We start from the raw sequence: 54519 nt of genomic DNA on the forward strand, positions 1-54519 counted from the left end.
TCGCCGATTGCTCGCGCCTTGATTGCCAAGGAAGAAGGCGACGTGGTTGCCGTGAAAACGCCGAGCGGCGTCATTGAGTACGAGATTGTCGAAGTTCGTCACATCTGAAAGACGGCGCCCGCTGCGTGCGGGCGCCATGCTTTGGCAGCTCTCTCAGATGCTTTGGGTGGGCGGCCTATGGCTGTTACATATTGGTATGTTGCCGGCGTTGGGCCTGATTGGCCTGGCGCCGCTGCTGATCGATGAGATCGACGGATTGCTGAGTGCGCTGCTGGTGGGTTTTGCGGCGGCGTGCGTGACGCTTCAGGTGTTGGTGCTGATCAAGGCCGAAGGCCTGAAGAGTTTGTGGCGGGATATCCGCGGGCAACTGCTGTTGATGGCGCTGTATGCATGCGCAATGTTTTGCGTGGTGCATGTGTGGCTGCCGCAAGCGTTGCGCTGGCAGTTATTCAGCTATCTTGTGCTAGGGTTCTCTGGCCTGGTGCTGGTTATGCAGCCTGCGCCGGGATGGAGTGGCGGGGCGCGCGAAGCACGCCCTTGACCCTTTTCATCATTTGAAGCGATGAACGTTCGACAGTTGCTTGTTGACGCTGAAGTTCTTGCGATACAGCAGCGCCATCTTGCCGATGACCTGAACAAGGTCCGCTTTGCCGACCTTGCACAGTTCTGCAACGGCGGCCAGGCGCGCTTCGCGATCAAGGATGTTGACCTTGATCTTGATCAGTTCGTGATCGTTCAGTGCGCGCTCGAATTCGGCTAGCACACCCTCAGTCAAACCGTTGTCTGCCACAATCAGAACTGGTTTCAGATGGTGGCCAATGGATTTGTACTGTTTCTTCTGCTCTTGAGTGAGCGGCATAATCTGACCCCTGCGTCTGATCTTGTAAAAAGCGGCGGCCAGTTTACCCGAGCGAGTCCGGGACCGCCCAGTTAATCACGACCCGTTTTATTTTTTCGAGGTGGCCCGTGGCCCGTTCCAAAACCAGCCTTAAGTGGCTACAAGAACATTTCAATGATCCTTACGTCAAAAAGGCGCAAAAGGACGGCTACCGTTCCCGGGCCAGCTACAAGTTGCTGGAGATCCAGGACAAGGACAAATTGATTCGTCCAGGCATGAGCGTTATCGATCTCGGCGCGGCCCCCGGTGGCTGGTCCCAGGTGACCAGTCGTCTGATTGGTGGGCAAGGTCGATTGATCGCTTCGGACATCCTCGAGATGGACAGCATCCCGGACGTGACCTTTGTTCACGGCGATTTCACCGAGGACAAGGTATTGGCCGAGATCCTGGAGGCTGTGGGAAATTCGCAGGTAGACCTTGTGATTTCCGACATGGCCCCCAATATGAGTGGATTACCGGCTGTTGATATGCCGCGTGCCATGTTCCTGTGTGAACTGGCGCTGGATCTGGCAGGTCGGGTGTTGCGTCCGGGTGGCGATTTCCTGGTGAAGGTCTTCCAGGGCGAAGGTTTCGACGAGTACCACAAGAACATTCGCAAGTTGTTCGACAAGGTACAGACACGCAAGCCGGACTCATCCCGTGACCGGTCCAGGGAGCAGTATCTGCTGTGCCGTGGCTTCCGCGGTGTCGAAGGCGCTGCGAGCGAAGAGCGTTTTTGAGAAATTCGAGGAGGGCGATAGGTTTTTTTATATCGCTTTCGTCACGAAGCTTTACGAATATTGCGTAGTCAAAGTTTCACAAAGGGTTACAGACGGCGCCTGCCAGAGTTGTAGGTAATGTAGTAAGTTAGGCCGGTGAATATCATGCGAAGCGCGCGCCAGTAGCGGAGCTTGCTTCAGAGGGTAGTTAATTGAACGATATGGCAAAGAATCTGATCCTGTGGTTGATCATCGCGGCTGTCCTGGTGACGGTGATGAACAACTTCTCCAGCCCTAACGAGCCGCAGACCCTCAACTATTCCGACTTCATCCAGCAAGTTAAGGATGGCAAGGTCGAGCGCGTAGCGGTTGATGGCTACGTGATTACCGGTAAGCGCAACGATGGCGACAGCTTCAAGACCATTCGTCCTGCCATTCAGGACAACGGTCTCATCGGTGACCTGGTGGATAACAAGGTCGTTGTGGAAGGCAAGCAGCCTGAACAGCAAAGCATCTGGACCCAGCTCCTGGTTGCCAGCTTCCCGATCCTGGTGATTATCGCCGTGTTCATGTTCTTCATGCGCCAGATGCAAGGCGGTGCGGGAGGCAAGGGCGGGCCGATGAGCTTCGGCAAAAGCAAGGCGCGCCTGCTCTCCGAAGACCAGGTGAAGACCACCCTGGCTGACGTCGCAGGTTGCGACGAAGCCAAGGAAGAAGTCGGTGAGTTGGTCGAGTTCCTGCGTGATCCGGGCAAGTTCCAGCGCCTGGGTGGCCGTATTCCTCGCGGTGTGCTGATGGTGGGGCCTCCGGGTACCGGTAAAACCTTGCTGGCCAAGGCGATTGCCGGCGAAGCCAAGGTGCCTTTCTTCACGATTTCCGGTTCTGACTTCGTCGAGATGTTTGTCGGCGTCGGCGCCAGCCGTGTTCGCGATATGTTCGAGCAGGCCAAGAAGCACGCGCCATGCATCATCTTCATCGACGAAATCGATGCCGTTGGTCGCCATCGTGGCGCGGGCATGGGGGGTGGTCACGATGAGCGTGAGCAGACCCTCAACCAGTTGCTGGTAGAGATGGATGGTTTCGAGATGAATGACGGCATTATCGTCATCGCCGCAACCAACCGTCCCGACGTTCTCGACCCTGCGTTGCTGCGTCCGGGCCGTTTCGACCGCCAGGTTGTGGTCGGCCTGCCGGACATTCGTGGTCGTGAGCAGATTCTGAAAGTACACATGCGCAAGGTGCCAATGGGTGACGACGTGGCTCCGGCTGTGATCGCCCGTGGTACTCCCGGTTTCTCCGGTGCTGATCTGGCGAACCTGGTGAACGAGGCTTCGCTGTTCGCTGCCCGTACTGGCAAGCGCATCGTTGAGATGAAAGAGTTCGAATTGGCGAAAGACAAGATCATGATGGGCGCCGAGCGCAAATCCATGGTCATGTCCGAGAAAGAGAAGCAGAACACCGCTTATCACGAGGCAGGTCACGCCATTGTAGGTCGCGTTGTGCCTGAGCATGACCCCGTCTACAAAGTGTCGATCATTCCTCGTGGTCGGGCACTGGGTGTGACGATGTTCCTGCCGGAAGAAGATCGCTACAGCCTCTCCAAGCGTGCGCTGATCAGCCAGATCTGCTCGCTGTATGGTGGCCGTATTGCTGAGGAAATGACCCTTGGCTTCGACGGTGTGACCACTGGCGCCTCCAACGACATCATGCGTGCCAGCCAGATTGCGCGAAACATGGTGACCAAGTGGGGCTTGTCGGAAAAACTCGGCCCATTGATGTACGCCGAAGAAGAAGGCGAAGTGTTCCTGGGCCGTGGCGGCGGTGGGCAAAGCGCCAGCTTCTCGGGTGAGACAGCCAAGCTGATCGACTCCGAGGTTCGCAGCATCATTGACCAGTGCTACGGCACTGCCAAGCAGATCCTCACTGACAACCGTGACAAGCTGGACGCCATGGCTGATGCGTTGATGAAGTACGAAACCATCGATGCCGACCAGATCGACGACATCATGTCGGGCCGCACGCCGCGTGAGCCGCGCGACTGGGAAGGTGGTTCGGGTACTTCGGGCACTCCGCCTGTGGTGCAGAATGAGCGCCCTGAAACGCCTATCGGCGGCCCGGCAGCTGATCACTAAGGTTTGAAATGACTTCTGCTTTGTCCTCTACCCGGTTGCCTTGCGGCAACCGGGTTCTTGATTTGGCCCGGACGCATGTCATGGGCATCCTCAATGTAACCCCTGACTCCTTTTCCGATGGTGGCCGCTTCAGTCAGTTGGACGCCGCGTTGCGCCATGCCGAGGCGATGGTGGCCGCCGGTGCGACGCTGATTGATGTGGGTGGGGAATCGACCCGCCCCGGCGCCCGCGTTGTTTCTCCATTGGAGGAGCTGGAGCGGGTGGCGCCGGTAGTTGAGCGTATTGCCCGTGAGCTGGATGTCATCATCTCGGTAGACACCTCCACCCCGGCAGTGATGCGCGAAACCGCGCGGCTGGGGGCTGGGTTGATCAACGACGTGCGCTCGCTTCAGCGCGACGGCGCCCTTGATGCGGCCGCTGCAACCGGCTTGCCTGTCTGCCTCATGCATATGCTGGGTGAGCCCGGCAACATGCAGGACAATCCGCATTACGACGACCTGGTTGGCGAGGTGGGTGGGTTTCTTGCTGAGAGGGTTGCCCAGTGTGTGGCTGTGGGTATTGCGCCCGAACAGATCATCCTCGATCCGGGGTTTGGCTTTGCCAAGACCCTGCAGCACAATCTAAGCCTGTTCAAACACATGGAAGCGCTGCACGCCCTTGGTCGCCCGCTGTTGGTCGGCGTTTCGCGCAAGAGCATGATAGGGCTCGCCTTGAATCGCCCCGTCGGCGAACGCCTGTATGGCGGCCTGGCGCTTGCGGCGCTTGCCGTGACCAAGGGCGCACGTATTTTGCGTGTGCATGATGTCGCCGAAACGGTCGATGTGGTGCGCATGCTCGCTGCTGTAGAATCAGCCGAATAAGAATGATGGAGTACTTATGACTAAAAAATATTTTGGCACCGACGGCATTCGTGGTCGGGTCGGCGAATTCCCGATCACCCCTGATTTCATGCTCAAACTGGGTTGGGCGGCAGGCATGGCGTTCCGCAGCATGGGCGCGTGTCGCATCCTGGTGGGCAAGGACACCCGTATTTCGGGCTACATGTTTGAGTCTGCGCTGGAGGCCGGATTGTCCGCCGCCGGGGCCGATGTGATGTTGTTGGGGCCTATGCCCACGCCGGCAATCGCTTACCTGACGCGTACCTTCCACGCTGAAGCCGGTATTGTGATCAGCGCCTCCCACAATCCTCATGATGACAACGGCATCAAGTTTTTCTCGGGGCAGGGCACCAAGTTGCCTGACGAGATCGAGTTGATGATCGAAGAGCTGCTGGATGCGCCGATGACGGTGGTCGAGTCCAGCAAGCTGGGCAAGGTGTCGCGCATTAACGACGCGTCAGGCCGCTATATCGAATTCTGTAAAAGCAGCGTCCCGAGCAGCACCAATTTTGCAGGCTTGAAGATTGTTGTCGATTGCGCCCATGGGGCGACCTACAAGGTGGCGCCGAGCGTCTTCAAGGAACTGGGTGCACAGGTTACCGTGCTGTCGGCTCAGCCCAACGGCTTGAACATCAACGACAACTGCGGTTCCACCCACATGGAGCAGCTGCAGGCTGCTGTGCTGGCTGAGCATGCGGACCTGGGCATCGCTTTTGATGGCGATGGCGACCGCGTGCTGATGGTGGATCACACTGGCACGATCGTGGATGGTGATGACTTGTTGTTCATCATTGCCCGTGACCTGCATGAGCGTAACAAGCTGCAAGGTGGCGTGGTCGGCACTCTGATGAGTAATCTCGGGCTGGAATTGGCGTTGGCAGAACTGGGGATTCCCTTTATTCGCGCCAATGTCGGTGACCGCTACGTGATCGCCGAACTGCTGGAGCGTAACTGGTTGGTCGGCGGCGAGAACTCCGGGCACGTGGTCTGCTTCCAGCACACCACCACGGGTGACGCGATCATCGCCGCGCTACAGGTGCTGTTGGCCCTGCGTCGCCGCGAGGAGAGCCTGGCCCAGGCGCGTCAAGCCCTGCGCAAGTGCCCGCAAGTGCTGCTCAATGTGCGTTTTGCCGGTGGCGAAAACCCCATCGAGCACCCTGCTGTCAAAGAGGCTTGCGAGCGCGTGACCCAGGCAATGGCGGGGCGCGGGCGTGTGTTGCTGCGCAAGTCCGGCACAGAGCCGCTGGTGCGTGTGATGGTCGAAGGCGAGGACGAAACACAGGTTCGCGGCCATGCCGAAGACCTGGCAAAACTGGTAACTGAAGTTTGCGCCTGAATTCGGCTTGCCAGTGATGATGTGGTTGGGTAACATCTGCGCCCACTTTGACCGACGGGGTACAGCATGCGTCGCACTATGGTAGCTGGTAACTGGAAGATGCACGGTACCCGCGCCAGTGTCGCTGAGCTGATCAACGGCCTTCGTCACTTGGCCTTGCCTAGCGGTGTTGACGTCGCGGTGTTCCCGCCTTGCTTGCATATCAACCAAGTGGTTGATGGCTTGAAGGGCAAGTCGATTCAGGTCGGCGCGCAGAACTCGGCGGTAGAGCCGATGCAAGGTGCGTTGACCGGCGAGATTTCGCCGAGTCAGCTGGTTGATGCGGGTTGTTCCTATGTGCTTGTCGGGCACTCCGAGCGTCGCCAGATGATGGGCGAGCGGGATGGGACGCTCAACCGCAAGTTCGCCGCAGCACAGGCTTGTGGCTTGATTCCGGTGTTGTGCATAGGGGAGACCCTTGAGCAGCGCGAATCGGGCAAGACTCTTGAAGTTGTCTCGCGTCAGCTGGGCAGCATCATCGAGGAGCTGGGTGTTGGTGCATTTGCAAAGGCAGTTATTGCTTACGAGCCGGTCTGGGCCATTGGCACCGGGCTGACTGCTACACCGCAACAGGCGCAGGATGTGCACGCAGCCATCCGCGCGCAGTTGGCGGCAGAGAATTCTGAAGTCGCACAAGGTGTGCGGCTTCTATACGGCGGCAGCGTGAAGGCGGCCAATGCGGTCGAACTGTTCGGCATGCCGGATATCGATGGGGGGCTCATTGGTGGAGCTTCCCTGAATGCAGATGAGTTCGGTGCGATCTGTCGCGCCGCGGGAAACTGAAAAAATGCTGGAAACAGTCGTAGTCGTTTTTCATCTGTTGGCTGCCCTGAGCGTAGTTGCTCTGGTTTTGTTGCAACAGGGTAAAGGTGCGGATGCTGGTGCGTCTTTCGGTGCAGGTGCTTCAAATACTGTGTTCGGAAGCCAAGGTTCCTCTACCTTTCTTAGTAAGTTTACTGCTATACTTGCCGCAGGTTTCTTCATAACCAGCTTAGGGTTAGGTTACTTTGCTAAAGAGAAAGCTCATGTGCTGACTCAAGTAGGTTTGCCAAACCCAGCAGTGTTGGAAGTTCCAAAAGCAAAACCGGCTTCTGATGATGTCCCGGTGCTTCAAGAGCAAAAGTCGGCTACTCCAGCGACTGACGTGCCTCCAGCTCAAGAGCAGAAGTAAGAAGGGTTGTAAGCGCTGTATTGCCGAGGTGGTGGAATTGGTAGACACGCAACCTTGAGGTGGTTGTGCCCATAGGGTGTAGGGGTTCGAGTCCCCTTCTCGGTACCAATTATCAGGAGAGCCCGCTGTTGCGGGCTTTCTTGTAGGTGGAAGGTTACATTGACCCTGTAAGGGATCGGTCGTATACTTCCGCCCCAGCTTTGTCGCGGGGTGGAGCAGTCTGGTAGCTCGTCGGGCTCATAACCCGAAGGTCGTCGGTTCAAATCCGGCCCCCGCAACCAGTTTTAGCGGAGCCCCTTTTAAGGGGCTTTTTGTTAGCTGGACACTTTCAACGCCGCTGTTCGACGGCGTTTCAAGGATGGGCGTTTCGCCCATTTTTTTATTTTGCACAGCATGCACATACATGCACGAGGGGGTTCAGGTGTCGAGCAAGCTAGAAGAGTTGCAGGCCTTGTTGGCCCCGGTGGTCGTGGCCCTAGGCTATGAATGCTGGGGTATTGAGTTTTCGGCTCAAGGTCGCCACTCAATGTTGCGCGTTTATATCGATAAAGAGGGCGGTGTGCTGGTGGACGATTGTGCCATTGTCAGCCGTCAGATCAGCGGTGTGCTGGATGTTGAAGATCCAATCTCCGTTGAATACACCCTTGAAGTTTCCTCGCCAGGCATGGAACGCCCACTGTTCACTATCGAGCAGTTTGCTAAATATGCCGGTGAACAAGTGAAGATCAAGCTGCGCTCCCCCTTTGAAGGGCGACGCAACTTTCAGGGCCTTCTGCGCGGTGTAGAAGAGCAGGATGTCGTGGTGCAGGTAGAAGACCACGAGTTCCTGTTGCCGATCGATATGATCGACAAGGCCAACATTATTCCCAGTTTTGACTGAGACGCGGATCCCGCGGATCCAATGGCTTGCGAAAGGCGAGGCGTACGATGAGCAAAGAAGTACTGCTGGTTGTTGAGTCGGTATCCAATGAAAAGGGTGTACCGGCAAGCGTGATTTTTGAAGCGTTGGAGCTGGCCCTGGCCACTGCTACCAAGAAACGTTTTGAAGACGAAGTAGATCTGCGTGTGGAAATCAACCGCCACACCGGTGCCTATGAGACTTTCCGTCGCTGGACGGTGGTCGAAGAGGACGATCTTGATGATCCGGCCATCGAAACCTGGCCAAGCAAGGTTGCGCAAACGCATCCGGGCGCTCAGGTTGGCGATGTTGTCGAAGAAAAGATCGAGTCGATCGAATTCGGCCGTATTGCTGCACAGACCGCCAAGCAGGTCATTGTGCAGAAGGTTCGCGAAGCCGAGCGCGCTCAAGTCGTTGACGCCTATCGCGAACGCCTGGGTGAAATCATCTCTGGCACCGTGAAAAAAGTTACCCGCGACAACGTGATCGTCGACCTGGGCAACAACGCCGAAGCGTTGCTGGCCCGTGAAGACATCATCTCTCGCGAAACCTTCCGTGTCGGCGTGCGTCTGCGTGCGCTGCTCAAGGAAATCCGCACCGAGAACCGCGGCCCACAGTTGATCCTGTCGCGTACCGCGCCGGAAATGCTGATCGAGCTGTTCCGTATCGAAGTGCCGGAAATCGCCGAAGGCCTGATCGAAGTGATGGCTGCGTCCCGTGACCCGGGTTCGCGTGCCAAGATCGCGGTCCGCTCCAAGGACAAACGCATCGACCCGCAAGGCGCTTGCATCGGTATGCGCGGTTCGCGCGTCCAGGCAGTGTCGGGCGAATTGGGCGGTGAGCGTGTGGACATCGTCCTGTGGGACGATAACCCGGCGCAGTTCGTGATCAACGCCATGTCGCCAGCTGAAGTGGCGGCAATTATCGTTGACGAAGATGCCCATGCAATGGACATCGCCGTTGGCGCAGACAATCTGGCTCAGGCCATTGGTCGTGGTGGTCAGAACGTGCGTCTGGCCAGCCAACTGACCGGCTGGACCCTGAACGTGATGACCGAATCGGACATCCAGGCTAAGCAGCAAGCTGAAACCGGTGACATCCTGCGCAACTTCATCGAAGAGTTGGAAGTCGATGAAGAACTGGCACAGGTGCTGGTAGATGAAGGCTTCACCAGCCTGGAAGAGATTGCCTACGTACCGTTGGAAGAAATGCTCAACATCGACGGCTTTGACGAGGATATCGTCAACGAGCTCCGCGCTCGGGCCAAGGATCGTTTGTTGACTAAAGCCATCGCTACTGAGGAAAAGCTGGCAGACGCCCATCCGGCCGAAGACCTGCTCTCGCTTGAGGGTATGGACAAGGATTTGGCGATGGAACTGGCGGTGCGCGGCGTAATTACCCGCGAAGACCTGGCCGAGCAGTCTATTGACGATCTGCTCGACATCGACGGCATTGACGAAGATCGTGCCGGCAAGTTGATCATGGCCGCCCGAGCCCATTGGTTCGAGTAATTAGGCGCGGCCTGAGGAGAGAAGTGCATGACGCAAGTCACGGTGAAACAACTGGCCGATGAGGTCAAAACACCGGTAGAGCGCCTGTTGCAGCAGATGCGTGAGGCAGGTCTGCCGCACACCGCCGCCGATGAAGGTGTGAGCGATAGTGAGAAGCAGTCTTTGCTGACTCACTTGAAGAGCAGCCACAAGGCGAAAGTGGAAGAACCGCGCAAGATTACATTGCAGCGCAAAACCACCAGCACCCTGCGGGTTGCAGGTAGCAAGAGCATCAGCGTTGAAGTACGCAAGAAGAAAGTCTTCGTACAGCGCAGCCCGGAAGAAATCGAAGCCGAGCGCAAACGCGAGCTGGAAGAACGTCGCGCAGTAGAAAATGCTGCACGTCAGAAGGCTGAAGAAGAAGCCAAGCGTCGCGCCGAAGAAGAAGCGCGTCGCCAGCCTGCTGCTGCGCAACCTGCTGCCACTGACGCGGTCGCCGCCCCTGTTGAAGCTGTGCGTGAGGCTGCCCCGGCTGCCGCCGCACCTGCTCCTGCAGCAGACGCCCGCAAGCGCGACGAGCCTCGTCGTCCGGACAAACCACGTGCTGACGACAACAATCGTCGCGGTGGTGGTGGCGATGGCGAGCGTAAAAACGCTCCGCACCGCGCCTCGGTCAAAGAGAAAGCGCCTGCGCCACGCGTTGCCCCACGTACCACCGACGAAGAAAGCGATGGCTTCCGTCGTGGTGGTCGCGGCAAGGCCAAGCTGAAGAAGCGCAACGCCCACGGTTTCCAGAGCCCAACCGGCCCTGTCGTGCGTGAAGTGAAGATCGGCGAGACCATCACTGTGGGCGATCTGGCCCAGCAGATGTCGGTCAAGGCTGCTGAAATCATCAAGTTCATGTTCAAGCTGGGCACTCCGGCCACCATCAACCAGGTACTGGACCAGGAAACTGCCCAGTTGGTTGCTGAAGAGCTGGGCCACAAAGTGACCCTGGTCAGCGACACCGCCCTGGAAGATTCCCTGGCCGAGTCCCTGAAGTTTGAAGGTGAAGCGGTTTCCCGTGCGCCGGTCGTGACCGTAATGGGCCACGTTGACCACGGTAAGACTTCCCTGCTCGACTACATCCGTCGTGCCAAGGTTGCCGCAGGCGAAGCCGGTGGTATTACCCAGCACATCGGTGCATACCACGTTGAAACCGAACGCGGCATGGTCACCTTCCTCGACACCCCAGGTCACGCCGCGTTTACCGCAATGCGTGCCCGTGGTGCCAAGGCGACCGACATCGTGATCCTGGTGGTTGCAGCGGACGACGGCGTAATGCCGCAGACCATTGAAGCCGTCCAGCACGCCAAGGCTGCCGGTGTTCCTCTGGTCGTTGCCGTGAACAAAATCGACAAGCCGGGCGCCGATCTCGATCGCATCCGTAGCGAACTGTCGGTTCACGGCGTGACGTCCGAGGAATGGGGTGGCGAGACGCCATTCGTATCGGTCTCGGCGAAAATGGGTACCGGCGTTGACGAACTGCTCGAAGCGGTCCTGTTGCAAGCCGAAGTCCTGGAACTGACCGCTACTCCATCGGCTCCTGGCCGTGGCGTCGTGGTGGAGTCCCGTCTCGACAAGGGCCGTGGCCCAGTTGCCACCGTGCTGGTCCAAGACGGTACCCTGCGCCAAGGCGACATGGTACTGGTCGGTTCGAACTACGGCCGTGTACGTGCCATGCTCGACGAGAACGGCAAGCCAATCAAGGAAGCAGGCCCTGCTATCCCAGTCGAGATTCTCGGCCTGGACGGTACGCCGGACGCTGGCGACGAGATGAGCGTAGTGGCTGATGAGAAGAAAGCCCGTGAAGTGGCTCTGTTCCGTCAAGGCAAGTTCCGCGAGGTCAAGCTGGCCCGTGCTCACGCCGGCAAGCTGGAAAACATCTTCGAGAACATGGGCCAGGAAGAGAAGAAGACGCTTAACATCGTCCTCAAGTCTGACGTTCGTGGTTCCCTCGAAGCGTTGAACGGCGCCTTGAACGGCCTGGGTAACGACGAAGTGCAAGTGCGCGTTGTCGGTGGCGGTGTCGGTGGTATCACCGAATCCGACGCCAACCTGGCACTGGCTTCCAACGCTGTACTGTTCGGCTTCAACGTGCGTGCCGATGCTGGCGCTCGCAAGATCGTCGAGCAGGAAGGCCTGGACATGCGTTACTACAACGTCATCTACGACATCATCGAAGACGTCAAGAAAGCCCTTACCGGTATGCTTGGCAGCGACGTCCGGGAGAACATCCTGGGTATCGCCGAGGTGCGTGACGTGTTCCGCTCGCCGAAATTCGGTGCGATCGCCGGCTGTATGGTGGTTGAAGGCACTGTGTACCGTAACCGTCCAATCCGTGTACTGCGTGAAGACATCGTTATCTTCGAAGGCGAGCTGGAATCCCTGCGCCGCTTCAAGGATGACGCTGCCGAAGTACGTGCCGGCATGGAATGCGGTATCGGCGTCAAGAGCTACAACGACGTCAAGGTTGGCGACAAGATCGAAGTCTTCGAGAAGGTTCAGGTTGCTCGCAGCCTCTAACTCGCGCACTTCAGGAGCCGCGCAGCGTGTGGGCATGCAGATGCCCCGCGTAGCGTCAGGACTCTAAACGCAACGCCCGGTCTGGCTTTTGTCAGGCCGGGCGTTTGCCGCTTTCAGACCCCACGGGTTTCACCGTGTGGCAGTAACAGGTAACAAGACATGGCAAAAGAATACAGCCGTACCCAGCGTATCGGCGATCAGATGCAGCGTGAGCTGGCCCAACTGATCCGCCGCGAAGTCAAAGACCCACGCGTTGGCCTGGTCACCATTACCGCTGTTGAAGTGAGCCGTGACGTGGGTCACGCCAAGATCTTCATCACCGTAATGGGGCAGGACAACAGCGAAGAAATCGCGCAAAGCATCAAGGTGCTCAACTCCGCCGCAGGTTTCCTGCGTATGCAGTTGGCCCGTGAAATGAAGCTGCGCAGCGTTCCACAGTTGCACTTCCACTACGACGAAAGCGTCGTGCGTGGCGCGCACCTGTCGGCCCTGATCGAGCGCGCCGTGGCTGAAGACAGCCAGCATCCGTCCACACCTGAAGACGCCAAGGAGTAAGCGGTGGCTCAGGTCAAACGTATCCGTCGCAACGTCAGTGGCATCATTCTGCTCGACAAACCCATTGGCTTTACCTCCAATGCCGCGTTGCAGAAGGTTCGCTGGCTGCTCAATGCCGAGAAGGCCGGGCATACCGGCAGCCTTGATCCATTGGCCACCGGTGTATTGCCGTTGTGCTTTGGCGAGGCCACCAAGTTTTCGCAATACCTGCTTGATTCCGACAAGGGTTACGAAACCCTGATGCAACTGGGCAAGACCACCACCACGGCAGATGCCGAAGGTGATGTTTTGCAGGTTCGCGACGTGACCGTTGGTCGTGCGGATATCGAAGCTGCCTTACCCGCTTTTCGTGGGCAAATCAGTCAGATACCGCCGATGTACTCGGCACTCAAGCGCGATGGCCAGCCACTTTACAAGCTGGCACGTGCGGGCGAAGTAGTGGAGCGCGAACCGCGTTCTGTTACTATTGCGCGCTTGGAATTGCTTGCTTGTGAAGGCGACACTGCCCGTTTGGCCGTGGACTGCAGCAAAGGCACCTATATCCGTACCCTGGTGGAAGATATTGGTGAAAAGCTCGGTTGCGGCGCGTACGTTGCAGAACTGCGACGCACCCAGGCCGGGCCTTTCAGCCTGGCCCAGACGGTCACGCTGGAAGAGTTGGAAGCGGTACACGCCGAGGGCGGCAATGAAGCGGTTGATCGCTTCCTCATGCCATCGGACAGCGGTTTGCTCGATTGGCCGCTGCTGCACTTCTCGGAGCACAGCGCGTTCTACTGGCTCAACGGCCAGCCGGTACGCGCCCCGGATGCCCCGAAGTTCGGCATGGTGCGAGTACAGGATCATAACGGTCGCTTTATCGGTATCGGTGAAGTGAGCGAAGACGGGCGCATCGCGCCGCGTCGGCTGATTCGGTCAGAATGACCGAACGAGTGTGGCTGTTAACAGGCATGGTCAACACTCATTTTTAGATACAGGGATTTGTCCCTGGCCTGTTGAAACTGCCCTTTGGGTGGTTTCCTGAAAAAAGGATTGCCTCATGGCTCTCGACGTTCAAGAAAAAGCACAAATCGTAGCTGACTATCAGCAAGCTGTTGGTGACACTGGTTCGCCAGAAGTGCAAGTTGCACTGCTGACCCACAACATCAACAAACTGCAAGGTCACTTCAAGGCCAACGGTAAAGACCACCACTCCCGTCGTGGTCTGATCCGCATGGTAAACCAGCGCCGTAAGCTGCTGGACTACCTGAAAGGCAAGGATCTGGGTCGTTATCAGACTCTGATCGGTCGCCTGGGTCTGCGTCGCTAATAAGCGATTGCGCTAGAGGTTGGTTGTCTGCCACGTGTCATCGGGATTCCCGGTGGCCCGTGGTAGGCTCCCAGCCTCAAGTTTTATCTGGATACACGTTTTACCCTGGACGAGCGTCGGGCCGATTCCCGGCATTGCCCAAGAATTTCGCAAGAAGACAAGTTCCCCCAAGAGCCACAAAGAAGGTAGGACACCGTGAACCCGGTTATCAAAAAATTCCAGTTCGGTCAGTCGACCGTTACCCTCGAGACAGGCCGTATCGCCCGTCAAGCCTCCGGCGCAGTGCTGGTTACCGTTGACGACGACGTGACCGTACTGGTGACCGTTGTTGGCGCCAAGACCGCTGACCCGAGCAAGGGCTTCTTCCCTCTGTCCGTTCACTACCAGGAAAAGACTTACGCTGCCGGTAAGATCCCTGGCGGTTTCTTCAAGCGCGAAGGCCGTCCTTCCGAGAAAGAAACCCTGACTTCCCGACTGATCGACCGTCCGATCCGTCCGCTGTTCCCAGAAGGCTTCATGAACGAAGTGCAGGTTGTCTGCACCGTCGTTTCCACCAGCAAGAAGACCGATCCGGACATCGCTGCGATGATCGGTACCTCGGCTGCCCTGGCCATCTCCGGTATTCCTTTCGATGGCCCGATCGGCGCTGCCCGCGTTGCGTTCCACGAAAGCACCGGCTACCTGCTGAACCCGACTTACGAGCAACAGAAAGCCTCGAGCCTGGACATGGTCGTTGCCGGTACGTCCGAAGCCGTATTGATGGTTGAATCGGAAGCCAAAGAGCTGACCGAAGACCAGATGCTGGGTGCCGTACTGTTTGCTCACGACGAGTTCCAGGTTGTGATCAACGCGGTTAAAGAACTGGCTGCCGAAGCTGCCAAGCCGACCTGGACCTGGGCTGCTGCCCCGGAAGCCACCGAACTGCTGGGCGCTATCCGCTCCGAGTTCGGCGCTGCCATCTCCGACGCCTACACCATCACCGTCAAGGCCGACCGCTACGCTCGCCTGGGTGAGCTGAAGGACCAGGTCGTCGCCAAGCTGTCCGGCGAAGAAGGCCAGCCTTCTTCCAGCGAAGTCAAAGCTGCTTTCGGTGAGATCGAATACCGCACCGTTCGCGAAAACATCGTTAACGGCAAGCCACGTATCGACGGTCGCGACACCCGCACCGTGCGTCCGCTGAACATCGAAGTCGGCGTACTGCCGAAGACTCACGGTTCGGCGCTGTTCACCCGTGGCGAAACCCAGGCCCTGGTCGTTGCGACCCTGGGTACTGCCCGCGACGCACAACTGCTGGACACCCTGGAAGGCGAGAAAAAAGACCCCTTCATGCTGCACTACAACTTCCCTCCGTTCTCGGTGGGCGAGTGTGGTCGTATGGGCGGCGCGGGTCGTCGTGAAATCGGTCACGGCCGTCTGGCTCGTCGTTCGGTTCAGGCCATGCTGCCTGCCGCTGACGTGTTCCCGTACACCATCCGTGTTGTATCGGAAATCACCGAGTCCAACGGTTCCAGCTCCATGGCTTCGGTCTGCGGTGCTTCCCTGGCGCTGATGGACGCCGGTGTGCCAATGAAGGCACCGGTTGCCGGTATCGCCATGGGCCTGGTTAAAGAAGGCGAGAAGTTCGCCATCCTGACCGACATCCTGGGTGACGAAGACCACCTGGGCGACATGGACTTCAAAGTAGCCGGTACCGCCAAAGGTGTGACCGCGCTGCAGATGGACATCAAGATCAAGGGCATCACCGAAGAAATCATGGAAATCGCCCTGGGCCAAGCCCTGGAAGCGCGCCTGAACATCCTCGGCCAGATGAACCAGATCATTGGTCAGTCCCGCACTGAACTGTCGGAAAATGCTCCGACCATGATCGCGATGAAAATCGACACCGACAAAATCCGTGATGTCATCGGTAAAGGCGGCGCGACCATCCGTGCGATCTGTGAAGAAACCAAGGCTTCGATCGACATCGAAGACGACGGTTCGATCAAGATCTTCGGCGAAACCAAGGAAGCGGCTGAAGCAGCACGCCAGCGCGTACTGGGTATCACTGCTGAGGCCGAGATCGGCAAGATCTACGTCGGCAAGGTTGAGCGCATCGTCGACTTCGGCGCGTTCGTCAACATCCTCCCGGGCAAAGACGGTCTGGTTCACATCTCCATGCTGAGCGATGCTCGCGTTGAGAAAGTGACCGACATTCTGAAAGAAGGCCAGGAAGTGGAAGTGCTGGTACTGGACGTGGACAACCGCGGCCGTATCAAGCTGTCCATCAAGGACGTAGCAGCAGCCAAGGCTTCGGGCGTTTAATCACCCGCAGGCTTCACGCTGAAAAAAGGACTCCTCGGAGTCCTTTTTTTATGGGCGCGAGAAAATGAAGCAGAATCAGCTGTTTAGCGCCGCCCAAAAGCCGCAACTTGCATGCAGGCACGATGAGCTTCATGCAAGTTGCACGATTTCGAAAATTTATGCTTTTCATAAGTCATTGTTTAATAAGGGATTTAATCTGTTCAGCGAGTTGGCACACTGTCTGCAATATCCCTGGTAGCGCTGCAGCATGAAGGTTTACGCCTGCAGACTTTTAATAAAACAGGAGTTACTCGTATGAAGAAGTTCGCTCTCGCTACTGCTACCGCTCTGACCCTGGCCATGGGTGCTAACGTAGCCTTTGCTCAGACTTCCCAAGCCCCTATGACTTTGGCGGCCGGTGAAGCGACCAAGGCTAAGGAAAGCGTTTCGGATACTTGGATCACCACTAAAGTCAAAGCTGACCTGCTGACCGAAAAAGGCATTCCAGGTTCGGACATCAAGGTTGAGACCAACAAAGGTGTGGTTTCCCTGTCCTCCGACGTAGCAGTCTCGGATTCGCAGAAAGCTACTGCTGTAGCCATCACCAAGAAAATCAAAGGTGTGACTGCGGTTTCTGCTGACGGCCTGCTGGCTGGCGGTGCTACCAAAGCTGACGGCATCGACAAAACCAAAGGCGCTGCCCACGACGCTAAAGAGACCACCAGCGATACCTGGATCACTACCAAAGTGAAGGCTGACCTGGTCACTGAAAAAGGCATTCCTGGCACCGACATCAAGGTTGAAACCAACAAAGGTGTTGTATCCCTGTCGTCGCCTACCGCTGTGACCGCTTCGCAGAAAGAAACGGCTGTAGCGATTACCAAGAAGATCAAAGGCGTTAAAGCTGTCTCGGCCGATGGCCTGAAAGCAGAGTAACGTTGACGTTTCGTCTGGACTGAATAGCGGCGGCTTAGGGTGAGTTAGATATCCACCTGACGCACCTCTGGAGTTCATGCGACCGACCACACGGATGTGGTCATTACAGGCCCCGGCACTTGTGTCGGGGCCTGTTCTATTTCAGGCTGAAACAGAATGATCAGGTCAAAAAATGTGGGAGCTGGCTTGCCTGCGATGCTGGCACCTCGGTCATTCAGTTGCACCGAGGTGATGCTATCGCAGGCAAGCCAGCTCCCACATTAGGATGGGTGGTGCTTAGAAGTTACTCAGCATCCAGGTGCATTGGAGTGATCACCCGGCCATCTTTCTCGGCCTGCCCCAGCTGCGCATCGATGAAGTACACGCGGTCATCTTCCAACTGGCCCTTGTCTACCAGGTAATCCTTGATCGTGCTGGCTCGGTCCTGCCCCAACTGGCGCAGTAGCACGTCACTGCCACTCCAGAACTTGATCACACCGTCCTTGAGCTTCGCCGAGCGCTCATCGCTGCCCAGGTCTTTCCATTCGGCCGGGGGTTGCTGTTTGAGGCGGGTGCGGTAGATGCCTTCCAGCAATGGTGCTTTTTCCTTCTCTGGCACTTCAAGCAGGGAGGCTTGGGCCGGGACCTTGTCGCCACGGCGCTGGAGGATCTTGTAGTAGTTATATTGGTATTCACGCTCCAGTCGCTGTGCGGCCAGGAACGGCCCGTCGCTGCTGGCAGCGGCGGTGCCTTCAATTTCCAGGCGCAGGGCAGGGCGTTCTTTCAGCGCCTTGGCCAGGGTGTTCAGAGCGCCTTCGGCGTCTTTGTTCAGCTCACTGGAGCCTGCGGCGAACGACACATTGCCCAGGTCTTCAGAGCCACCACCGGTGACCAGCCCGCCAATGAACTTGAAGGGCGCGGTTGCCGCGCGTACCACGAGGTTGCGCAGGGTCTGCCACACAATCGGCATCACGCTGAATTGCGGGTTGTTCAGGTCGCCGCTTACTGGCAGTTCGATGGAGATCTTGCCGTCGGAGTCCTTGAGCAGGGCGACAGCCAGGCGAATCGGTAAGTCCACGGCATCGGAGCTGTCGACTTTTTCACCCAACTGCAGTTGCTCGACCACCACTTTGTTTTCAGCCTTCAACTGGCCTTTGGTGATCACGTAGTGCAGATCGAGATTCAGGCGACCCTTGCGGATGCGGAAGCCTGCGAATTTACCTGAGTAAGGTGTCAGGTTGGTCAGCTCGACACGCTTGAAGCTGGTGGCGATGTCTAGCGCGGCCATCGGGTCAAACGGGTTCACGCTGCCTTTGATCGTCACTGGTGCGTATCGGTCCACCTTGCCCTTGATGTCGACGCTGGCCGGTTTGGCCTGGCGACTGTCGATGGTGCCAATCTGGCCGTTGAGCTGTTGAATCGCGGTGGCAAAGTTGGGGGTGAGGCTGAAGTCGGCAAAGTTGGCCGAACCGTCGTTGATCGCGATCTGCCCGATATGAATGCCCAGGGGCTTTTCGTTGCTGGCGGCAGGTTTGGCTGCCGACTTGCTGCCACTGTCGGCCGGCTGCGGAATCAGCAGGTCGTCGATGTTGGTGGTGCGATCTTCGTTGATCATGAAGCGCGCATACGGCTGCAACAGGTTGACCTTGTCGATCGACAGGCTTTGGCCGTGCTGGTAGTTCACGCCCTCTAGCACCAGGCGCTGCCACTTTAGGAAGTCGCGGGTCTTCAGGGTGTCCAGGGTATGCAACTGGTCAACCTGGGCGCGGCCGGTGACCTGGAGGGCCAGCGGCTCGGTGCTTTTGAGGTTTACGTCCAGGTTGCTGCCGAGCATGCCGCTGCGCAATTCCAGGCGAATAAACGGGCTGATATAGGCCTGGGCGACCCGCAGGTCGATGTCCTGGGTGTTCACTTTCAGCTTGGCACTGACCGGGTTGAGGTTAACCTCGCCGGTTGCCTGGATCTTGCCTTGCTTACCCAGGCCGGTGTCGACCTTCAAGGCGAAGGGGCTCTGGTTGAGGCTGTCGAAGTTCTGTACGTCGACATTCAACGGGCCCAGTTCCAGCGCGACCGCAGGTTTAGCCTGGCGGTCGGCCAGGTGCACCTGATAGTTACGCAGTTGCACATCCTTGAGCAGCACTTGCCACGGTTTGCTCGGGGCCGCCGGTTGCGCCGACGGCGCGTCGGCAGCGGTTGGTTCCGGTGCCTTGGCCGGTTTGCTCGGTTGGCTGGCGAACAGCTTCTGCCAGTCCAATTGACCATCGGCCTCACGGGCGGCCCAGGTTTCCAGCTTGTTGCTGCGGATCTTGCCGATAATGACCTGCTGCTTGGCCAGGTCTACCGTGGTTTCGCTGACGTCCAGGCGTTCCAGGCGTGCCAGTGGCCGGCCATCGGGGGCCTTTATAGCAAAGGGGGCGATGCTGGCGGCGGTGTTGGTCAGGTTCAGCTCGGTTTCTTTGGCCAGGCTGAATTTGTAGTCAGTGCTGAAGTTGAGCACCCCGTCTTCCAGCACCAGTGGCAGGGCGTCACGTACATACGGCCACCAGGCTTTCATCTTGCCGTCGGTCACCTTCAAGGTGCCTTCGGAGGTGATCGGTACCAGGCTGAAGTTGCCTTTCCAGTCGATCTGGCCACCTTCGGGGCCGGCGGCGACCAGGGTCATGTCGGCATTGTCGTCGGGCAAAGTGCTAAGGTTTTTCAGCTCGAAGTCGAGTTCGTCGTAGAGGAATTCGATGGGCTCGCTGGGGCGCAGGTCCTGGAAATGCAGGTTACCACCGGCCAGCTTGATGCTGTCGATACGCAGTGGGAACGGCTTGGCATCAGGATCGGCCGGGGTTGGCTCGCTCGGCGGCAGTTTGAACAACTGCGCCAGGTTCAGTTGGCCGGACTTGTCGAACAGCAGTTCGGTCTTGGGCTTGTCCAGTTGCACATCAGCCAGGTGCAGGGCGCGGGTCCAGAGGCTGTCGATCTGCAGGTTGGCGTAGAGGCGTTCGAAACCTACTTGCTCTTTGCCTGGCTCGCCGATCTTCAGGCCCCACAGCGTCAGTTCCAGGCTGAAGGGGTTGAGCTCGATGCGCTCGATTCGCGACGGCACCGTGGCGTAATTGGCCAACTGTTGGTTGGCAATGCGAAGGGCGATGCCGGGTAATATCAGAAAGCCCAGCAAGCTGTACAAAGCAAGGGCGGTCAACAAGGCGCCTACGGCGCGGATCAATCCTTTGGGCATGGGTGAACGCCATCTATGTCGAACGAGAGTGCCTTGGAGTATGGCACGGGAATTCGGTTCCGAAGAACCGTGGGCGCTGGGAAACTTCCTACAAATGCAGGATCAGGGTCTTCAACGGGGGCTGTTGGTCCCGGGAAGGAAAGTCAGCCCCAGGTGTCATCACTTGCCATTCGCGTACCGGGCGCCCGGCTTTTTCCGCGCAGCGCAGCACCTGCTCACGCCAGTCCTCCATGCTGACTTTTGCCAGGTTGTTGCAGCAAATCAGTACGCCATTGTCGGCGGTGGCCAGCAGTGCGGGTTTGAGCAGGCTTTGATAGTCGCGCAACAAATCGACGGTGCCGAAAGCGCTCTTGGCCCAGGCGGGAGGATCGAGCAGTACCAGGTCGTACTGGCGCTGTTCCAGGCGCGGATAGCTCGGCAGCTTCTGCCCGCGACGCTGGGTGATCGGCAGGCCCGCCAGTTGGCGAATCGCCGGGAAGTAATCGGACTGTACAAACTCCATGCTAGGCAACTGCGGGTTGAGCTGGCCGTTTTCACGCCCCACCGCCAGGTTGCCCTCGGCAAAATCCAGGTTGCACACTTCCCGTGCGCCCCCCGCCGCTGCGCTCAAACCTACCCCACAGGTGTAGGCGAACAGGTTCAGCACGCTTTTGCCGGCGCTGTGGTCCTTGACCCAGCCCCGGGTGTTGCGCAGGTCGAGGAACAGCAGCGGGTCTTGCCCGGCGTGGCGTCCACGCACACGGTAATTGAGGCCCCACTCGTGGCCGACCAGGTCTTCCAATGCGCCAGGCTCCGCGCGGTACACCGTGTCTTCGCGGTCGATGCGCGAGTTGCCGCGGGCACGGTCGTTGTACACCAGCAACAATTCCAGGCCCATGTATTGGTTGATCAGTTGGTGCAAGTCCAGCAAGTCTGCGGTTTCCAGGGACTGGTGGAAGCTTTGTACCAGCAATTGCGGGCCGTAGCGGTCGATGGTCAAGCCGCCGGCGCCTTCCTGGCTGCCGTGAAACAGCCGATAGCAGTCCGTACCCTGGGCGTGCAGCGTGTTGATCAGGTCTTGGCGGTGATCGAGGGCGGCGCGCAGCGCCTGATTCAAGGGAGTCATGGAGCGCGCCTTGCTTGCAGATGAATAAGAAAAAGGGGGCGCGAAGTTTAACAGCTAACCCCGGCCTGCACAGGCCGGGGATTATCCTGGCCCTACCGGTTGAGGCGTTTGTCGATCAAACCGTCCACCACGCTGGGGTCGGCCAGGGTCGAGGTGTCGCCCAGGCTGTCCAGTTCGTTACAGGCGATCTTGCGCAAGATGCGTCGCATGATCTTGCCGGAGCGGGTTTTCGGCAGGGCAGGGGCCCATTGGATCAATTCCGGTTTGGCGAAGCTGCCAATCTCCTTGCTGACCAACTCCAGCAGGTGCTTTTTCAACGCGTCGCTGGGTTCGACGCCATTCATGGGGGTGACAAAGGCGTAGATGCCCTGGCCTTTGACGTCGTGGGGGTAGCCCACCACGGCGGCTTCGGCGACCTGATCATGCAGCACCAGCGCACTTTCCACCTCTGCGGTGCCGATGCGATGGCCGGACACGTTGATCACATCGTCGATCCGCCCGGTGATCCAGTAGTCGCCGTCTTCATCGCGCCGTGCGCCATCCCCGGTGAAGTAGTAGCCGGGGTAGGGCTTGAAGTAGGTGTCGATCATGCGCTGCGGGTCGCCGTAGACGCTGCGAATCTGCCCCGGCCAGCTTGATTTGATGGCGAGTACACCGCTGCCGGCGCCGCTGATTTCCTTGCCTTGTTCATCAAGCAACACCGGTTGTACGCCGAACATGGGCTGTGTCGCGCAGCCCGGTTTGATGCGCTGGGCGCTGACCAGCGGGCTGAGCATGATGCCGCCGGTTTCGGTCTGCCACCAGGTATCAACAATCGGGCAGCGCTGTTCGCCGACGGCGTTGAAATACCAGTCCCAGGCTTCCGGGTTGATCGGCTCACCTACGCTGCCCAGCAGGCGCAGGCTGGCGCGCGATGTACTCTGCAGCGGGCCGTGGCCTTCGCGCATCAGGGCGCGCAGGGCGGTGGGCGCTGTGTAGAAGATATTCACCTGGTGTTTATCGATGACCTGCCAGAAGCGCGAACTGTCCGGATAACTCGGCACGCCTTCGAACATCAGCGAGGTGGCGCCATTGGCCAGCGGGCCATAGACGATATAGCTGTGGCCGGTGACCCAGCCCACGTCGGCGGTGCACCAGAACACTTCGCCTTCTTGGTAATCGAGCACGTACTTGAAGGTCATCGCCGCTTGCAGCAGGTAGCCAGCGGTGGTGTGCAACACGCCTTTGGGTTTGCCGGTGCTGCCGGAGGTATACAGGATAAACAGCGGGTCTTCGGCGTCCATCGGCTCGGGTGGGCAGTTGTCGCTGGCGGCGTCCAGGGCGGCTTGGTATTTGAGGTCGCGGCCCTCGTGCCAATTCACGCCCGCCCCGGTGCGCTCCACCACCAGTACCGTGCTGACATTCGGGCAACTGGCCAGGGCCTTGTCGACGTTCTGTTTCAGCGCCACGGGCTTGCCACCGCGTATGCCTTCGTCGGCGGTGATCACGGTGCGGCAATCGGCGTCGAGGATGCGGTCGCGCAGGGCGTCAGGAGAGAAACCACCAAACACCACCGAGTGCACTGCGCCAATTCGCGTGCAGGCCAGCATGGCGTACGCCGCCTCGGGGATCATCGGCATATAGATGCACACGCGATCACCTTTGTTCACGCCACGGCTTTTCAACACATTGGCCAGGCGGCTGACGTTTTGGTGCAGTTGACGGTAAGTAATCGTGCAGGATGTTGACGGATCATCGCCTTCCCAGATGAAAGCCGGCTGATCGGCGCGTTGCGCCAGATGGCGGTCGATGCAGTTGTAGCTGACGTTCAACTGGCCACCGGCAAACCATTGGGCGGCACCGGTGTGGATGTCTGACTGCTGGACGCTGTGCCAGGGTTTTATCCAGTCGAGAAAGCCCTTGGCCTGTTCGGCCCAGAAGGTGTCTGGCTGGTCGATGGATTGGCGATAGAGGCGCTGGTAGTCCTCTTGACTGAGCTGCGCAGTCCGGCGGACGGCATCGGCGGTGGGAAAGGTGCTGATATCGAACATGAGCGCTCCTTATTCTTGTTTTTGCGACAAGTCATAAAGATGCACCCTGGGGCGGGAGGGTTCAAGGCCAACGTCCAAACGGACGTTGGCCTTGAATGAACGGCTTCAGCCGCGGTGGCGACCACGGAAGTAGTTGATCAGGCCCTGGGTCGAAGCATCTTCGGCCAAGGTTTCTTCGGCGCCGGTCAGGCGGTTGTACACGCCTTTGCCCAGCTCCTTGCCCAGTTCAACGCCCCATTGGTCGAAGGCATTGATGCCCCACACCACGCTCTGCACGAACACCTTGTGCTCATACATCGCCACCAGCGCACCCAGGCGGCGTGGGCTGATGCGCTCGACCACCAGGGTGTTGCTCGGACGGTTGCCCGGGATCACCTTGTGTGGTGCCAGCTTCTGTACTTCGGCTTCCGGCAAGCCCTTCTCACGCAGCTCGGCTTCGGCCTCGCTGCGGGTCTTACCGAGCATCAGCGCCTGGCTCTGGGACAGGCAGTTGGCGTACAGCCACTGATGGTGGTCGGACACAGGGTTGAAACTGACGATCGGCACGATGAAGTCGGCCGGGATCAATTGAGTCCCTTGGTGCAGCAACTGGTGGTAAGCGTGCTGGCCGTTGCAGCCTACGCCGCCCCAGATCACCGGGCCGGTATCGGTGGACACTGGCGTACCGTCCTGGCGCACGCTCTTGCCATTGGATTCCATGTCCAACTGCTGCAAATGCTTGGTGATGTTACGCAGGTAATGGTCGTACGGCAGGATCGCATGGCTCTGCGCACCCCAGAAGTTGCCGTACCACACCCCCAGCAAGCCCAGCAGCACGGGCATGTTGGCTTCGAACGGCGCGTTCAAAAAGTGCTGGTCCATGGTGTAGGCACCCGACAGCAGTTCCTTGAAGTTGGACATGCCGATAGCCAGGGCAATTGGCAAGCCGATGGCAGACCACAGCGAGTAGCGCCCACCGACCCAGTCCCACATGGGGAAGATGTTTTCTTCGCGGATACCGAAGGCCACGGCTGCGGCATTGTTGCTCGAGACGGCGATGAAGTGGCGATACAGTTCGGCTTCCGAGCCTCCCTGGGCCAGGTACCAGGCGCGGGCGGCCTGGGCGTTTTTCAGGGTTTCCAGGGTGTTGAAGGATTTGGACGAGACGATAAACAGCGTGGTCTCGGCGCGCAGCTTCATGGTCAGTTCGTGGAACTCGCTGCCGTCGATGTTCGCCAGGTAGTGGCAACGCACACCTTTATGGGCGTAGGACAGCAAGGCCTCCGAGACCAATTCCGGGCCGAGGAACGAGCCACCGATGCCGATGTTCACCACGTCGGTGATCGGCTTCTCGGTGTAGCCACGCCACAGGCCGTCGTGGATACGGCCGACCAGGTCAGTGATCTGATTCAGCACCTTGTGCACGTCCGGCATGATGTTCACGCCGTTGACCGACAGCTTATCGCCCACCGGGCGGCGCAGGGCGGTGTGCAGGGCAGGGCGGCCCTCAGAGGAGTTGACCGGTTCGCCAGCGTACTGCGCGTCGATCGCCGCCTTGAGATTGACTTCCTTGGCCAGGCCCACCAACAGGTCGCGGGTTTCGCTGGTGATCAGGTTTTTCGAGTAATCGAGGAAAAGTCCGCAGCTGCTCAAGGTGAACTGGGAAAAACGCTGAGGATCGGCATTGAACGCCTCGCGCATGCTGAAATCCTGCATGGCTTGGCGATGTTGAACAAGCGCTTGCCAGGCGGGCAGCGCGGTAACGTCATGAGGGGTGCGGTAGTACGCCATCGCTGCGGGTTTCCTTTTATTACGGGGACTGCCTTTAGGACACTTCAAAGCCCGGAACATCCAGTCTTATAACAAGGATTGGGTTCCAGACAGCGCTAACCATAGCGCAGGGCAGTTACATTAAACCTAGCGTGTGGATATGTCTTGGCTTTGTCTGCGCTGTGGCCGGTACTTTTTTATACCGGCACAGCCGCCGGGGCAACAGGTTGAGGGTAAAGCGGGGGTCAGGCGAGGTTCAGGTGCAGGTTATCGATGAGGCGTGTTGCCCCCAGATAAGCGGCGACCAGGATCACCACATCACGATCTTCAGCCGTGGCCGGGCGCAGATGTACGCCTTGGCGCACTTCCAGGTAGTCCATGCGCAGCCCTGCGGCTTCAATCTGCTGAATGTGCTCGGCGCGAAGCCTGGCAAAATCATGATCGCCGCCTTGGATGGCCGTGGCGATCTGGCTGAGCGCGCGGTACAGCACTGGCGCGACCGCACGTTGCTCCTCGGTGAGGTAACCGTTGCGTGATGACAGCGCGAGGCCGTCCTCGGCGCGCACGGTAGGCTCGCCAATGATCTGGATCGGCATGTTCAGGTCGCGGACCATGGCGCGGATCACCGCCAACTGCTGGTAGTCCTTCTGGCCGAATACGGCCATGTCCGGCTGGACCATGTTGAACAGCTTGCTGACCACCGTGGCCACGCCTTCGAAGTGCCCTGGGCGGCTGGCGCCGCACAAGCCTTCGGACAGCTGTGGCACGCTGACTCGGGTCTGGCCGTTCATGCCATCGGGGTACATTTCCTCGACCGTGGGCGCAAACAGCAGGTTGCAGCCCGCCTGCAGGAGTTTTTCCTGGTCGGCGGCCAACGTGCGCGGGTATTTGTCCAGGTCTTCGCCCGCGCCGAATTGCAGCGGGTTGACGAAAATGCTCGCCACTACGAAATCCGCTTGCTGCGCGGCCTTGGTCACCAGGGTGGCGTGGCCGCTGTGCAGGTTACCCATGGTGGGCACAAAGCCGATGCGTTTGCCGGCGCTGCGGGCGTGGGTTACGGCAGCCCGCAGTTCGCGGACGGTTTTAACGGTGTTCATGCCGAGAACCCGTGTTCAATACCTGGGAAAGTTACATTCTTGACTTCGCTGACGTAGGCGCTCAGGGCCGCGTGGATGCTGTCCTGGCCGGCCATGAAGTTCTTCACGAACTTCGGTACGTGGCCGGTGATCGACAGGCCGAGCATGTCGTGCAATACCAGCACTTGGCCATCAGTGGCGGAACCTGCGCCAATCCCGATCACGGGCACTTTGACGGCCTGGGTGATTTCGGCGGCCAGTTCGCTCGGCACGCACTCCAGCAGAATCATCGCAGCACCGGCTTGTTCCAGTGCAATAGCATCGGCGCGCATCTGGCGGGCCTGGGCTTCATTGCGGCCCTGGACCTTGTAACCACCGAGGATGTTGACCGACTGCGGTGTCAGGCCCATGTGCGCGCACACTGGCACGCCGCGCTCGGCCAGCAACCGGATCGACTCGGCCAGCCACACGGCACCTTCGACTTTGATCATATGCGCGCCCGCCTGCATCAGCTTGCCGGCGTTCAGGAAGGTTTGCTCAAGGGTGGCGTAACCCATGAACGGCAGGTCCGCGATGATCAAGGCGCCATCATTGCCACGCTTGACGCTGGCGGTGTGGTAGGCGAGTTCATCGGTGGTCACAGGCAGCGTGCTGTCATTCCCTTGAAGAACCATGCCCAGGGAGTCGCCCACCAGCAGCACTTCGACGCCAGCCTGGCAGCTGGCGTGGGCGAAGGTGGCGTCATAGCAGGTCAGCATGGTGATTTTTTCACCTTTGAGCTTGAGGCTCTGCAAGGTGGTCAGGGTAATGTCTGGCATGAAAGGGTCCTCGTTCAGGCGCTTGGAAACAGCGAGTAACGCGCGTGAGTCTTCGTTTATACAGGCGCACTGTCTTGAAAGCAGTGCTTATAAGGCCTGGATTGCGCCCTGTCGCGCCGGGTTGGCGGCAGCGGGACGCCTATAGTCGTGAGGAGGACACGGGAAGTCAATTGGATGTGTTACCGCATTGTTACGATGGCGGTGTTACCGCTGTTACTGACGCGATTCAGCAAGTTGAGCACGGTTTTGGCCGCACTGAATCCAATGTGGGAGCTGGCTTGCCTGCGATGGCATCACCTCGGTGTGGCTGATACACCGGGTCGCTTGCATCGCAGGCAAGCCAGCTCCCACATTGACCGGGTCATTCTTGAGGGAGGCGTTCCAGGCCGACGAACGGGCAGGCGGTGAGCAGGTCGCTCAAACGCTGGCCGTCAGGCAGCTGCAGGTCGGCTGGCGCCAACTCAGCCAACGGATACAGCACAAACGCGCGCAGATGCATCTGGTAGTGCGGCACCTTGAGGCGCGGCTCATCGATCAGGCGATCACCGAACAGCAGGATATCCAGGTCCAAGGTGCGCGGGCCCCAGCGTTCCAGGCGTTCGCGGCCCTGATCGTTTTCGATGGCTTGCAGCGCGTCGAGCAGGTCCAATGGCGCCAGGTGACTGTCCAGCGCCGCAACGGCGTTGGTGTAGGGCGGCTGGCCGGGCAGCAGTGAATCGCTTTGATAGAAGGCGGACACACCGGCGAGCTGAGTGCCAGGCAATTGCGCCAGCGCCTCGATCGCGCTGCGCAATTGTTGCTCCGGGGCAGCCAGGTTGCTGCCCATGCCGATGTAGATACGTTCCACGTTTATTCGCCCGCAGCGCCCGAGGCATCGGCACTGCTGCGTTTACGCTTGGTGCCGCTGCGGCGACGCTTTTTCGGGCCTTCGCCGGCGCTATCACCTTTGCTGCCCAGTTCACGAATCATTTCGCGGCGCTGGCTGTCATTGGCGTCCTGATAATCGGTCCACCATTCGCCCAGGCCATCGGTCTGCTCGCCCGCGCTTTCGCGTAGCAGCAGGAAGTCGTAGCCGGCACGGAAGCGCGGGTTGTCCAGCAACAGATCGGCGCGCTTGCCGCTGCGGCGTGGCAGGCGCTCCTGCATGTCCCAGATTTCGCGGATCGGCATGGTGAAACGTTTGGGGATGGCGATGCGTTGGCACTGTTCGGCGATCAGCTCGTGAGCCGCTTCCTGCATGGCCGGGATCGGCGGCATGCCACGGTCCTGCAGGCGCAGTACGCGTTTGGGCAGGGCCGGCCACAACAAGGCGGCAAACAGGAACGCCGGGGTCACCGGTTTGTTTTGCTTGATGCGCAGGTCGGTGTTGATCAAGGCTTCGCTGATCAAGGTGTGGGTGTACGTCGGGTTGTACTCCAAGGCCTCGGCGCTGGCCGGGAACAGGGGGTCGAACAACTGCAGGTCCACCAGCATTTCAAAGGTGTCGGCGGCGTAGCCCGAAAGGAACAGCTTGAGCACTTCCTCAAACAGGCGTGCCGAGGGGATTTCCCGCAGCATCGGCGCCAGTTCGCGAATCGGTGCGGCGGTGTGTTTTTCGATGCCAAAGTTGAGCTTGGCGGCGAATCGCACGGCACGCAGCATGCGCACCGGATCTTCCTGGTAGCGCTGCGTCGGGTCGCCGATCAGCCGGATCAGGTTGTTGCGAATGTCGTGTACGCCGTTGGCGTAATCGAGGATGCGCTCGCTGACCGGGTCGTAATACAAGGCGTTGATGGTGAAGTCGCGACGTTGCGCGTCCTCTTCCAGGGTGCCATAGACGTTATCGCGCAGGATGCGCCCGCTCTCGTTGCGGGAAGACTGGTTGGTGTCCTCCTCTTCATCGTTTTGCGGGTGACCGGCGCGGAACGTTGCGACCTCGATGATTTCGCGACCAAAGTGGATATGCACCAGCTTGAAGCGCCGGCCGATGATTCGTGCATTACGAAACTCGGCGCGCACTTGTTCAGGCGTGGCACTGGTGGCGACGTCGAAATCCTTGGGCGTGATGTTGAGCAACATGTCGCGTACGCAGCCACCCACCAGGTAGGCCTGGTAGCCGGCGTTCTGCAAACGTTCGACGATGTTCACTGCATAACGGCTGAATTGAGCGCGCTGCAGCGAATGCTGGCTGCTATTGAGCACTTCAGGCGTGCTGCGTTTGTGTTGCGTTCGACGCAAGGGAGAACGGAATGACTGGAACAACTTCTTCAGCATGGGATGCACTGTTTGAAGGAATGTTCGGCCATAACGAAGAATGACCGCATGATGGGCGGGGATTCTAGCATTTAGTCAGGGGATGGTGTAGGAACAAGCTAAAGGCATTGCGCCATAAGCGTTTGCAGGTCAAATCCCGGAAACTACAAGGGGAGCCGAAGCTCCCCCAGAAGTAGTTGCGTGCTCTATTTTTATTATTGATGTCGGGCTTCTTGTTTTTGTTGATCGCCCTCGCCACGAAGTTTCACCTTCATGACACTCCCAATCGGGAGTCAAGAGCAAACGGATTGCTTTGGTCGCTGTGTTGCTGATCTACGATCCAACCAGTTCAGGCTCTGCCTTAGGGCAGTTTTTGTTGTTCTCGGCCTGGTTGCGGGGCAAGCCCCAAATGCAACGCCTCTCCAAAAGAATCAGTTAGCTGCGCCTCCGCCGTGTTGTTTTTGTTATGCGTGAGTCGATTCGTCTTATTTTTATTGTCTTGTACAAAGCTTGTTATTGTTTTTGTACTAAGCATATAGCAGGGTGCGTGCCAACTTTTGCGCCGTCCAGCAAAACCGGGGGTTTGGGCTGGTTTCGCCAGATTGAGGGCCAAAAAAAAGCCGGGGCTTCGTTACCGTAAGCCCCGGCTTTTGTTACGTGAAAAGTCAGCGGTAACAGTTTTTTCACATCAACAGGTGTTACCTGTGGGGCTGCGCTCTCAGCTTTCGCTGGCCACCCCGGTCTTGCGCCGTGGAATGCCCAGGCGCTGACGCCGTTCCCACAAACACTTGCGACTTACACCCAGTTTGCGGGCCAGTTCGGTCTCGGTCATATGGTCCTGATGCTCGAGCACGAAGTGCTGGAAGTAGTCTTCCAGTGACAAATCTTCCGTCGGCTCATGGCTGGTATTGCTACCGCCGCCCTGCTGCGGGGCCAGGCCGATGAAGTCGTCGTCATCCAGGTCGCTGAGCTCAATGTCGATGCCCAGCAACTCGGCAGAAATCTCCGGGCTCTCCGACAGAATCACGGCGCGCTCGACGGCGTTCTCCAGCTCACGCACGTTCCCTGGCCACGAGTAGTGACGGATCGCCTGCTCGGCGTCCGCGGCAAACTTCAGGTCGGTGCGGTCAATGCGTGCGCCTTGACGCAACAGGAACGCGTTGGCGATTTCGTTGACGTCGGCGCCGCGCTCGCGCAGGGCCGGCAATTTGAGCGCGATGACATGCAGGCGGTAATACAAGTCCTCACGGAACTGGCCGATCTTGGCCAGGCTCTTCAGGTCTCGGTGTGTCGCCGCGATCAATCGAACATCGACCTTCTGCGATTGCACCGAACCCACGCGACGAATTTCGCCTTCCTGCAGCACGCGCAGCAAACGCGCTTGGGCTTCCAGGGGCAGCTCGCCAATTTCATCAAGGAACAAGGTGCCGCCGTCCGCGGCCTCCACCAGGCCTGCACGCCCGGCGCTGGCGCCAGTGAACGCACCTTTCTCGTGGCCGAACAGCTCGGACTCGATCAGGGATTCGGGGATCGCCGCGCAGTTCACCGAGATCATCGGCGCCTTGGCGCGCTTGGACAGGTTGTGCAGGGCGCGGGCCACCAGCTCTTTGCCGGTGCCCGACTCGCCCTGGATCAACACATTGGAGTCAGTCGGCGCCACCTTGCGGATCTTGCTGTACAAGTCCTGCATCGGAGGGCAGGAGCCGATGATGCCGATCTCGCCATTGCTGTTGTTGGCACCTGGTTTTTCGGCGCCGCTGGTCTTGCCGGTGGGGCGTGGCTCGGCAGGCGCACTGCTGGCCGACACACGGTCACGCAGGATGCGGGCCACGGCCTGGAGCATCTCGTCGTGATCGAAAGGCTTGGCGATGTAGTCCACCGCGCCCATCTTCATCGAGTCCACCGCCGAGCGCAGGCTGGCGTAGCTGGTCATGATCAGCACCGGGGTGCCCTGGCCCAGCTTGATCAGCTCGGTGCCCGGGGCGCCTGGCAGGCGCAGGTCACTGACAATCAGGTCGAACGTGGGAATGCTGAATCGCTCTTGGGCTTCCTGCACCGAGCCGGCTTCGCTGACCTGGTACTGATTACGTTCAAGCAGGCGACGCAAGGCAGAGCGGATAATGGTTTCGTCTTCGACGATCAAAATGTGCGGCATTGATTCAATTCTCTCGACGGTCTCAGTTCACAGCGGACGTCGCTTCGACATGACGCGGCAAGGTCACCCGGATACGGGTGCCGCGTTGGCTTTGTGTGTCAGCCGGGCTGTCGATGGTGATTTGTCCATAATGCTCTTCAACGATGGAATAGACCAGTGCAAGGCCCAGACCGGTACCTTCACCGGGGTCCTTGGTGGTGAAGAAGGGTTCGAACAATCGGTCCATGATGTTCTGTGGAATGCCGCTGCCTTCGTCTTCCACGATCAGGTCGACCGTGTGCTCGAAAGCCTCGCTCTTGACGCGTACAGCACTGCCGGCCGGCGACGCGTCGCGGGCGTTGGACAGCAGGTTGATCAGCACCTGGGCCAGGCGTTGTGAGTCGCCATCGACCCAATGGTCCGGATCGCACAGGTTAAAGAACTGTACTTCGAAATTGCGCCGGTTCAAGGCCAACAGCCCAATGGCATCCTGCGCGACTTCGGCCAGGCACACCGCTTCGTCCTGATTCTGATGGGCGCCGGAGTGGGCAAAGCTCATCAGCGACTGGACGATGCGTGAAACCCGCTTGGTCTGTTCAAGGATCTGCCCGCTGATTTCGGTGATTTCCCCGTCTTCTTCGCGCTCTTCCCGCAGGTTTTGCGCCAGGCAGGCGATACCGGTGATCGGGTTGCCGATTTCATGAGCCACGCCGGCCGCCAGGCGCCCAATGCTGGCCAGGCGTTCGGAGTGCACCAGCTTGTCTTCGAGCATCTGTGTATCGGTCAAGTCTTCTACCAGCAGCACCAGGCCGCTGTTACCCGGCGCCAGAGGTTCGTCGATGGCCGCTTTGTGCAAGTTGAGCCAGCGGGTCTGGCCGTCGAGGGCCAAGTGCTGTTTGTGCAAGTGCTCGTCCGGCAGGTTGATGAAACCCTGCAGCAGCTCTTTCCAGGGATCGCCCAGGGTATTGAGGCGCGAACCCACCACCCGCTGGGCGGCGATGCCGGTGAGTTCTTCCATGGCCTTGTTCCACATCAGGATTTCCTGGTCCTTGGCCAGGGAACACACGCCCATCGGCAGTTCCTGCAGGGTCTGGCGGTGGTAACGGCGCAGGGCGTCGAGTTCGGCGGCCAGGCCTGTGAGGCGCGAGTGGTAGTCCTCCAGCCGGCTTTCGATGAAGTGGATGTCTTCGGTGACGTAGTTTTCGCCACCGGCCTTGTAGGGCAAGAAGGTTTCCACCATGTCCTGGGACACGCTCGGCCCCATCAAACCGGACAAGTTGGCTTCGATACGGTCACGCAGGCGGCGCAGGGCATAGGGGCGGCGCTCGTCAAATGGCAGGTAGAGGTCGCGCAGCGCCTGTTCGACTTCCTTTTGTGCGGCCTTGGCGCCCAGGGGCTTGGCCAGTTGCGTGGCGAACTCTTGGGGCGATGCCGCATGCAGTTCGCGGCGTTGCGGGCGGCGTACGTTGTCTACCGCACAGGCTTCTGCGGCGCTGGTTTCTTCGGCGCTGGCGTTAGTGAACAGCGAGATCAGGGTGAACATCAGTACGTTGGCGGCCAGCGAGGCGATGGCCGCCATGTGCCAACTGGTGTCGTCCAGCACGTAAATCATGTTCAGCAACGGGATATAGAAGCCCTGCAGATTGCCGACCAGCGGTAGCAGCATGGTCACGGTCCACACCAGGATCCCGGCCAGCAGCCCTGCAATAAAGCCACGGCGATTGGCAGTCGGCCAGTACAGCACCGACAACACGCCCGGCAGAAATTGCAAGGTGGCGACAAACGCGACGATGCCGAGGTTGGCCAGGTCTTGCCCGGCGCCCAGCAGCAGATAAAACGCGTAACCGGCCATGATGATCGCGACGATCAGCGCGCGTCGGGTCCATTTCAACCAACGGTAGATATTGCCCTCGGCCGGCGGCTGGTACAGCGGCAGTACCAAGTGGTTGAGCGCCATGCCCGAGAGTGCCAGGGTGGTGACGATGATCAACCCGCTGGCGGCCGATAACCCCCCGACATACGCCAGTAGCGCCAGGGCCGGGCTGTTGGCAGCAATACCGATGCCCAGGGTGAAATACTCGGGGTTGGTGGTGGCCCCCAGTTTCAGGCCAGCCCACAGGATCAGCGGCACCGCCAGGCTCATCAGCAACAGGAACAGCGGCAAGCCCCAGCTGGCGCTGACCAGCGAGCGCGGGTTGAGGTTCTCGGTGAAGGTCATGTGGTACATGTGCGGCATCACGATCGCCGAGGCGAAGAACACCAGCAGCAGCGTACGCCATGGTCCCTCCTGCAAGGGGGTATGCAAGGCGGCGAGGGCGGTCTGGTTTTGCAGCAGCCACAGCTCCAGCTGTTGCGGCCCGTCGAACACGCCGTAAAGCGCATAAAGGCCGACGCCGCCGATGGCGATCAGCTTGATGACCGACTCAAAGGCAATCGCAAACACCAGGCCCTGGTGTTTCTCGCGGGTGGCGATATGGCGAGAGCCAAAGAAGATGGTGAACAAGGTGATCAGCGCGCAAAACGCCAGGGCAACCCGATGTTGCACGGGCTCTCGGGTCAGGATGCTGATGGAGTCGGCCACCGCCTGGATCTGCAGGGCCAGCAACGGCAGCACGCCGATCAACATGAAGATGGTGGTCAGCGCGCCGGCCCAGGTGCTGCGAAAGCGAAAGGCAAACAGGTCCGCCAGGGAAGACAGCTGGTACGTCCGGGTGATTTTCAGGATCGGGTACAGCAGCACCGGCGCCAGCAGGAACGCGCCGGACACCCCCAGGTAACTGGAGAGAAAGCCGTAGCCGTACTGATAGGCCAGCCCCACCGTGCCGTAGAACGCCCAGGCACTGGCGTACACGCCCAGGGACAAGGTGTAGGTCAACGGATGGCGAATGATCGCCCGCGGAATCATTCCGCGCTCACTGATCCAGGCCACGCCGAATAACGCAGCCAGGTAGGCGGCGCTGATCAGCAGCATCTGGGTGAGACTAAAGCTCATCGGCATCTTTTTGGCTCTGCAGGATGAAGGTCACGACGATCAGGATCAGCCATAGCAGATAAGGGCGATACCAGGCGCCCGTGGCGTCGATCCACCAATCCATGATGGCGGGGGAGAACAGGTAGATCCCGACGACCAGCAGCAGGACCAAACGATAGATGTACATGTTGGCCTCTGATTAAAAATCTGCCGCGATGTTAACGGATGGCTGGCAACCTGCAAGCGCCTTCAACTCAATTGCGTTTCGGCCAGGGTCAGCGTGCGCGGGATGCGGGTGGCGTCCCAGTGCGCAATGCCCCAATCCAGCAGTTCTCGTGGGCTGGCGTACAGCAGTTGCGCGTCGGGCTGTTGGCCAAGGGCGCGCAGTGCTCTGAGCAGCAAAGGCGTGGCCTGGTCGGCTGTCAACGGTGGAGAGCGGTAGGACTTGCCCAGCTTGTTGCCGTCTGGCTGCACGATCAGCGGTACATGCAAGTAACGTGGCTGGCGCAGGCCAAGCAGCTCTTGCAGGTACAGCTGGCGCGGTGTGGAGTCGAGCAGGTCGGCGCCGCGCACGATATCGGTTATCCCTTGCCAGGCGTCGTCGAGCACCACCGCCAGTTGGTAGGCGTAGAGGCCGTCGCGGCGACGGATGATGAAGTCGCCGGCATCGCGGCCCAGATGCTGCCGGAACTCGCCCTGCACACGGTCGGTAAAGTGGTATTCCAGCTCGGGCACGCGCAGGCGGATGGCGGCGTGTTGCTGGTCGTGGCCGGCATTGCGGCACAAGCCTGGGTAAACCCCGTTGTAGGGCTCCAACTGCTTGCGCGAGCAGGTGCAGGCGTAGGCCAGGCCGTGGTTGAACATATCGTTCAGTACTTTGGCGTAGGCATCATGCCGCTCGCTCTGGCGAACCAGTTCGCCATCCCATTCAAAGCCGTAGCTTTCCAGCGCATGCAGAATCGCCGCCTGGGCGCCGGGCTCTTCACGCGGAGGGTCAAGGTCTTCCATGCGCATCAACCAACGGCCCTGGTGGGCGCGCGCATCGAGGTAGGAGGCAAGGGCGGCAACCAGGGAGCCGAAGTGCAAATGGCCGCTGGGTGTGGGGGCGAAACGCCCAATATAGGTAGAGGCTGTCATGGCCCGGATACTACTGCATAACCGATAAACGCCAGAAACAAAAATGGAGCGTTCGCACGCTCCATTCGTTCAACTCGGCAACGTTACTTGCCGACCTGTTTTTCCTTGATTTCAGCCAAGGTCTTGCAGTCTACGCACAGGTCTGCGGTTGGGCGGGCTTCCAGTCGGCGAATACCGATTTCGACGCCGCAGGATTCGCACCAGCCGTATTCTTCGTCTTTGATCAGTTGCAGGGTCTTGTCGATCTTCTTGATCAACTTGCGCTCGCGATCGCGGGCGCGCAGTTCGAGGGCGAACTCTTCTTCCTGGCTGGCACGATCGGCCGGGTCAGGGAAGTTGGCCGCTTCATCCTTCATATGGTCAACCGTACGGTCGACTTCCTGCATCAAGTCCTGTTTCCACTTGTTGAGGATCTTGGTGAAGTGCTCGCGCATGGGCTCGCCCATGTACTCCTCGCCCTTTTTTTCGACATAGGGTTCGAAGCCGCCGAGGCCTTGAGTCTGCTGTTGCTTTGCTTGGGTGGACATGAATAGACCGCCTCTCACTCTTCTAATCCATTGCGCAGGATTGCAACGTCACCGACACCTGCCGGCCCTGCGGCTGCAAGCGGGCGAACTTACCAGATAGATTCAGGGTGCGCTACTCCCGGTTGTCGAGGCCCAGGGCAAAGGGGTTGCAAACCGCAGCAGCCCGCCATGACTGGGTATGTATCGCCTCGAATATTGATTTTAGCTGTTTTACGAGCGTGCGCAGGGTGCACTTGCAGCCCCAATCAGGCAATAGAGCATGTTTTACCGTGAGGGTTCGGTAGAATCCAGATTTTGTCCTCACCGTCTAAGGAAGGCTAATGGCTCAGCCCTACAGTGCGCGTAGTCGCGCCATCGAACCCTTTCATGTCATGGCGTTACTGGCGCGTGCCAATGAGCTGCAGGCCGCCGGTCACGACGTGATCCACCTGGAAATCGGCGAGCCGGATTTCACCACCGCCGAGCCGATCATCCAGGCCGGCCAAGCCGCGTTGGCAAACGGTAAGACGCGCTACACCGCCGCCCGCGGCTTGCCCGAATTGCGCGAAGCCATCAGTGGTTTCTACCAGCAACGCTACGGTTTGAGCATCGACCCGCAACGCATCCTGATCACCCCCGGTGGCTCCGGCGCATTGTTGCTGGCCAGCAGTTTGCTGGTGGATCCGGGTAAACATTGGCTGCTGGCGGACCCAGGCTACCCCTGCAACCGACACTTCCTGCGCCTTGTGGAAGGCGCGGCGCAGTTGGTGCCGGTCGGCCCAGACGTACGCTACCAGTTGACCGCCGATCTGGTGGCCAGGCATTGGGACCAGGACAGTGTCGGCGCACTGGTGGCATCGCCCGCCAACCCCACCGGCACGATCCTCACCCGGGACGAGCTGGCTGGGCTGTCGGGCGCCATCAAGGCGCGCAACGGTCATTTGGTGGTCGACGAGATTTATCACGGCCTCACCTACGGCACCGACGCGGCCAGCGTGCTGGAAGTCGATGATGACGCCTTTGTTCTGAATAGTTTTTCGAAGTATTTCGGCATGACCGGCTGGCGCCTCGGTTGGCTGGTGGCGCCCCCTGAAGCGGTGGGTGAACTGGAGAAATTGGCGCAGAACCTCTACATCAGTGCGCCAAGCATGGCTCAGCATGCCGCGTTAGCCTGTTTCACCCCGCAAACCCTGGAGATTCTGGAGCAGCGCCGTGCCGAATTTGGCCGCCGCCGTGACTTCCTGCTGCCGGCCCTGCGTGAGCTGGGGTTCGGTATCGCCGTGGAGCCCGAAGGTGCTTTTTATCTGTATGCCGATATCAGCGCGTTCGGCGGCGATGCCTTCGCGTTTTGCCGGTATTTCCTCGAAACCGAACATGTGGCCTTTACGCCGGGGTTGGATTTCGGTCGCTACCAGGCGGGGCACCATGTGCGTTTTGCCTACACGCAAAACCTTGATCGGCTGCAAGAAGCGGTGGAGCGGATTGCCCGTGGTTTGCGGAGTTGGCAAGGCTGATGCGTTTTAATCCTCCTCTTGAAGAAGGGCGGCTGATCCGCCGCTACAAGCGCTTTCTCACCGATATCGAAACCGTTACCGGCGAGTTGCTCACCATTCACTGCCCTAACACCGGTTCGATGCTCAACTGCATGGTCGAAGGTGGCCAGGTCTGGTTCAGCCGTTCTACGGATCCCAAGCGCAAGCTGCCGGGCACGTGGGAAATTGCCGAAACGCCCCAGGGCCGGCTGGCGTGCGTCAACACCGCGCGTGCCAACCAGTTGGTGGAAGAAGCCTTGCTGGCCGGTGTGATCACTGAGCTCAACGGCTTCACTGCGTTGAAGCGTGAGGTGCCTTATGGCCAGGAGAAAAGTCGCATCGACTTTCGCCTGGATTACCCCCGGGGTGCTGCGTTTGTCGAGGTCAAAAGCGTCACCCTGGGCTTTGATGGCAGCTCAGTGGCGGCTTTCCCCGATGCGGTGACGCAGCGCGGTGCCAAGCACTTGCGTGAGCTGGCCCACCTGGCGCGCGACGGTATACGGGCGGTGCAGTTGTATTGCGTGAACCTGTCGGGGATCGACGCGGTGCGCCCGGCTGTGGAAATCGACGCCGGTTATGCGGCGGCGCTACGTGAGGCCAAGGCTGCAGGTGTGGAGGTGCTCGCCTACGGCGTACGGGTCACGCCGCAGGAGATTTACGTCGAGCGTCGGTTGAAGGTGCTGCTGGGCGACTAGAGATCGACCCACAATCCCTGTTCGTCTTCGCGACCGGGCAGGGCAGTGAGGTGTTGGCCTGCGCAGGGCCCGGCGATGCACTCGCCGCTTTCAATCAGGAACAACGCGCCATGGGTGGCGCATTGGATCAGGCTGGCGCTGTCGTCGAGGAAGCGATCAGGTTGCCATTCCAGTGGGATCCCACGATGGGGGCAGCGGTTGAGATAGAAGTACGCAGTGCCGTCCCGACGCACCGCCAACAGCCTGTGGCCATCGATATCAAAACCGCGGCTGCTGTTGGGGGTGAGGTCGCCTGAGGCGCAGAGAAACTTCATTTCAATCCTTAAGTGCCTTGACGTTCAAATGCAAACAATTATCAAATGCCTGCTTCGCCCGTCAGCTGACTGGGTGCTCAATACGATGCCTGGCAGGGGTTATCTGTCACATCAATGAGTGCTTGAGTGGCCCTGCCCTAGGAAGGAAACCCTGTTATGCGCCTGAGTACCAGCGCTATTGCGCTTGTTGCTTCACTGCTGGTCAACCCTGGGGTGCACGCCTCTGAACTGCCGCAACGCTGGGTCAGTGCTGGCGGGGCGCTGTCGGAGTGGGTGACGGCTCTGGGCGGTGAATCGAAGTTGGTGGGAGTGGATACCACCAGTCAGCATCCCGCCTCGCTCAAGGCCTTGCCAAGCATTGGTTATCAGCGACAGTTGTCAGCCGAAGGCATTCTCAGCCTGCGCCCGCAAATCCTTGTGGGCACGGAGGAAATGGGACCACCGCCGGTGCTGGCACAGATTCGCAGTGCCGGGGTGCAGGTGGATATGTTCTCGGCCCAGCCGGATTTGCCCACGCTCAAAGGCAACCTCGAACACTTGGGGAAACTGCTCGGCAGTGAGGCCCAGGCTGATGCCCTGTTTACCGGGTATGAGCAGGCGCTGGCACAGCAAAAAAATTGGGTGGTCAAGGCCCAGGCCACGCAAAAAGCTCCAGGCGTGCTGTTGCTGCTCGGCCATGCCGGTGGCAAGCCGCTGATCGCGGGCAAGGACACGGCCGCTGATTGGATGTTGCAGCAGGCTGGAGGGCGTAATCTGGCCACGCACACCGGCTATAAACCGTTTTCCGTCGAGTCGCTGGCGGGGTTGAGCCCTGAGGTGCTGGTGTTTGCCGATCGCGCGTTGACCGGTGACGCGGCGCGCGCAGCCTTGTTCAAAGAAAACCCGATCCTTGCCTCTACGCCGGCAGCCAAGAACGGCCGCGTCTTTGAGCTGGATCCGACCTTGCTGGTAGGTGGCCTTGGGCCCCGATTGCCGCAAAGCCTGGAGAAACTGTCTGCCGGTTTTTATCCGTCCCAGCCTAAGCCTGCTCCATGACCACTCTGGTTAAGCCAAAAACGCTGTTTATTGGGCTGTCGCTGCTGTGTGTATTGGCGATCTGGCTTTCATTGGCACTGGGGCCGGTCAGCCTGCCGTTAGTGGACACGCTCAGGGCTGCGCTGAAACTAATGGGCGTACCGATAGAGGCCCAGGGGTTGGAGCAGGCCGAGTTGATCCTGGGGCAGATTCGCCTGCCGCGGACCCTGTTGGGGCTGGCGGTCGGCGGTGTGCTGGCATTGTCGGGCGTGGCGATGCAGGGGTTGTTCCGCAACCCGCTGGCCGATCCTGGCTTGGTCGGCGTGTCCAGCGGGGCAGCGCTGGGAGCGGCGGTGGCGATTGTCGGTGGCTCGCTATTTGGCGGGCTGCCGGATGCTTTCGGGCCGTACCTGTTGTCGCTGTGCGCCTTCCTCGGTGGCCTGGGCGTCACGGCACTGGTCTATCGCCTGGGGCGTCGCAATGGCCAGACCAATGTCGCGACGATGTTGCTTGCCGGTATTGCGCTGACGGCCCTGGCCAGTTCGACCGTGGGCCTGTTTACCTATCTGGCAGACGATGCCACCTTGCGCACCCTGACGTTCTGGAACCTGGGCAGCCTCAATGGTGCAAGTTATTCGCGGTTGTGGCCCTTGTTGCTGGTGAGTGCGGGCGTGGCGCTATGGTTGCCGCGCCGGGCCAAGGCGCTGAACGCGCTGTTGCTGGGTGAGTCCGAGGCCAAGCATCTGGGTGTTGATGTCGAGGGGCTCAAGCGCGAGTTGGTGTTCTGCACGGCCTTGGGCGTTGGCGCCGCAGTGGCAGCGGCGGGCATGATTGGTTTTGTCGGGTTGGTGGTACCGCATCTGGTGCGGCTGCTGGCTGGGCCGGATCATCGGGTGTTGTTACCGGCCTCGGTGTTGGCGGGTGCGAGCCTGCTGCTGTTTGCGGACCTGGTGGCGCGCCTGGCGTTAGCGCCGGCGGAACTGCCGATCGGTATTGTCACTGCGTTTATCGGTGCGCCGTTTTTCCTCTATTTATTGTTACGAGGGCGCGCCTGATGTTGCGGGTAGAAGCGTTGCAGATCCGGCGCGGTGGTAAGACCGTGCTCGCCGATATCACCTTGGACCTATTGCCGGGCGAAGTGCTGGGCGTTCTGGGCCCCAATGGCGCCGGCAAAAGTACCTTGCTTGGAGCGCTGTGCGGGGAGTTGCAGCCGGATCAGGGCAAGGTGTGGCTGGATCAGCAGGCGCTCAAGCACATGACAGGTGTGCAACGTGCCCAGCGCCTGGCGGTGCTGCCACAATCCTCCACCCTGGACTTTGCCTTTCGTGTCGAAGAGGTGGTGGGCATGGGCCGCTTGCCTCATCAGACCGGGCGAGTGCGCGACGACGAAATCATCAACGCCGCGCTGCAGGCTGCTGATGTAGGCCACCTGAGTGGGCGCAGTTACCTGGCCTTGTCGGGCGGCGAGCGGCAGCGTGTGCACCTGGCACGGGTATTGGCGCAGTTATGGCCGGGTGAGGCAGGGCAGACGTTGTTGCTGGATGAGCCCACATCGATGCTCGACCCTCTGCACCAACACACCACCTTGCAAGCTATCCGGCATTTTGCCGACAGAGGCGCTGCGGTGCTGGTCATCCTGCATGACTTGAACCTGGCGGCGCGTTACTGCGACCGGATCCTGTTGCTGGAAAACGGCCGCCCCCACGCGCTGGATACGCCCTCTAACGTCCTGCAACCAGAGCCGCTCAAGGCTGTATTCGGTCTGGATGTATTGGTACAGCCGCATCCGGAGCGTGGGCATCCGTTGATCATTGCGCGCTGAGGCCGGTTAATTCGCGGGCAAAAAAAGACCCGGCAAGAGCCGGGTCAAATAACCGTGATTAGCCTGATGAGGAGATAATCTGAGAGTCCGAACCAATGGTCTTTCAGTTATCGGCTGATCTCGCGACCAGTTGTGATAATCATAACGATTCTCATTTGAGAGTCAACATCTGTTTTTCTGCTTCATCCATTTTTCTCAAACGCTCGTTTGTAATGCCCGTAAACACTGGGTTTGAGTGCCACTCTAGTTCTTCTGATGCACTGAGATCGCTTCAAGCTGACGGTTCAAGGCCTCCTTGCGCTCGGTGGGTATGTCGTTCCAGTGCACATCCATCAATGCCCCTTCAATGGCATACAGCAGAACCTTCGAAGCTCGAAACCCGCGCGTGCGCACGGCTCGGTAAGCGTCGACCGCCCCCAGGCGACGCAAGTCGGACGCGCTGTGGATGCCCACCGCATGCAGCCACTGCGCTGACGTCTTGCCAAGGTTTTTCAGGTGTTGCAGCTCATCGTTCATCAAGCCTCCTTGCGTTGGCCGAATGGTGCGGTGGGTGTCGTGACCAGGCAGCCTGAAAATGAGTGTAGCGTTCAGTAGGAAAAGCGTGGTTCTTTGGTCAGAAAGGGCTGAAAAGATTATAAGGATGGCGCGACGGCGCTTACTCGCAGGCAGGCGCAAAGTGCCCGGCAGGCAGGGGATGTGGCAGGAACTCGGTGTGTGGGGTTACTTGGTGCGGTAGCGCAGGCGAGTACCGAAATTGACCGACATGAGTATTTCGTCAGCCGTGAGTTCGGGCGGGAAATAAGCCCCCGATATCTGCGCATGGGCCAGGCTGGCGCCTTCCAGTGAGCAGCCACGCAAGTCCAGGCCGCGCAGGTCGGCAGAGCGAAAATAGGCGTCGGTGAAGTCAATACCGGTGGCGTTCAGGTCGCGCAGGTCCAGCCCTCGAAAGTCGCCACCGCGCATGTCGATGGGGCCATTTTCAGGGCGCTCCTGGTTGAAGCCGCGGATGTCGTCCTTGTGCAGGAGGGCGTAGAGCGGGGTATCAAGAAGCTTTGGCTGACTCATGATCGCGACTCTGGCTGGCGTTATGGAGCCAGTATAGTGCCACTATCGCTGGGTCGCGCGCCGAAGACGACGACGCGACCAAGAAATATTTCTTACAGGCCCGGCAGGTGTTGACGGATATGCCCGACCAACGCGTCGAGCGTCCCGCTTTCATTGGTCTCCACACGCTTGCTGAGCAGCAGCTCCTCGGCAGTCAGCGGGTCACGACTGGCTTGTTGCTCTTCGATAACGGCCAGTGTGGCGTCAGACGGATCGTTTTTATCCGCCTGGCGTTGTGCCAGCCAACTGGTGATAACGGCTTGCGGGGCGTTGCAGTCGAGGATCAGGAACGGCGCGCCAGTGGCTTCGGCAACCTGGGCGGCGGCGTCACGCTGCGCGCGTTTCAAGAACGTGGCGTCCAGCACCACCGGGTAGCCGGCGCGCAGCACGGTGTCGGCAATCTCGTTCAGGCGTGCGTAGGTGGCAGCGCTGGCGTCCTGATTGTAGATACCGGCCTGCAGGGTGTTCTCTACCTGTTGTTCGCCAAACAGGCGCTTGCGCTCTACGTCCGAACGCAGGCGTACCGCGCCCAGGGCTTCGACCAGGCGCATGGCCACGTGGCTCTTGCCCACGGCTGAAACGCCGTGGGTGATTGCCAGGAAGCGCGAAGGGATAGTGCTGTAGCTTTCCGCCAGGTTGGCGTAGTTGCGATACTGGCGCAGGGTGGTAGCGCGTTGCACCGGGTTGGCTTCGCTGGGCATGCTGAACAGCGCAACCTTGGCGCGTACCAATGCACGGTAGGCTTTATAGAAGTTCAGAAGCTCCAGGCCCTGGTAGTCGCCGGTCAGCTCCAGGTACTGGCTTATGAAGCGCCGTGCCAGGCATTTCAGGCCGCGATCTTCCAGGTCCATCGCCAAAAAAGCGGTGTCGGCGTACACGTCGGTAAAGCGGAAAGGCTCGTTGAACTCAATGCAGTCGAAGATCACCACGCGGCCATCGATCAGCGTGGCGTTGCCCAGGTGGATATCGCCGTGGCATTCACGGGTATAACCGTCGAGCTTGCGCTGCGCAAGCAGAGGCTTGAGGCGTTCGAAGCTGCTTTCAGCCCAGGCTTGCAGAGCCTCCAGCTGAGTCAGGTCGGCCTTGTCGCTGAGGAACGGGCGGATCTGGTCAAAGTTCTGGCGTACCGGAGCCATCACCTCTTCCGGCGTGCCGGCGGGGTGATCTTGCGGGACTTTGGGGGCGCTGAGGTGGAATTGCGCAATCTGCTTGGCCATCTCATCGATGTGCGCGCTGGTCAGTTCGCCGTTGGCTTGCAGGGTGCTGAGCATCTGGCTTTGCGGGAACTGGCGCATTTTCAGCGCGTACTCGATGGCTGGGCCGTCGCCACCCAGTTGCGGCGCCTCGGCAGTGCCGGTAATCGGCAACACTTCAAGATACAAATTTTCGGTCAGGCGCTGGTTGAGGCGCAGTTCCTCGCGGCAGAAATGCCCGCGGTCGTCCAGATTGGTGAAGTCCAGGAAGCCGAAGTTCATCGGTTTCTTCAGCTTATATGCATAGGGGCCCGTCAGTATCACCCAGGAAATATGGGTCTCGATGACTTGAAACGCGTCAACCGGATGAGGGTACAAGGCCGGGTTTTGCAGGGCAGCGATCAGGGTCTGGCTCACGGGCGATCCTTCAAAGTCGGGGGAAAATCATGGGGGGCATTATGGCTGCTGATGCCAGTCGTGCAAACCGCTGTCCGGCTCATGTTGATCATCAATAAAGTGCGTATAATCCGCCGCCATGACTCGAACCCGATCTCCCCGTTCCCGTAAAAAACCTCCTTCCCGTGGCCCGCGCCCTTGGCTGGGCTGGGTGATCAAGCTTGGCCTGGTGGGCCTTGTGGCGGTCGCCGGCCTTGCGGTGTACCTCGATGCCGTGGTGCAGGAAAAATTCTCCGGCAAACGCTGGACGATTCCGGCCAAGGTGTATGCACGCCCGCTGGAGCTGTTCTCTGGTCAGAAGCTGAGCAAGGAAGACTTCCTTACCGAGCTCGATGCGCTGGGCTACCGCCGCGAACCCGTGAGCAATGGCCCTGGCGCTGCGGCGGTCAGCGGTAATACCGTCGACCTGAACACCCGTGGCTTCCAGTTCTACGAAGGCCTGGAAAAAGCCCAGCCGGTGCGCGTGCGTTTCTCTGGCGATTATGTGGCTGAGCTGTCCTCGCTCAATGGCTCCAAGCTGCCGGTGGTGCGTCTCGAACCGTTGCTGATCGGCGGTATTTACCCGAAGAACCTTGAAGATCGCATCCTGATCAAGCTCGATCAGGTACCGCCGTATCTGCTGGAAACCCTGGTCGCTGTCGAAGACCGCGATTTCTATAGCCACTGGGGTGTTTCTCCGAAGTCGATTGCCCGCGCTATCTGGGTCAACACTTCCGGCGGCAAGATGACTCAGGGCGGCAGTACGCTGACGCAGCAACTGGTCAAGAACTTCTACCTGACCAACGAGCGCAGCCTGACCCGTAAACTCACCGAAGCCATGATGGCGATGTTGCTGGAGCTGCATTACAGCAAGCAGGAAATCCTCGAGGCTTACCTCAACGAGGTATTCGTCGGGCAGGATGGCCAGCGCGCCGTGCACGGTTTTGGCCTGGCCAGCCAGTTCTTCTTCGGGCAGCCGTTGTCCGAATTGAAATTGCATCAGGTTGCGTTGCTGGTGGGGATGGTCAAGGGGCCGTCCTATTACAACCCGCGCCGCAACCCGGAGCGTGCGCTTGAACGTCGCAACCTGGTGCTCGATGTACTGGAGCAGCAGGGTGTGGCCACCGCTGAACAAGTGGCCGCTGCGAAAAAAATGCCACTGGGTGTGACAACCCGCGGCAAGCTGGCGGATAGCTCATTTCCGGGCTTTATCGACCTGGTCAAGCGCCAACTGCGCGAAGACTACCGCGACGAAGACTTGACCGAAGAGGGGCTGCGGATCTTCACCAGCTTCGACCCCATCCTGCAGATGAAGGCCGAAGCATCGGTCAACGACACCTTCAAGCGCCTGACTGGCCGTAAAGGCTCGGATGAAGTCGAAGCCGCCATGGTCGTGACCAACCCGGAAACCGGCGAGGTCCAGGCCATGATCGGCAGCCGCCAGGCCAGCTTTGCAGGCTTCAACCGCGCACTGGATGCCGTGCGGCCGATTGGCTCGCTGGTCAAGCCCGCGGTCTATCTCACGGCACTGGAAAAACCCAGCAAGTACACGCTGACCAGTTGGCTGTCCGATGACCCGCTGTCGATCAAAGGCGCGGATGGCCAGGTATGGACGCCCAAGAACTTCGACCGCCGCTCTCATGGCACGGTGTTCCTGTATCAAGGATTGGCGCATTCCTACAACATCTCGACCTCGCGCCTGGGGCTTGAAGTCGGTGTGCCGAATGTGCTGAAGACCCTGGCGCGACTGGGGATCGAACGTGAGTTCCCGGCGTTCCCGTCCATGCTTCTGGGCGCTGCGGCCATGACGCCGATGGAAGTGACCACCATGTACCAGACCCTGGCCAATGGTGGCTTCAATACGCCGATGCGCGGTATTCGCAGTGTGCTGACCGCCGATGGCGAACCGCTCAAGCGCTACCCGTTCCAGATTCAGCAGCGCTTCGACGCCGGCTCCATCTACCTGATCCAGAACGCCATGCAGCGCGTGATGCGCGAGGGTACAGGGCGTTCGGTCTATAGCGTGCTGCCGTCGAACCTGACCCTGGCGGGCAAGACCGGTACCAGCAACGACTCCCGCGACAGCTGGTTCGCGGGTTTCGGCCAGGATGTACTGGCCGTGGTATGGCTGGGGCGCGACGACAATGGCAAGACGCCGTTCACCGGTGCGACAGGCGCGTTGCAGGTATGGACCAGTTTCATGCGCAAGGCTGACCCGTTGCCGCTCAACATGCCGCAGCCGGACAATATCGTGCAGGCCTGGATTGATCCGCACACCGGCCAAGGCTCCGATGCCAACTGTCCGGGCGCGGTGCAGATGCCGTATATTCGCGGCAGCGAACCACCACCCGGCGCCGCGTGCAGTGGCAGTGCCCCTGCTGACGCGGATTCGGTGATGGATTGGGTCAAGGGCTGGATGAATTAAGCAAAGAGGGTTTCAAGTGAACAAGTTGTGGATTCCAGCCATTACGGCTCTGGCTTTGCTCGGCGGTTGCTCCAGCGTGCAGCGCGGCTCTATCCCTGTGGTGGACTCAAGCACGTCCGTCTCCAATAACGACCGCATTTCGGCCAATGGTGGCTTCCGTCAGACCGTGGTCAAACGGCCTGCCCAAGCTGCAACCCAGGCAATTCCACAGGATTCCGGCGTCGTAGTGATGGTGCCCGGCAGTGGGGCTGCAACCTCGGCGCCTATCAGTGCCGAACCATGGACCCCAGGCCCGAGCACTTCCGGGCCGGTGAACTCCACGCCGATTCAAACCGCGCCGGTCAACCAGGGCACCTACAACATGCCTTCTACGCCGAGCGGTATTCCGTCATCGTCCAATGCGGGCGGGTTGTCGGCTGACGAACAACTCGATGGCCCGGTGCTGGCGTTGCTCACAACCGCACAGCAGCAGCAGGCGGGTGGCGATTTGAATGGCGCCTCGTCGAGCCTTGAACGTGCCCAGCGCGTGGCGCCGCGTGAGCCACAAGTGCTCTATCGCCTGGCCCAGGTGCGCATGGCCCAGGGCGATGCGCCCCAGGCGGAGCAGTTCGCTCGCCGTGGCCTGAGCCTGGCCAATGGGCGCCCAGACCTGCAAGCCAGCCTGTGGGCCTTGATCGGGGATGCGCGTGCAGCCCAAGGCGATGCAGCGGGTGCTGCGCAGGCACGGCAAAAAGCCAAGGTCAGCCTCTGATGGATGCGCGTTTTCCCGCGATTGCCGAGCAGTTATTGCTGATCGAGCGCGAACTGCGCGTTCAGGGCTGGTGGGATGAAGTCTCCCCCAGTGCTGAAGCGCTCAGCAGTGTCGAGCCCTTTTCCGTCGATACCCTGGACTTCCACCAGTGGCTGCAGTGGATCTTCCTTGCGCGTATGAAGCAGATCCTGGAACAGGACCTGCCCTTGCCGAATGCGTCGGGGATCCTGGAAATGGCCGAGATGGTCTACGCCGACCGGCCGCGGGAGAGCCTCGGCTTGCGTAATGCGCTGAAAAAGTTCGATCAATTGATCGTCGACGCTCGTTAATTGCCTGACTGCCGGTTTTTCCGGCAGTCTTGCGCACATTTCTACCGCTTGACGACATTCAGGCGAGTTTTATCCCTCCTCAAAGCCCTTTCTTCTGCGTTCTCATGCGCTTAGTTGGAAAAAAGCGCAATTATTGCTTGACTTGAAGGGCGTGAAACAGAAGAATCCAAAGTCCGCTGTATCGGGACTGCCAGAAGCAGGCCCGCTCAGCAGATCATGAGGCGCACATCCGCGCCGACCTGTAACACCCGCAACGCGTTACCTCGCGCTGGGTGGGAAAAGCCCGCAACACTTGGGACGATCCCAATACTTGCTCAGTCAGTGCTGACGTAGTCGGCGACCACCGTCGCTCATGCTCTGTTGAGAAGTAAACCTATTAAGACCCGTCGGTTTTTTAACGGACGGTATTCTGGCGTTTTAGAGGTGAACAACGTGGAGCTTTTATCTGGCGGTGAGATGCTCGTCCGCTTTTTGCGTGACGAAGGCGTCGACTATATCTACGGGTACCCAGGTGGTGCTCTGCTGCATGTCTACGACGCACTGTTCAAGGAACCGGCTGTTACCCACATCCTGGTTCGCCACGAACAGGCCGCGACCCATATGGCTGATGGTTACGCCCGTGCCACCGGTAAAGCCGGCGTGGTACTGGTAACGTCCGGCCCAGGCGCAACCAATGCCATTACCGGCATCGCGACTGCGTATATGGACTCCATCCCGATGGTGATCATCTCTGGCCAGGTGCCTAGCACCATGGTCGGCACCGATGCATTCCAGGAAACCGACATGATCGGTATTTCCCGCCCGATCGTGAAACACAGCTTCATGATCAAGCACGCGTCGGAAATCCCGGAAGTCATGAAAAAGGCGTTCTACCTCGCCCAGTCCGGTCGCCCGGGCCCTGTGGTGGTTGATATCCCGAAAGACATGACCAACCCGGCCGAAAAATTCGAATATGTTTTTCCCAAGAAAGCCAAGCTGCGTTCCTACAGCCCGGCCGTCCGCGGGCACTCGGGGCAAATCCGCAAGGCGGCAGAAATGCTCCTGGCGGCCAAGCGCCCCGTGTTGTACTCCGGCGGTGGCGTGATTCTGGGCGGCGGTTCCGCTCCGTTGACCGAACTGGCCAAGTTGCTCAACCTGCCGGTGACCAACACCCTGATGGGCCTCGGCGCATTCCCGGGTTCGGACCGTCAGTTCGTCGGCATGCTCGGTATGCACGGCAGCTACACCGCCAACCTCACCATGCACCACGCCGATGTGATCCTGGCCGTGGGCGCGCGGTTCGATGACCGAGTGATCAACGGCGCGAGCAAATTCTGCCCGAATGCCAAGATCATCCACATCGACATCGACCCTGCGTCCATCTCCAAGACCATCAAGGCCGATGTGCCAATCGTGGGTCCTGTAGAGAGCGTATTGACCGAAATGGTCGCTGCGCTCAAGGACATCGGCGAAACGCCGAACAAGGAATCCGTTGCCAGCTGGTGGAAGCAGATCGACGAATGGCGCGGTGATCGCGGTCTGTTCCCTTATGACAAGGGTGACGGCAGCATCATCAAGCCACAAACCGTGATCGAAACCCTGTGCGAAGTGACCAAGGGCGACGCCTTTGTGACCTCCGACGTGGGCCAGCACCAGATGTTCGCGGCGCAGTACTACAAGTTCGACAAGCCTAACCGCTGGATCAACTCCGGTGGCCTGGGCACGATGGGCTTTGGTTTCCCTGCGGCCATGGGTGTGAAACTGAGCTTCCCGGATGCCGACGTTGCCTGCGTCACCGGCGAAGGCAGCATCCAGATGAACATCCAGGAACTGTCGACGTGCCTGCAATACGGTCTTCCGGTGAAGATCGTCTGCTTGAACAACGGCGTGCTCGGCATGGTTCGTCAATGGCAGGACATGAGCTACGGTAGCCGTCACTCCCATTCCTACATGGAATCGTTGCCGGACTTCATCAAGTTGGTTGAAGCCTATGGCCACGTCGGCATTCGCATCACTGATTTGAAAGATCTGAAGCCGAAGATGGAAGAAGCGTTTGCCATGAAGGACCGTCTGGTGTTCATCGATATTCAGGTCGATACCAGCGAGCACGTCTATCCGATGCAAATCAAAGACGGCTCTATGCGCGACATGTGGCTGAACAAGACGGAGCGTACTTAATCATGCGGCATATTATCTCCCTGCTTCTGGAGAACGAACCCGGCGCCTTGTCCCGTGTTGTCGGCCTGTTTTCGCAACGCAACTACAACATTGAAAGCCTGACCGTGGCCCCGACCGAAGACCCGACCCTGTCGCGCCTGACGTTGACTACTGTGGGCCACGATGAGGTGATCGAGCAGATCACCAAGAACCTCAACAAGCTGATCGAAGTGGTCAAGCTGGTCGACCTGTCGGAAAGCGCCCACATCGAGCGCGAACTGATGCTGGTCAAGGTCAAGGCCACGGGTGCCCAACGTGCCGAGATCAAGCGCACTACCGATATTTATCGCGGGCAGATCGTCGATGTGAGCGCCAGCGTTTATACCGTTCAACTGACCGGTACAAGCGACAAGCTGGACAGCTTCATCCAGTCGATCGGGACGGCCTCGATTCTGGAAACCGTACGCAGTGGTGTCACCGGGATTGCCCGTGGCGACAAAGTACTCAGCATCTAACCCAAATTAGCGAATGGCCTCACGGCCTGGATATATAGAGGAACCTCATGAAAGTTTATTACGATAAAGATTGTGACCTGTCGATCATCCAGGGCAAGAAAGTCGCCATCATCGGCTACGGTTCCCAGGGCCACGCCCAAGCGTGCAACCTGAAAGACTCCGGCGTTGACGTCACCGTTGGCCTGCGCAAAGGTTCGGCCACCGTAGCCAAGGCTGAAGCCCATGGCCTGAAAGTGACCGACGTTGCTTCTGCTGTCGCGGCTGCCGACCTGGTCATGATTCTGACCCCGGACGAGTTCCAGTCCTCGCTGTACAAGAACGAAATCGAGCCGAACATCAAGAAGGGCGCTACCCTGGCCTTCTCCCACGGCTTCGCGATTCACTACAACCAGGTTGTGCCGCGTGCTGACCTCGACGTGATCATGATCGCGCCGAAAGCACCGGGCCACACCGTGCGTTCCGAGTTCGTCAAAGGCGGCGGTATCCCCGACCTGATCGCGATCTACCAGGATGCGTCGGGCAATGCCAAGAACGTTGCACTGTCCTACGCTGCTGGCGTGGGTGGCGGTCGTACCGGCATCATCGAAACCACGTTCAAGGACGAGACCGAAACCGACCTGTTCGGCGAACAAGCCGTTCTGTGCGGCGGTACCGTTGAGCTGGTAAAAGCCGGTTTCGAAACCCTGGTTGAAGCTGGCTACGCGCCGGAAATGGCCTACTTCGAATGCCTGCACGAACTGAAGCTGATCGTTGACCTCATGTACGAAGGCGGCATCGCCAACATGAACTACTCGATCTCCAACAACGCCGAATACGGCGAGTACGTGACGGGCCCTGAAGTGATCAACGCCGAGTCCCGCCAGGCCATGCGCAACGCCCTGAAACGTATTCAGGACGGCGAATACGCCAAAATGTTCATCAGCGAAGGCGCTACCGGCTACCCTTCGATGACCGCCAAGCGTCGTAACAACGCCGCTCACGGTATCGAAGTCATCGGCGAGCAACTGCGCTCCATGATGCCGTGGATCGGTGCCAACAAGATCGTCGACAAAGCCAAGAACTAAGTCGTACGCATCAAGGGAAAACGCGGCTTAGGCCGCGTTTTTTCGTTTGAGGGGTTGGTTCTGGTATAAAGCTGCATCGTTTGCAGGCGAACACTCGCTGCAAGTATCTGTCGAATTTTTTCACACCGTTGCAAGGTAAAGTCCATGAGCGAACGTCCCGAAGAGCCAAACCAGGCTTCCGACGCCGAAAGCATGCTGCCGATCGATGAACATGTCGAAGAAGGGCATGACGCCGAAGGCCGCAAGGTCCGGCATCGTGGCATCTATCTGCTGCCCAACCTATTCACCACGGCGAACCTGTTCGCCGGCTTCTACTCCATCATCAACTCCATGAGTGCCCAGAGCGCGCTGGCGGCGGGTGATGCGGCGAGTGCCAGCAAATACTTTGGCTTTGCTGCTATCGCAATTTTCGTGGCCATGGTGCTCGACGGCCTGGATGGTCGCGTGGCGCGCATGACCAATACTCAAAGCGCTTTTGGCGCCGAGTACGACTCGCTGTCGGACATGGTCGCCTTCGGTGTTGCCCCCGCATTGCTGGCATTTGCCTGGGCATTGGGTGACATGGGCAAGGTTGGCTGGATGGTTGCCTTCATCTATGTCGCGGGTGCCGCTTTGCGCCTGGCGCGCTTCAACACCCAGGTGGGGACTGCCGACAAGCGCTACTTCATCGGCCTTGCCAGCCCGGCAGCGGCGGGTGTTGTCGCGGGGATTGTCTGGGCGTTCAGTGATTACGGGATTCAGGGATCGAAGATGTCGTTCCTGGTTGCCCTGATGGTGGCAGCGGCCGGCATGCTGATGGTCAGCAACATCAAGTACAACAGCTTCAAGGAATTTGACCTCAAAGGGCGCGTGCCTTTCGTGGCCATCCTTGTGGTGGTGCTGGTGTTCGCGGTCGTGTTCAGTGATCCGCCGCGTATCCTGCTGCTGGCGTTCCTGGCCTACGCCGCTTCGGGTCCGATTCAGTACTTGTTGCGTCTGCGTCGGGACAAAACATTGTCTTAATGTAATTTCCCCCATACTCCGCAGTCTATTGGTGCATCAGTTCTCCAACGCTGCGGAGTTACCATGTTAATCAAATTACCCAAAGCGTCCGATTGTCACGAATCGGACGTCACGCCTGAATCCTTCTATCTCTCTCGCCGCAGCCTGCTCGGTGGTGCGCTTGCTGGTATTGCCGCCAGCAGCTTGCCGCGTTGGGCCAGTGCGAGCGATGCTTCGCGGTATGCCGACGTCGAGCCGGGCAGCGCGCCCAACTGGTTTACGGAAAAACTTCCGAACACGAAGTGGCAATCGGTGACGGTCAAAGATGAGGCCATCACGCCATTCAAGGATGCAACTCACTACAACAACTTCTATGAGTTCGGGACAGGCAAGGGCGACCCGGCAACGAATGCGGGCTCGCTCAAGACGCAGCCCTGGAGTGTGGTGATTGATGGTGAAGTCGCAAAACCTGGGCGCTATGCCCTGGAGGACTTCATGAAACCCTATGCGCTGGAAGAGCGCATCTACCGTCTGCGTTGCGTCGAGGCATGGTCCATGGTGATTCCGTGGATAGGCTTTCCCATCTCGGCGTTGCTCAAGCAGGTCGAGCCAACCTCCAAAGCCAAGTACATCCGTTTTGAAACCCTCCAGGATCCCAAGAGCATGCCTGGGCAACGCTCAAGTTTCGGCTTGATCGACTGGCCTTATGTGGAAGGGCTGCGCCTGGATGAGGCGATGAATCCTTTGGCGATCCTCGCTGTGGGCATGTATGGGCGGGAGTTGCCTAACCAGAACGGCGCGCCGTTGCGCTTGGTGGTGCCGTGGAAGTATGGCTTCAAGAGTGTGAAGTCCATCGTACGTATCAGTCTGGTCAGTGAGCAGCCGAAAACGACCTGGCAAAGTATTGCTGCCGATGAGTATGGGTTTTATGCGAATGTGAATCCTACGGTCGATCATCCGCGCTGGACCCAGGCGCGGGAGCGCCGCCTGCCGAGCGGCCTGTTCAGTCCGAATGTGCGCCAGACGCAGATGTTCAATGGCTATTCGGATGAGGTCGCTTCTTTATATACAGGCCTCGATCTGCGGAAGAACTACTGATGCGCTACCCCATCTGGCGCATGGGCGTGTTTGTAGCCGCAGCAGTGTGGCCATTGCTCTGGCTGTATGAAGCGTGGAGTTCTGCGCTGGGGCCTGATCCAGGCAAGGTGCTCGTTGATCGCCTGGGTTTGGGGACGCTCATTTTATTGCTGATCACGCTTGCTATGACGCCGCTGCAGAAATTGAGCGGTTGGGCGGGGTGGATAGCGGTGCGGCGACAGTTGGGGCTGTGGTGCTTTGCTTATGTTGTGCTGCACCTGGCGGCCTATTGTGTGTTTGTCCTGGGGCTGGATTGGTCGCAGCTCGGCGTAGAGTTGAGCAAGCGGCCCTACATCATTGTGGGGGCGCTGGGGTTTGTTGCTCTCCTTATCTTGGCCGTCACGTCGAACCGCTATAGCCAGCGTCGGTTGGGGAGTCGATGGAAGAAGCTGCATCGTCTGGTCTATGTGATTCTTGGGCTCGGTTTGCTGCACATGCTATGGATAGTGCGGGCGGACCTGAAGGAGTGGGCCATCTACGCGTCTATAGGTGCGCTACTTCTGTTGATGCGGGTGCCGCCGGTAATGCGTCGAATCCCTCGCCTTATTGCTAAAAAAGCGCCTTCTGCCACAAAAGCGTAATTAAGCCTTGACGGCAGATTCTGGAAGCCTATAATTCGCCCCACTTCCGGCGCAGTCGAAACGGAAAACTCCTTGGTAAACAATGAGTTATGCAGTTTTCGACAGCAAGTTGCTTCAGTTCATCGAAGCCAAAAGGAAGTTGAAAAAGAGGTGTTGACAGCAGCGTGTAACGCTGTAGAATTCGCCTCCCGCTTACGAGAGATCGCAAGCGCAAGTGGTTGAAGTTGTTGAAGAAATCTTCGAAAACTTCTGAAAATAACCACTTGACAGCAAATGAGGCTGCTGTAGAATGCGCGCCTCGGTTGAGACGAAAGATCTTAACCAACCGCTCTTTAACAACTGAATC

49 protein-coding genes and 2 tRNA genes (1 of these 51 cut by a window edge) are annotated in these 54519 nt (G+C 59.3%); 32 read left to right on the forward strand and 19 right to left on the reverse strand.

Annotation, left to right across the window (positions count from 1 at the left end; all coding sequences use genetic code 11):
• Together greA and BT199_RS23055 are read left to right on the forward strand one after the other, a co-directional pair.
• Positions 1-108: the end of a transcription elongation factor GreA gene (greA, locus tag BT199_RS23050; RefSeq protein WP_032873232.1), read on the forward strand. Its footprint begins 369 nt before the window's first position; only the last 108 of its 477 coding nucleotides appear in the window; its start codon lies off the left edge, out of view; the stop codon is at positions 106-108.
• Positions 109-136: 28 nt separating this feature from the next.
• Complete coding sequence (locus BT199_RS23055) at positions 137-541, forward strand: hypothetical protein (protein ID WP_060768035.1); 405 nt, start codon at positions 137-139, stop codon at positions 539-541.
• Positions 542-550: 9 nt separating this feature from the next.
• On the opposite strand, the gene BT199_RS23060 is transcribed toward BT199_RS23055, so the two are convergent.
• Positions 551-859: a YhbY family RNA-binding protein gene (locus BT199_RS23060; RefSeq protein WP_003176146.1), complete on the reverse strand. Its 309-nt coding sequence runs from the start codon at positions 857-859 to the stop codon at positions 551-553.
• Positions 860-966: 107 nt separating this feature from the next.
• Here BT199_RS23060 and rlmE point away from each other — a divergent pair, with 107 nt between their 5' ends.
• From rlmE to BT199_RS23140, 16 genes are all read left to right on the forward strand, one after another.
• Entirely contained in the window at positions 967-1617 is a 651-nt protein-coding gene (rlmE, locus tag BT199_RS23065) for a 23S rRNA (uridine(2552)-2'-O)-methyltransferase RlmE (protein ID WP_014719954.1), read from the forward strand.
• Positions 1618-1817: 200 nt separating this feature from the next.
• Positions 1818-3728 (forward strand): ATP-dependent zinc metalloprotease FtsH, encoded by a 1911-nt coding sequence (gene ftsH / locus BT199_RS23070; protein ID WP_019817951.1) that lies wholly within the window; start codon positions 1818-1820, stop codon positions 3726-3728.
• 8 nt (positions 3729-3736) lie between these two features.
• The gene (gene folP, locus BT199_RS23075; protein ID WP_014719952.1) at positions 3737-4588 is read left to right on the forward strand and encodes a dihydropteroate synthase; all 852 of its coding nucleotides are present in this window, start codon (positions 3737-3739) and stop codon (positions 4586-4588) included.
• 16 nt (positions 4589-4604) lie between these two features.
• The gene (gene glmM / locus BT199_RS23080; protein ID WP_003194195.1) at positions 4605-5942 is read left to right on the forward strand and encodes a phosphoglucosamine mutase; all 1338 of its coding nucleotides are present in this window, start codon (positions 4605-4607) and stop codon (positions 5940-5942) included.
• 66 nt (positions 5943-6008) lie between these two features.
• Positions 6009-6764, forward strand: a complete 756-nt coding sequence (tpiA, locus tag BT199_RS23085) for a triose-phosphate isomerase (protein ID WP_003194193.1) — start codon at positions 6009-6011, stop codon at positions 6762-6764.
• 4 nt (positions 6765-6768) lie between these two features.
• Positions 6769-7152, forward strand: coding sequence for a preprotein translocase subunit SecG (secG, locus tag BT199_RS23090; protein WP_003194191.1), 384 nt, complete (start codon positions 6769-6771; stop codon positions 7150-7152).
• A 22-nt stretch (positions 7153-7174) separates the two neighbouring features.
• Positions 7175-7260, forward strand: a tRNA-Leu gene (locus BT199_RS23095).
• 96 nt (positions 7261-7356) lie between these two features.
• Positions 7357-7433: transfer RNA gene (locus tag BT199_RS23100), tRNA-Met, on the forward strand.
• Positions 7434-7573: 140 nt separating this feature from the next.
• Entirely contained in the window at positions 7574-8032 is a 459-nt protein-coding gene (gene rimP / locus BT199_RS23105) for a ribosome maturation factor RimP (RefSeq protein WP_032873230.1), read from the forward strand.
• A gap of 47 nt (positions 8033-8079) precedes the next feature.
• Positions 8080-9561 carry a transcription termination factor NusA gene (gene nusA, locus BT199_RS23110; RefSeq protein ID WP_003194187.1) on the forward strand — a complete coding sequence of 494 codons (1482 nt, stop codon included), beginning with the start codon at positions 8080-8082 and terminating at the stop codon, positions 9559-9561.
• A gap of 27 nt (positions 9562-9588) precedes the next feature.
• The gene (gene infB / locus BT199_RS23115) at positions 9589-12105 is read left to right on the forward strand and encodes a translation initiation factor IF-2 (RefSeq protein ID WP_003194185.1); all 2517 of its coding nucleotides are present in this window, start codon (positions 9589-9591) and stop codon (positions 12103-12105) included.
• Positions 12106-12264: 159 nt separating this feature from the next.
• Complete coding sequence (gene rbfA, locus BT199_RS23120) at positions 12265-12660, forward strand: 30S ribosome-binding factor RbfA (RefSeq protein ID WP_003176137.1); 396 nt, start codon at positions 12265-12267, stop codon at positions 12658-12660.
• Positions 12661-12663: 3 nt separating this feature from the next.
• The gene (gene truB / locus BT199_RS23125) at positions 12664-13581 is read left to right on the forward strand and encodes a tRNA pseudouridine(55) synthase TruB (protein ID WP_014719950.1); all 918 of its coding nucleotides are present in this window, start codon (positions 12664-12666) and stop codon (positions 13579-13581) included.
• Positions 13582-13696: 115 nt separating this feature from the next.
• Positions 13697-13966, forward strand: coding sequence for a 30S ribosomal protein S15 (gene rpsO / locus BT199_RS23130; protein ID WP_003177875.1), 270 nt, complete (start codon positions 13697-13699; stop codon positions 13964-13966).
• A 195-nt stretch (positions 13967-14161) separates the two neighbouring features.
• Positions 14162-16267, forward strand: a complete 2106-nt coding sequence (gene pnp, locus BT199_RS23135) for a polyribonucleotide nucleotidyltransferase (RefSeq protein WP_003194180.1) — start codon at positions 14162-14164, stop codon at positions 16265-16267.
• Between the two features lie 294 nt (positions 16268-16561).
• Positions 16562-17182 (forward strand): BON domain-containing protein, encoded by a 621-nt coding sequence (locus BT199_RS23140; protein ID WP_014719949.1) that lies wholly within the window; start codon positions 16562-16564, stop codon positions 17180-17182.
• 283 nt (positions 17183-17465) lie between these two features.
• Here BT199_RS23140 and BT199_RS23145 read toward each other — a convergent pair whose 3' ends face one another.
• From BT199_RS23145 to dksA, 13 genes are all read right to left on the reverse strand, one after another.
• Positions 17466-20387 carry a DUF748 domain-containing protein gene (locus BT199_RS23145; protein ID WP_019817947.1) on the reverse strand — a complete coding sequence of 974 codons (2922 nt, stop codon included), beginning with the start codon at positions 20385-20387 and terminating at the stop codon, positions 17466-17468.
• A gap of 88 nt (positions 20388-20475) precedes the next feature.
• Entirely contained in the window at positions 20476-21492 is a 1017-nt protein-coding gene (locus BT199_RS23150) for a class I SAM-dependent rRNA methyltransferase (protein ID WP_014719947.1), read from the reverse strand.
• A gap of 92 nt (positions 21493-21584) precedes the next feature.
• Positions 21585-23522 (reverse strand): acetate--CoA ligase, encoded by a 1938-nt coding sequence (gene acs / locus BT199_RS23155; protein ID WP_072435529.1) that lies wholly within the window; start codon positions 23520-23522, stop codon positions 21585-21587.
• A gap of 105 nt (positions 23523-23627) precedes the next feature.
• A complete protein-coding gene (pgi, locus tag BT199_RS23160; protein ID WP_003194166.1) occupies positions 23628-25292 on the reverse strand; it encodes a glucose-6-phosphate isomerase in 1665 nt (554 codons plus the stop codon).
• Positions 25293-25516: 224 nt separating this feature from the next.
• Positions 25517-26368 carry a pantoate--beta-alanine ligase gene (panC, locus tag BT199_RS23165; protein ID WP_014719945.1) on the reverse strand — a complete coding sequence of 284 codons (852 nt, stop codon included), beginning with the start codon at positions 26366-26368 and terminating at the stop codon, positions 25517-25519.
• Positions 26365-27165 (reverse strand): 3-methyl-2-oxobutanoate hydroxymethyltransferase, encoded by an 801-nt coding sequence (panB, locus tag BT199_RS23170; RefSeq protein ID WP_014719944.1) that lies wholly within the window; start codon positions 27163-27165, stop codon positions 26365-26367. The genes panC and panB overlap by 4 nt, the downstream gene beginning before the upstream one ends.
• Positions 27166-27526: 361 nt before the next feature.
• Complete coding sequence (gene folK / locus BT199_RS23175; protein WP_032902683.1) at positions 27527-28012, reverse strand: 2-amino-4-hydroxy-6-hydroxymethyldihydropteridine diphosphokinase; 486 nt, start codon at positions 28010-28012, stop codon at positions 27527-27529.
• Positions 28013-28014: 2 nt separating this feature from the next.
• Positions 28015-29418: a polynucleotide adenylyltransferase PcnB gene (locus tag BT199_RS23180; RefSeq protein WP_003194157.1), complete on the reverse strand. Its 1404-nt coding sequence runs from the start codon at positions 29416-29418 to the stop codon at positions 28015-28017.
• A gap of 697 nt (positions 29419-30115) precedes the next feature.
• Complete coding sequence (locus BT199_RS23185) at positions 30116-31552, reverse strand: sigma-54-dependent transcriptional regulator (protein ID WP_014719942.1); 1437 nt, start codon at positions 31550-31552, stop codon at positions 30116-30118.
• A 22-nt stretch (positions 31553-31574) separates the two neighbouring features.
• Positions 31575-34529 carry a sensor histidine kinase gene (locus BT199_RS23190; protein ID WP_003194154.1) on the reverse strand — a complete coding sequence of 985 codons (2955 nt, stop codon included), beginning with the start codon at positions 34527-34529 and terminating at the stop codon, positions 31575-31577.
• Positions 34513-34689, reverse strand: coding sequence for a hypothetical protein (locus BT199_RS27075; RefSeq protein WP_003176118.1), 177 nt, complete (start codon positions 34687-34689; stop codon positions 34513-34515). Before BT199_RS27075 ends, BT199_RS23190 begins: the two co-directional genes overlap by 17 nt.
• Positions 34690-34751: 62 nt before the next feature.
• Positions 34752-35639: a tRNA glutamyl-Q(34) synthetase GluQRS gene (gene gluQRS / locus BT199_RS23195; RefSeq protein ID WP_072435530.1), complete on the reverse strand. Its 888-nt coding sequence runs from the start codon at positions 35637-35639 to the stop codon at positions 34752-34754.
• Positions 35640-35722: 83 nt separating this feature from the next.
• Complete coding sequence (gene dksA / locus BT199_RS23200) at positions 35723-36166, reverse strand: RNA polymerase-binding protein DksA (RefSeq protein WP_003194150.1); 444 nt, start codon at positions 36164-36166, stop codon at positions 35723-35725.
• Between the two features lie 320 nt (positions 36167-36486).
• On the opposite strand from dksA, the gene BT199_RS23205 reads away from it, so the two are divergent.
• Complete coding sequence (locus tag BT199_RS23205) at positions 36487-37659, forward strand: pyridoxal phosphate-dependent aminotransferase (protein ID WP_032895289.1); 1173 nt, start codon at positions 36487-36489, stop codon at positions 37657-37659.
• Positions 37659-38372 (forward strand): DNA/RNA nuclease SfsA, encoded by a 714-nt coding sequence (gene sfsA, locus BT199_RS23210; RefSeq protein WP_072435531.1) that lies wholly within the window; start codon positions 37659-37661, stop codon positions 38370-38372. Before BT199_RS23205 ends, sfsA begins: the two co-directional genes overlap by 1 nt.
• Here sfsA and BT199_RS23215 read toward each other — a convergent pair.
• The gene (locus tag BT199_RS23215) at positions 38369-38686 is read right to left on the reverse strand and encodes a Rieske (2Fe-2S) protein (RefSeq protein WP_014719938.1); all 318 of its coding nucleotides are present in this window, start codon (positions 38684-38686) and stop codon (positions 38369-38371) included. The genes sfsA and BT199_RS23215 overlap by 4 nt on opposite strands.
• A 156-nt stretch (positions 38687-38842) precedes the next feature.
• Between BT199_RS23215 and BT199_RS23220 the strand changes: the two genes are divergently transcribed.
• The 3 genes from BT199_RS23220 to BT199_RS23230 are packed head-to-tail and all read left to right on the forward strand — an operon-like array spanning position 38843 to position 41522.
• Positions 38843-39721 carry a heme/hemin ABC transporter substrate-binding protein gene (locus BT199_RS23220; RefSeq protein WP_072435532.1) on the forward strand — a complete coding sequence of 293 codons (879 nt, stop codon included), beginning with the start codon at positions 38843-38845 and terminating at the stop codon, positions 39719-39721.
• A complete protein-coding gene (locus BT199_RS23225) occupies positions 39718-40755 on the forward strand; it encodes a FecCD family ABC transporter permease (RefSeq protein ID WP_014719936.1) in 1038 nt (345 codons plus the stop codon). Before BT199_RS23220 ends, BT199_RS23225 begins: the two co-directional genes overlap by 4 nt.
• A complete protein-coding gene (locus tag BT199_RS23230; protein ID WP_014719935.1) occupies positions 40755-41522 on the forward strand; it encodes a heme ABC transporter ATP-binding protein in 768 nt (255 codons plus the stop codon). Before BT199_RS23225 ends, BT199_RS23230 begins: the two co-directional genes overlap by 1 nt.
• Before the next feature lie 243 nt (positions 41523-41765).
• Here BT199_RS23230 and BT199_RS23235 read toward each other — a convergent pair whose 3' ends face one another.
• The 3 genes from BT199_RS23235 to BT199_RS23245 form a co-directional block, all read right to left on the reverse strand.
• Positions 41766-42038 carry a TfoX/Sxy family protein gene (locus BT199_RS23235; RefSeq protein ID WP_003194139.1) on the reverse strand — a complete coding sequence of 91 codons (273 nt, stop codon included), beginning with the start codon at positions 42036-42038 and terminating at the stop codon, positions 41766-41768.
• Positions 42039-42242: 204 nt separating this feature from the next.
• The gene (locus tag BT199_RS23240; protein ID WP_014719933.1) at positions 42243-42587 is read right to left on the reverse strand and encodes a pentapeptide repeat-containing protein; all 345 of its coding nucleotides are present in this window, start codon (positions 42585-42587) and stop codon (positions 42243-42245) included.
• A 92-nt stretch (positions 42588-42679) separates the two neighbouring features.
• Entirely contained in the window at positions 42680-44236 is a 1557-nt protein-coding gene (locus BT199_RS23245; protein ID WP_072435533.1) for a bifunctional aminoglycoside phosphotransferase/ATP-binding protein, read from the reverse strand.
• A gap of 118 nt (positions 44237-44354) precedes the next feature.
• Here BT199_RS23245 and mrcB point away from each other — a divergent pair, with 118 nt between their 5' ends.
• The 9 genes from mrcB (at position 44355) to msrQ (ending at position 54173) form a co-directional block, all read left to right on the forward strand.
• On the forward strand, positions 44355-46679 hold the full coding sequence (gene mrcB, locus BT199_RS23250) for a penicillin-binding protein 1B (protein ID WP_014719931.1): 2325 nt from the start codon (positions 44355-44357) through the stop codon (positions 46677-46679).
• A 16-nt stretch (positions 46680-46695) separates the two neighbouring features.
• Positions 46696-47430, forward strand: a complete 735-nt coding sequence (locus BT199_RS23255; protein WP_032902681.1) for a tetratricopeptide repeat protein — start codon at positions 46696-46698, stop codon at positions 47428-47430.
• The gene (locus tag BT199_RS23260; RefSeq protein ID WP_014719929.1) at positions 47430-47759 is read left to right on the forward strand and encodes a YqcC family protein; all 330 of its coding nucleotides are present in this window, start codon (positions 47430-47432) and stop codon (positions 47757-47759) included. The genes BT199_RS23255 and BT199_RS23260 overlap by 1 nt, the downstream gene beginning before the upstream one ends.
• Positions 47760-48191: 432 nt before the next feature.
• Complete coding sequence (locus tag BT199_RS23265) at positions 48192-49916, forward strand: acetolactate synthase 3 large subunit (RefSeq protein ID WP_014719928.1); 1725 nt, start codon at positions 48192-48194, stop codon at positions 49914-49916.
• 2 nt (positions 49917-49918) lie between these two features.
• Positions 49919-50410: an acetolactate synthase small subunit gene (gene ilvN, locus BT199_RS23270; RefSeq protein ID WP_003176102.1), complete on the forward strand. Its 492-nt coding sequence runs from the start codon at positions 49919-49921 to the stop codon at positions 50408-50410.
• Positions 50411-50457: 47 nt separating this feature from the next.
• Positions 50458-51474: a ketol-acid reductoisomerase gene (ilvC, locus tag BT199_RS23275; protein WP_003194132.1), complete on the forward strand. Its 1017-nt coding sequence runs from the start codon at positions 50458-50460 to the stop codon at positions 51472-51474.
• Between the two features lie 144 nt (positions 51475-51618).
• The gene (gene pssA / locus BT199_RS23280) at positions 51619-52476 is read left to right on the forward strand and encodes a CDP-diacylglycerol--serine O-phosphatidyltransferase (protein ID WP_014719927.1); all 858 of its coding nucleotides are present in this window, start codon (positions 51619-51621) and stop codon (positions 52474-52476) included.
• Between the two features lie 63 nt (positions 52477-52539).
• Positions 52540-53553 (forward strand): protein-methionine-sulfoxide reductase catalytic subunit MsrP, encoded by a 1014-nt coding sequence (gene msrP / locus BT199_RS23285; protein ID WP_014719926.1) that lies wholly within the window; start codon positions 52540-52542, stop codon positions 53551-53553.
• Positions 53553-54173, forward strand: a complete 621-nt coding sequence (gene msrQ / locus BT199_RS23290) for a protein-methionine-sulfoxide reductase heme-binding subunit MsrQ (protein ID WP_072435534.1) — start codon at positions 53553-53555, stop codon at positions 54171-54173. The genes msrP and msrQ overlap by 1 nt, the downstream gene beginning before the upstream one ends.
• 28 nt (positions 54174-54201) lie before the next feature.
• Here msrQ and BT199_RS27320 read toward each other — a convergent pair.
• A partial coding sequence (locus BT199_RS27320; protein ID WP_218189598.1) for a hypothetical protein occupies positions 54202-54519 on the reverse strand: 318 nt, incomplete at its 5' end.

This window comes from Pseudomonas sp. NFR02 (assembly GCF_900119375.1).
GTDB lineage: Bacteria > Pseudomonadota > Gammaproteobacteria > Pseudomonadales > Pseudomonadaceae > Aquipseudomonas > Aquipseudomonas paracarnis.

What these genes read in the sequence shown, in the direction of transcription:
- dksA (WP_003194150.1), bottom strand. Translation starts at nt 36,166, where the DNA reads ATGTCCACCCAAGCAAAGCAACAGCAGACTCAAGGCCTCGGCGGCTTC.
- BT199_RS23055 (WP_060768035.1), top strand. Translation starts at nt 137, where the DNA reads ATGCTTTGGCAGCTCTCTCAGATGCTTTGGGTGGGCGGCCTATGGCTG.
- infB (WP_003194185.1), top strand. Translation starts at nt 9,589, where the DNA reads ATGACGCAAGTCACGGTGAAACAACTGGCCGATGAGGTCAAAACACCG.
- acs (WP_072435529.1), bottom strand. Translation starts at nt 23,522, where the DNA reads ATGTTCGATATCAGCACCTTTCCCACCGCCGATGCCGTCCGCCGGACT.
- mrcB (WP_014719931.1), top strand. Translation starts at nt 44,355, where the DNA reads ATGACTCGAACCCGATCTCCCCGTTCCCGTAAAAAACCTCCTTCCCGT.
- ftsH (WP_019817951.1), top strand. Translation starts at nt 1,818, where the DNA reads ATGGCAAAGAATCTGATCCTGTGGTTGATCATCGCGGCTGTCCTGGTG.
- BT199_RS23220 (WP_072435532.1), top strand. Translation starts at nt 38,843, where the DNA reads ATGCGCCTGAGTACCAGCGCTATTGCGCTTGTTGCTTCACTGCTGGTC.
- msrQ (WP_072435534.1), top strand. Translation starts at nt 53,553, where the DNA reads ATGCGCTACCCCATCTGGCGCATGGGCGTGTTTGTAGCCGCAGCAGTG.
- nusA (WP_003194187.1), top strand. Translation starts at nt 8,080, where the DNA reads ATGAGCAAAGAAGTACTGCTGGTTGTTGAGTCGGTATCCAATGAAAAG.
- BT199_RS23260 (WP_014719929.1), top strand. Translation starts at nt 47,430, where the DNA reads ATGGATGCGCGTTTTCCCGCGATTGCCGAGCAGTTATTGCTGATCGAG.
- BT199_RS23225 (WP_014719936.1), top strand. Translation starts at nt 39,718, where the DNA reads ATGACCACTCTGGTTAAGCCAAAAACGCTGTTTATTGGGCTGTCGCTG.
- BT199_RS23185 (WP_014719942.1), bottom strand. Translation starts at nt 31,552, where the DNA reads ATGCCGCACATTTTGATCGTCGAAGACGAAACCATTATCCGCTCTGCC.
- BT199_RS27075 (WP_003176118.1), bottom strand. Translation starts at nt 34,689, where the DNA reads ATGTACATCTATCGTTTGGTCCTGCTGCTGGTCGTCGGGATCTACCTG.
- panC (WP_014719945.1), bottom strand. Translation starts at nt 26,368, where the DNA reads ATGAACACCGTTAAAACCGTCCGCGAACTGCGGGCTGCCGTAACCCAC.
- BT199_RS23235 (WP_003194139.1), bottom strand. Translation starts at nt 42,038, where the DNA reads ATGAACGATGAGCTGCAACACCTGAAAAACCTTGGCAAGACGTCAGCG.
- BT199_RS23190 (WP_003194154.1), bottom strand. Translation starts at nt 34,529, where the DNA reads ATGCCGATGAGCTTTAGTCTCACCCAGATGCTGCTGATCAGCGCCGCC.
- BT199_RS23140 (WP_014719949.1), top strand. Translation starts at nt 16,562, where the DNA reads ATGAAGAAGTTCGCTCTCGCTACTGCTACCGCTCTGACCCTGGCCATG.
- BT199_RS23205 (WP_032895289.1), top strand. Translation starts at nt 36,487, where the DNA reads ATGGCTCAGCCCTACAGTGCGCGTAGTCGCGCCATCGAACCCTTTCAT.
- BT199_RS23060 (WP_003176146.1), bottom strand. Translation starts at nt 859, where the DNA reads ATGCCGCTCACTCAAGAGCAGAAGAAACAGTACAAATCCATTGGCCAC.
- panB (WP_014719944.1), bottom strand. Translation starts at nt 27,165, where the DNA reads ATGCCAGACATTACCCTGACCACCTTGCAGAGCCTCAAGCTCAAAGGT.
- glmM (WP_003194195.1), top strand. Translation starts at nt 4,605, where the DNA reads ATGACTAAAAAATATTTTGGCACCGACGGCATTCGTGGTCGGGTCGGC.
- BT199_RS23240 (WP_014719933.1), bottom strand. Translation starts at nt 42,587, where the DNA reads ATGAGTCAGCCAAAGCTTCTTGATACCCCGCTCTACGCCCTCCTGCAC.
- BT199_RS23230 (WP_014719935.1), top strand. Translation starts at nt 40,755, where the DNA reads ATGTTGCGGGTAGAAGCGTTGCAGATCCGGCGCGGTGGTAAGACCGTG.
- rpsO (WP_003177875.1), top strand. Translation starts at nt 13,697, where the DNA reads ATGGCTCTCGACGTTCAAGAAAAAGCACAAATCGTAGCTGACTATCAG.
- msrP (WP_014719926.1), top strand. Translation starts at nt 52,540, where the DNA reads ATGTTAATCAAATTACCCAAAGCGTCCGATTGTCACGAATCGGACGTC.
- gluQRS (WP_072435530.1), bottom strand. Translation starts at nt 35,639, where the DNA reads ATGACAGCCTCTACCTATATTGGGCGTTTCGCCCCCACACCCAGCGGC.
- BT199_RS23215 (WP_014719938.1), bottom strand. Translation starts at nt 38,686, where the DNA reads ATGAAGTTTCTCTGCGCCTCAGGCGACCTCACCCCCAACAGCAGCCGC.
- tpiA (WP_003194193.1), top strand. Translation starts at nt 6,009, where the DNA reads ATGCGTCGCACTATGGTAGCTGGTAACTGGAAGATGCACGGTACCCGC.
- pgi (WP_003194166.1), bottom strand. Translation starts at nt 25,292, where the DNA reads ATGGCGTACTACCGCACCCCTCATGACGTTACCGCGCTGCCCGCCTGG.
- rbfA (WP_003176137.1), top strand. Translation starts at nt 12,265, where the DNA reads ATGGCAAAAGAATACAGCCGTACCCAGCGTATCGGCGATCAGATGCAG.
- ilvC (WP_003194132.1), top strand. Translation starts at nt 50,458, where the DNA reads ATGAAAGTTTATTACGATAAAGATTGTGACCTGTCGATCATCCAGGGC.
- BT199_RS23145 (WP_019817947.1), bottom strand. Translation starts at nt 20,387, where the DNA reads ATGCCCAAAGGATTGATCCGCGCCGTAGGCGCCTTGTTGACCGCCCTT.
- pssA (WP_014719927.1), top strand. Translation starts at nt 51,619, where the DNA reads ATGAGCGAACGTCCCGAAGAGCCAAACCAGGCTTCCGACGCCGAAAGC.
- ilvN (WP_003176102.1), top strand. Translation starts at nt 49,919, where the DNA reads ATGCGGCATATTATCTCCCTGCTTCTGGAGAACGAACCCGGCGCCTTG.
- BT199_RS23180 (WP_003194157.1), bottom strand. Translation starts at nt 29,418, where the DNA reads ATGCTGAAGAAGTTGTTCCAGTCATTCCGTTCTCCCTTGCGTCGAACG.
- secG (WP_003194191.1), top strand. Translation starts at nt 6,769, where the DNA reads ATGCTGGAAACAGTCGTAGTCGTTTTTCATCTGTTGGCTGCCCTGAGC.
- BT199_RS23150 (WP_014719947.1), bottom strand. Translation starts at nt 21,492, where the DNA reads ATGACTCCCTTGAATCAGGCGCTGCGCGCCGCCCTCGATCACCGCCAA.
- folP (WP_014719952.1), top strand. Translation starts at nt 3,737, where the DNA reads ATGACTTCTGCTTTGTCCTCTACCCGGTTGCCTTGCGGCAACCGGGTT.
- sfsA (WP_072435531.1), top strand. Translation starts at nt 37,659, where the DNA reads ATGCGTTTTAATCCTCCTCTTGAAGAAGGGCGGCTGATCCGCCGCTAC.